The 57,671-nt window shown below is 65.1% G+C and carries 45 protein-coding genes (2 of these 45 cut by a window edge); 36 read left to right on the top strand and 9 right to left on the bottom strand.

Annotated features, from left to right (window positions below):
* The 3 genes from AC1VVM_RS00445 to AC1VVM_RS00435 all read left to right on the top strand — a co-directional run.
* A protein-coding gene (locus tag AC1VVM_RS00445) for a 3-hydroxyacyl-CoA dehydrogenase/enoyl-CoA hydratase family protein (RefSeq protein WP_482904812.1) crosses the window boundary here: on the top strand, positions 1 to 353 show its end. Its footprint begins 1,978 nt before the window's first position; only the last 353 of its 2,331 coding nucleotides appear in the window; the start codon falls outside the window, past its left edge; it ends in the stop codon at positions 351 to 353.
* A 232-nt stretch (positions 354 to 585) separates the two neighbouring features.
* Positions 586 to 2,376, top strand: a complete 1,791-nt coding sequence (locus tag AC1VVM_RS00440; RefSeq protein WP_482904811.1) for an acyl-CoA dehydrogenase C-terminal domain-containing protein — start codon at positions 586 to 588, stop codon at positions 2,374 to 2,376.
* A 138-nt stretch (positions 2,377 to 2,514) separates the two neighbouring features.
* Positions 2,515 to 4,248, top strand: a complete 1,734-nt coding sequence (locus AC1VVM_RS00435; RefSeq protein ID WP_482904810.1) for a tannase/feruloyl esterase family alpha/beta hydrolase — start codon at positions 2,515 to 2,517, stop codon at positions 4,246 to 4,248.
* Positions 4,249 to 4,513: 265 nt separating this feature from the next.
* Here the strand turns inward: AC1VVM_RS00435 and AC1VVM_RS00430 are convergent, their stop codons facing one another.
* A complete protein-coding gene (locus AC1VVM_RS00430) occupies positions 4,514 to 6,805 on the bottom strand; it encodes a TonB-dependent receptor (protein WP_482904809.1) in 2,292 nt (763 codons plus the stop codon).
* A gap of 324 nt (positions 6,806 to 7,129) precedes the next feature.
* On the opposite strand from AC1VVM_RS00430, the gene AC1VVM_RS00425 reads away from it, so the two are divergent.
* Positions 7,130 to 9,001, top strand: coding sequence for a hypothetical protein (locus tag AC1VVM_RS00425; protein WP_482904808.1), 1,872 nt, complete (start codon positions 7,130 to 7,132; stop codon positions 8,999 to 9,001).
* A gap of 243 nt (positions 9,002 to 9,244) precedes the next feature.
* Here the strand turns inward: AC1VVM_RS00425 and AC1VVM_RS00420 are convergent, their stop codons facing one another.
* Positions 9,245 to 10,492, bottom strand: a complete 1,248-nt coding sequence (locus AC1VVM_RS00420) for a LysR family transcriptional regulator (RefSeq protein WP_482904807.1) — start codon at positions 10,490 to 10,492, stop codon at positions 9,245 to 9,247.
* Positions 10,493 to 10,944: 452 nt separating this feature from the next.
* Here AC1VVM_RS00420 and AC1VVM_RS00415 point away from each other — a divergent pair, with 452 nt between their 5' ends.
* The 9 genes from AC1VVM_RS00415 to AC1VVM_RS00375 all read left to right on the top strand — a co-directional run bounded on the left by AC1VVM_RS00415 (position 10,945) and on the right by AC1VVM_RS00375 (position 21,203).
* Complete coding sequence (locus AC1VVM_RS00415) at positions 10,945 to 11,934, top strand: ABC transporter substrate-binding protein (RefSeq protein WP_482955586.1); 990 nt, start codon at positions 10,945 to 10,947, stop codon at positions 11,932 to 11,934.
* A gap of 162 nt (positions 11,935 to 12,096) precedes the next feature.
* A complete protein-coding gene (locus AC1VVM_RS00410; RefSeq protein ID WP_482955585.1) occupies positions 12,097 to 13,122 on the top strand; it encodes an amidohydrolase family protein in 1,026 nt (341 codons plus the stop codon).
* A 339-nt stretch (positions 13,123 to 13,461) separates the two neighbouring features.
* Positions 13,462 to 14,316 (top strand): amidohydrolase family protein, encoded by an 855-nt coding sequence (locus tag AC1VVM_RS00405; protein WP_482955584.1) that lies wholly within the window; start codon positions 13,462 to 13,464, stop codon positions 14,314 to 14,316.
* Between the two features lie 44 nt (positions 14,317 to 14,360).
* Positions 14,361 to 15,659 carry an MFS transporter gene (locus AC1VVM_RS00400; RefSeq protein ID WP_482955583.1) on the top strand — a complete coding sequence of 433 codons (1,299 nt, stop codon included), beginning with the start codon at positions 14,361 to 14,363 and terminating at the stop codon, positions 15,657 to 15,659.
* 133 nt (positions 15,660 to 15,792) lie between these two features.
* Entirely contained in the window at positions 15,793 to 16,791 is a 999-nt protein-coding gene (locus AC1VVM_RS00395; protein ID WP_482955582.1) for a DODA-type extradiol aromatic ring-opening family dioxygenase, read from the top strand.
* 326 nt (positions 16,792 to 17,117) lie between these two features.
* Positions 17,118 to 17,975 carry an HpcH/HpaI aldolase family protein gene (locus AC1VVM_RS00390; RefSeq protein ID WP_482955581.1) on the top strand — a complete coding sequence of 286 codons (858 nt, stop codon included), beginning with the start codon at positions 17,118 to 17,120 and terminating at the stop codon, positions 17,973 to 17,975.
* A 2-nt stretch (positions 17,976 to 17,977) separates the two neighbouring features.
* A complete protein-coding gene (locus AC1VVM_RS00385) occupies positions 17,978 to 19,531 on the top strand; it encodes an acetolactate synthase large subunit (protein WP_482955580.1) in 1,554 nt (517 codons plus the stop codon).
* Positions 19,532 to 19,548: 17 nt separating this feature from the next.
* On the top strand, positions 19,549 to 20,442 hold the full coding sequence (locus AC1VVM_RS00380) for a substrate-binding domain-containing protein (protein WP_482904801.1): 894 nt from the start codon (positions 19,549 to 19,551) through the stop codon (positions 20,440 to 20,442).
* A 41-nt stretch (positions 20,443 to 20,483) separates the two neighbouring features.
* Entirely contained in the window at positions 20,484 to 21,203 is a 720-nt protein-coding gene (locus AC1VVM_RS00375) for a siderophore-interacting protein (protein WP_482955579.1), read from the top strand.
* 321 nt (positions 21,204 to 21,524) lie between these two features.
* On the opposite strand, the gene AC1VVM_RS00370 is transcribed toward AC1VVM_RS00375, so the two are convergent.
* Positions 21,525 to 22,574 (bottom strand): Glu/Leu/Phe/Val family dehydrogenase, encoded by a 1,050-nt coding sequence (locus AC1VVM_RS00370; protein WP_482955578.1) that lies wholly within the window; start codon positions 22,572 to 22,574, stop codon positions 21,525 to 21,527.
* Positions 22,575 to 22,722: 148 nt separating this feature from the next.
* On the opposite strand from AC1VVM_RS00370, the gene AC1VVM_RS00365 reads away from it, so the two are divergent.
* The 6 genes from AC1VVM_RS00365 (at position 22,723) to AC1VVM_RS00340 (ending at position 30,734) form a co-directional block, all read left to right on the top strand.
* Entirely contained in the window at positions 22,723 to 23,196 is a 474-nt protein-coding gene (locus AC1VVM_RS00365) for an Lrp/AsnC family transcriptional regulator (protein ID WP_132387065.1), read from the top strand.
* A 108-nt stretch (positions 23,197 to 23,304) separates the two neighbouring features.
* A complete protein-coding gene (locus tag AC1VVM_RS00360) occupies positions 23,305 to 23,925 on the top strand; it encodes a TetR/AcrR family transcriptional regulator (protein WP_132387063.1) in 621 nt (206 codons plus the stop codon).
* A gap of 467 nt (positions 23,926 to 24,392) precedes the next feature.
* Positions 24,393 to 24,788, top strand: a complete 396-nt coding sequence (locus tag AC1VVM_RS00355) for a hypothetical protein (RefSeq protein WP_132387062.1) — start codon at positions 24,393 to 24,395, stop codon at positions 24,786 to 24,788.
* Positions 24,785 to 26,062: an efflux RND transporter periplasmic adaptor subunit gene (locus AC1VVM_RS00350; protein WP_482955577.1), complete on the top strand. Its 1,278-nt coding sequence runs from the start codon at positions 24,785 to 24,787 to the stop codon at positions 26,060 to 26,062. The genes AC1VVM_RS00355 and AC1VVM_RS00350 overlap by 4 nt, the downstream gene beginning before the upstream one ends.
* Before the next feature lie 59 nt (positions 26,063 to 26,121).
* The gene (locus AC1VVM_RS00345; protein ID WP_482955576.1) at positions 26,122 to 29,307 is read left to right on the top strand and encodes an efflux RND transporter permease subunit; all 3,186 of its coding nucleotides are present in this window, start codon (positions 26,122 to 26,124) and stop codon (positions 29,305 to 29,307) included.
* A 17-nt stretch (positions 29,308 to 29,324) separates the two neighbouring features.
* The gene (locus tag AC1VVM_RS00340) at positions 29,325 to 30,734 is read left to right on the top strand and encodes an efflux transporter outer membrane subunit (protein ID WP_482955575.1); all 1,410 of its coding nucleotides are present in this window, start codon (positions 29,325 to 29,327) and stop codon (positions 30,732 to 30,734) included.
* 79 nt (positions 30,735 to 30,813) lie between these two features.
* Here the strand turns inward: AC1VVM_RS00340 and AC1VVM_RS00335 are convergent, their stop codons facing one another.
* Together AC1VVM_RS00335 and AC1VVM_RS00330 are read right to left on the bottom strand one after the other, a co-directional pair.
* Positions 30,814 to 33,258: a TonB-dependent receptor gene (locus tag AC1VVM_RS00335; RefSeq protein WP_482955574.1), complete on the bottom strand. Its 2,445-nt coding sequence runs from the start codon at positions 33,256 to 33,258 to the stop codon at positions 30,814 to 30,816.
* A 242-nt stretch (positions 33,259 to 33,500) separates the two neighbouring features.
* Complete coding sequence (locus AC1VVM_RS00330; protein ID WP_132387045.1) at positions 33,501 to 34,814, bottom strand: MFS transporter; 1,314 nt, start codon at positions 34,812 to 34,814, stop codon at positions 33,501 to 33,503.
* Positions 34,815 to 35,008: 194 nt separating this feature from the next.
* Between AC1VVM_RS00330 and cyoA the strand changes: the two genes are divergently transcribed.
* From cyoA to AC1VVM_RS00245, 17 genes are all read left to right on the top strand, one after another.
* Positions 35,009 to 36,271 (top strand): ubiquinol oxidase subunit II, encoded by a 1,263-nt coding sequence (cyoA, locus tag AC1VVM_RS00325; protein ID WP_132387043.1) that lies wholly within the window; start codon positions 35,009 to 35,011, stop codon positions 36,269 to 36,271.
* Positions 36,272 to 36,278: 7 nt separating this feature from the next.
* Positions 36,279 to 38,285, top strand: a complete 2,007-nt coding sequence (gene cyoB, locus AC1VVM_RS00320) for a cytochrome o ubiquinol oxidase subunit I (RefSeq protein WP_482904794.1) — start codon at positions 36,279 to 36,281, stop codon at positions 38,283 to 38,285.
* A gap of 3 nt (positions 38,286 to 38,288) precedes the next feature.
* Entirely contained in the window at positions 38,289 to 38,933 is a 645-nt protein-coding gene (gene cyoC / locus AC1VVM_RS00315; RefSeq protein WP_132387039.1) for a cytochrome o ubiquinol oxidase subunit III, read from the top strand.
* On the top strand, positions 38,933 to 39,313 hold the full coding sequence (gene cyoD, locus AC1VVM_RS00310; RefSeq protein ID WP_132387037.1) for a cytochrome o ubiquinol oxidase subunit IV: 381 nt from the start codon (positions 38,933 to 38,935) through the stop codon (positions 39,311 to 39,313). Before cyoC ends, cyoD begins: the two co-directional genes overlap by 1 nt.
* Positions 39,314 to 39,335: 22 nt before the next feature.
* Positions 39,336 to 40,076, top strand: coding sequence for an SURF1 family protein (locus AC1VVM_RS00305; protein ID WP_482955573.1), 741 nt, complete (start codon positions 39,336 to 39,338; stop codon positions 40,074 to 40,076).
* Positions 40,064 to 41,398 carry an ATP-binding protein gene (locus AC1VVM_RS00300; protein ID WP_132387035.1) on the top strand — a complete coding sequence of 445 codons (1,335 nt, stop codon included), beginning with the start codon at positions 40,064 to 40,066 and terminating at the stop codon, positions 41,396 to 41,398. Before AC1VVM_RS00305 ends, AC1VVM_RS00300 begins: the two co-directional genes overlap by 13 nt.
* Complete coding sequence (locus AC1VVM_RS00295; protein WP_132387033.1) at positions 41,391 to 41,981, top strand: response regulator transcription factor; 591 nt, start codon at positions 41,391 to 41,393, stop codon at positions 41,979 to 41,981. Before AC1VVM_RS00300 ends, AC1VVM_RS00295 begins: the two co-directional genes overlap by 8 nt.
* 22 nt (positions 41,982 to 42,003) lie before the next feature.
* Positions 42,004 to 42,933: a LysR family transcriptional regulator gene (locus AC1VVM_RS00290; RefSeq protein ID WP_482955572.1), complete on the top strand. Its 930-nt coding sequence runs from the start codon at positions 42,004 to 42,006 to the stop codon at positions 42,931 to 42,933.
* A 344-nt stretch (positions 42,934 to 43,277) separates the two neighbouring features.
* Positions 43,278 to 44,513 carry an amidohydrolase family protein gene (locus AC1VVM_RS00285; protein ID WP_482955571.1) on the top strand — a complete coding sequence of 412 codons (1,236 nt, stop codon included), beginning with the start codon at positions 43,278 to 43,280 and terminating at the stop codon, positions 44,511 to 44,513.
* A 28-nt stretch (positions 44,514 to 44,541) separates the two neighbouring features.
* On the top strand, positions 44,542 to 46,065 hold the full coding sequence (locus AC1VVM_RS00280; RefSeq protein ID WP_482955570.1) for a bifunctional 3-(3-hydroxy-phenyl)propionate/3-hydroxycinnamic acid hydroxylase: 1,524 nt from the start codon (positions 44,542 to 44,544) through the stop codon (positions 46,063 to 46,065).
* The gene (locus tag AC1VVM_RS00275) at positions 46,062 to 46,493 is read left to right on the top strand and encodes a GlcG/HbpS family heme-binding protein (RefSeq protein WP_482955569.1); all 432 of its coding nucleotides are present in this window, start codon (positions 46,062 to 46,064) and stop codon (positions 46,491 to 46,493) included. The genes AC1VVM_RS00280 and AC1VVM_RS00275 overlap by 4 nt, the downstream gene beginning before the upstream one ends.
* Positions 46,490 to 47,374 (top strand): VOC family protein, encoded by an 885-nt coding sequence (locus tag AC1VVM_RS00270; protein WP_482955568.1) that lies wholly within the window; start codon positions 46,490 to 46,492, stop codon positions 47,372 to 47,374. Before AC1VVM_RS00275 ends, AC1VVM_RS00270 begins: the two co-directional genes overlap by 4 nt.
* Before the next feature lie 48 nt (positions 47,375 to 47,422).
* The gene (locus AC1VVM_RS00265) at positions 47,423 to 48,256 is read left to right on the top strand and encodes a fumarylacetoacetate hydrolase family protein (RefSeq protein ID WP_482955567.1); all 834 of its coding nucleotides are present in this window, start codon (positions 47,423 to 47,425) and stop codon (positions 48,254 to 48,256) included.
* Positions 48,257 to 48,298: 42 nt separating this feature from the next.
* Positions 48,299 to 50,587, top strand: coding sequence for a TonB-dependent receptor (locus AC1VVM_RS00260; protein WP_482955566.1), 2,289 nt, complete (start codon positions 48,299 to 48,301; stop codon positions 50,585 to 50,587).
* Positions 50,587 to 51,069 (top strand): hypothetical protein, encoded by a 483-nt coding sequence (locus AC1VVM_RS00255; protein ID WP_482955565.1) that lies wholly within the window; start codon positions 50,587 to 50,589, stop codon positions 51,067 to 51,069. The genes AC1VVM_RS00260 and AC1VVM_RS00255 overlap by 1 nt, the downstream gene beginning before the upstream one ends.
* A complete protein-coding gene (locus tag AC1VVM_RS00250) occupies positions 51,066 to 51,911 on the top strand; it encodes an alpha/beta hydrolase (RefSeq protein ID WP_482955564.1) in 846 nt (281 codons plus the stop codon). The genes AC1VVM_RS00255 and AC1VVM_RS00250 overlap by 4 nt, the downstream gene beginning before the upstream one ends.
* A 10-nt stretch (positions 51,912 to 51,921) precedes the next feature.
* Complete coding sequence (locus AC1VVM_RS00245) at positions 51,922 to 53,247, top strand: family 1 glycosylhydrolase (protein ID WP_482955563.1); 1,326 nt, start codon at positions 51,922 to 51,924, stop codon at positions 53,245 to 53,247.
* A 334-nt stretch (positions 53,248 to 53,581) separates the two neighbouring features.
* Here the strand turns inward: AC1VVM_RS00245 and AC1VVM_RS00240 are convergent, their stop codons facing one another.
* The 4 genes from AC1VVM_RS00240 to AC1VVM_RS00225 all read right to left on the bottom strand — a co-directional run.
* Complete coding sequence (locus AC1VVM_RS00240; RefSeq protein WP_482904783.1) at positions 53,582 to 54,355, bottom strand: DeoR/GlpR family DNA-binding transcription regulator; 774 nt, start codon at positions 54,353 to 54,355, stop codon at positions 53,582 to 53,584.
* Between the two features lie 80 nt (positions 54,356 to 54,435).
* Complete coding sequence (gene rhaT, locus AC1VVM_RS00235; protein ID WP_482955562.1) at positions 54,436 to 55,512, bottom strand: L-rhamnose/proton symporter RhaT; 1,077 nt, start codon at positions 55,510 to 55,512, stop codon at positions 54,436 to 54,438.
* A gap of 30 nt (positions 55,513 to 55,542) precedes the next feature.
* Positions 55,543 to 56,688 carry an FMN-dependent L-lactate dehydrogenase LldD gene (gene lldD, locus AC1VVM_RS00230; protein ID WP_482955561.1) on the bottom strand — a complete coding sequence of 382 codons (1,146 nt, stop codon included), beginning with the start codon at positions 56,686 to 56,688 and terminating at the stop codon, positions 55,543 to 55,545.
* Positions 56,688 to 57,671, bottom strand: the 3' portion of a protein-coding gene (locus AC1VVM_RS00225; protein ID WP_482955560.1) for an FGGY-family carbohydrate kinase. Its footprint extends 432 nt past the window's final position; the window shows 984 of its 1,416 coding nt (coding positions 433–1,416); its start codon lies off the right edge, out of view; the stop codon is at positions 56,688 to 56,690. The genes lldD and AC1VVM_RS00225 overlap by 1 nt, the downstream gene beginning before the upstream one ends.

The raw sequence follows: 57,671 nt of genomic DNA, 5'->3' as shown, positions 1-57,671 counted from the left end.
ACCGCGATCGCCTGCTCTACGACGCCAAGCAGAAGGCGCTGTCGCTGGTGGAAGGCTATACCCCGCCCGAAGCGCCCGAGTTCAAGCTGCCCGGTGCCGGTGGCCGCACCGCGCTTGGTCTGGCTGTCGAGGGCTTCCACAAGCGCGGCATGGCGACCGACTACGACGTGGTCGTCTCCGGCGTGCTGGCCGATGTGCTGACGGGCGGCGACGAGTTCGACCTCGTCGACACGGTGAGCGAGGGCGAACTGCTCAAGCTGGAACGCGATGCCTTCATGGGCCGTCTGCGCGATGGCCGTTCGGTGGCCCGCGTCGAGCACATGCTCGAAACCGGCAAGCCCCTTCGCAACTGATGCTGCGTAACTGATACAAAGGAAAACCGGGCCGAGAGCGTGACTCATCATCCCATCCTCCTTCCATCGTCCCTTCTCTCGTCATTGCGAGCGGCGAAGCCGCGCGGCAATCCAGCGGCGTCGCAAGCCGCCCTGGATTGCTTCGCTCCGCTCGCAAAGACGAAGTGGAAGGTGCGTTGGGACGCCGGATGGGATCAGGCGAGTTCAACTCTCGACCCGCGAGGAGAGTGACATGCAAGTCTACGAAGCGCCCCTGCGCGACATGAAGTTCGTGCTCCACGAACTCCACAACGATGACGGCTTCGGCAATCTCGAAGCCCTGGCCGAATTCACCCCCGACCTTGTCGACGCGGTGCTGGAAGAGGCCGCCAAGGTGGCGCAGGAAGTCCTGCTGCCGCTGAACCGCAGCGGCGACATCGAGGGCTGCACGCTCGAAAACGGCGTGGTCCGCACCCCCGCAGGCTTCAAGGAAGCCTACGAGATGTTCCGCGAAGGCGGCTGGTGCGCGCTGGCGTCCGATCCCGAATGGGGCGGGCAGGGGCTCCCTGAAGCGCTGAACAAGCTGACCGAGGAGATGATCTGCTCCTCCAACCTGTCGTTCAGCCTCTACCCCGGCCTCACCCACGGCGCGACTACCGCGATCGAGGGCTATGCCAGCGAAGAACTGAAGCAGGCCTACCTGCCCAAGATGGTCGAGGGCACCTGGTCGGGCACGATGTGCCTTACCGAACCGCATTGCGGCACCGACCTCGGCATGCTGCGCACCAAGGCGGTGCCTCAGGGCGATGACAGCTACAAGATCTCCGGCGCCAAGATCTTCATCTCGGCGGGCGAGCACGACCTGACCGAGAACATCATCCACCTCGTCCTCGCACGGCTTCCCGATGCGCCGGAAGGCGTGAAGGGGATCAGCCTGTTCCTGGTGCCGAAGTACCTGTCCAAGGAAGACGGCACGCCCGGTCCGTCCAACGGCGTTTCGGTCGCGGCGATCGAGCACAAGATGGGCCTCAAGGCCTCGGCCACCTGCCAGCTCAACTTCGACGAATCGACCGGCTGGCTGGTCGGCACGGCGGGCAAGGGCATGGAAGCCATGTTCAAGATGATGAACACCGAACGCGTTTCGGTGGGCATTCAGGGTCTTGGCGTGGGTGAAGCGGCCTATCAGTCGGCCGTGTGGTACGCCAAGGACCGCTTGCAGGGCCGCTCGCTTTCGGGCGTGAAGAACCCCAAGGGCCCGGCCGATCCGATCATCGTCCACCCCGACGTGCGCCGCATGCTGATGACCGCGCGCGCCTACAACGAAGGCAGCCGTGCCATCGGCGGCTGGGTCAGCCGCGCGCTCGATGCCGAAAAGCATTCGACCGATCCGGCCGTGAAGGCCCGCGCGGAAGACTTCATCGCGCTGATGACCCCGGTGGTGAAGGCCCTGTTCACGGACTGCGCCTATGAAAGCGCGAACCTGGCCGTGCAGGTCTACGGCGGCCACGGCTACATCGCCGAAAGTGGCGTGGAACAGTACGTGCGCGATGCCCGCATCGCCATGATCTACGAAGGCACCAACGGCATTCAGGCGCTCGACCTTGTCGGCCGCAAGATGCCCGCGCATGCCGGTCGTTACCTGCGCTCGTTCTTCCACCCCGTTTCGGACTTCATCGAGGCGAACAAGGCGGACGAGACTTTCGGCAAGATGATCGAAGGGCTGGAAAAGGCCTTCGGCGCGCTCCAGCTTTCGACCGGCACGATTGCCCAGAAGGGCATGAAGGACCCCGAGGAAGCCGGCGCCGCCGCGACCGACTACTTGCGCCTGCTGGGGCTTGTCGCCATGGGCTACTGCTTCGCCAAGGCGGCGCTGATCGCCAAGGCCAGGCTGGACGAAGGCGCCGAGGATGCGGCGTTCTACACCGCCAAGATCGCGACCGCCCGGTTCTTCTTCGACCGTCTGCTGCCGCAGGCGACGGCAGCGTTCCTGGCGATCAAGTCGGGCAAGGCTTCGATGATGGCGCTGGAAGTCGAAATGTTCTGATTCAGGTCAGGCCCGGTGGCTGTCGGAAATTTCGCCTGAAATTTTGGTTGCCGCGGGTCTGCTAATCCCATTTAAGTGCTCCCAACGGGGGGACGGGACGCTCCGGCGTTCCGTCCCCTTGTCGTTACTGGAGACTCCATGGCGCGCGGTTGGAATCAGGTCATTTGGAATCGCGTTACGGCGTTCGTAGCCGTGCTGGCGCTGGCGGCGTGCTCGGGCGTGGCGGATTCGCCGGCCGCAACGAACAGCCAGAATCAGGGCCCCGCCAATCTTGCCGCCATAAGCCCGGTGGTGACCTGCGCCTCGCTGACCGGCACCGACATGACCGCTATCGGCGGCGCGGGCAGCAAGATCACGCAGGCCAGCGAGACCACCAGCGACGGCATCGGCGTCTGCTCGGTCAGGGGCACGCTGGCCCCGGCGGTCAATTTCCAGGTGCTGCTACCGCTCAAGACATGGACGCAGCGCTACCTTCAGGTCGGCTGCGGCGGCCTGTGCGGCGCGATCACGCTGCGTTCGGGCGCGTCCGAGGGCTGCAAGGTGCTGAACGACGGCGGCTTCGTGATGGCCGCGACCGACATGGGCCACACGATGGCCGAAAGCGACGGCGCATGGGCGCTGGACCCGGTGCGCCGCGCCGATTTCGCCTATCGCGCGCAGCACCTGACCTCGCAGGCGTCCAAGGCGCTGATCCGCGCCTTCTATGGGCAGGAAGTGCGCTATTCCTACTTCAACGGCTGCTCCGACGGCGGGCGTGAGGCGTTGATGGAGGCCCAGCGCTTCCCCGACGATTTCGACGGCGTGATCGCCGGGGCTCCGGCCATGCTCTTCACCGTGCAGAACACGCTTTACCATGGCTGGATGGCGCGTTCGAACCTCGACGCGGCGGGCCATCCGATCCTGCTCGCCGACCGGTTGCCGATCCTGCACAAGGCCGTCGTCGCCACCTGCGACCGCACCGACGGCGTGATCGACGGGCTGATCTCGCTCCCCGCCGCCTGCCGCTTCGACATGGCGAGCGTGACGTGCCCAGCAGGGACGACCGACACTTCGGCCTGCCTCACGGCCGCCGAAGCCGACGTCGCGCGCAAGTTCTACGAAGGCCCGCGCGATCCGGAGACGCATGCTTTCCTCACCGCCGGGCAGCCGCTCTATGGATCCGAGCTGGAATGGCCGGGCGTCTTCGTGCCGGGCGGACCGGAAGGGCGGATGATGAGCCAGATGGTGGTGCCGCCGGTGATGCGCTACCTCGCCTTCCCGGAGCCGCGCCCCGATGCGACGTTGGAGAGCCTCGAATTCACGCGCGCCACGCTTGACGAACTGCGCGACCATCACCGCCTGTTCGATGCCACCAACCCGGACCTCAGCGCCTTTGCGGCCAAGGGGCACAAGCTCATCATGTGGCATGGTCTTTCCGACCAGCATATCGCCCCGGCCAACACCGTCTCGTACCAGAAGGCGCTGTTCTCGACGATGGGCAAGCGCGTGGTCGGCCAGTTCGAGCGGCTCTACATGCTGCCCGGCGTCGGGCATTGCGGCGGGGGTGAGGGGCCGAGCAGCATCGATCTGCTGACCCCGATGATGACCTGGGTCGAAAGCGGCCACGCGCCCGAGGCGATCATGAGCGGCACCACCCGGCATCGCAGCACGTTCGGCCAGCCGGTGGGTATGGCGAGCGCTGCGCCATCCGAACCGGCTCGCCCGGAGATGCTGCGCCCGGTCTATCCCTGGCCGGCGGTTGCCAGCCATACCGGCAGCGGCAGCTATACCGATCCGGCAAGCTGGACGCGCAGTGCCTCTACGCAAGTGGTGCTGACCCATAATTGGTCGGGGGCGGATCTGTTCGGGCCCTATACGTTCATCAACCAGTAGCTGCTCTAATTGCACGGCGATCCCGTTGCGGGTGCGTGTACGCTTGAAGGTGAACCGCTAGCTTCACAGCATCGTCGCCCCCGCGCAGGCGGGGGCCCCGCTTCCTTTTTGCCCCGCCGCCAGGAACAAGCGGGATCCCCGCCTTCGCGGGGATGACGGGGAGTTGAGGGGCGTTGTTGGTGTAGGCAACAGGCCATCCCGCGCGCCCAAAAAAAATGCCGGAGTCCAGAGGACTCCGGCCATGGAGAGTGGTTCCTGTAACGGTTTAGAAGTCGAAACCGGCCGTCACGCCATAAGTGCGCGGTGCGGCATAAGTGCCGTTGTCGCCGCTGTTGGTGGCGCCGATCTGGCCCCAGTAGAAAGCGTTCGTCAGGTTCTTGCCCCAGAGGCGGACGAACAGGTTGTCGTCCAGCGAACGCCAGGTCAGCGAGGCGTCGACAGTGTTGTACGAGCTTTGCTTCACCCGCTCGTCCGGCGAACCGACGTAGCCTGAGTTGTAGTAGTAATTGCCCGCCAGCGTGAACTTGCCCATGCCGGTTTCGAGGTCGTACGAACCGCCCATGCTGGCGGTGAAGCTGGGGGTGTTCTGCAACTTGTTGCCCGTAGCGCTGCCGATCAGCAGGCAGTTGCCGCCCAGCTGCGCGAAGGGGTTGCCGAACGTACCCAGGCACGACTGGCCGGTGGGGATCACGAAGCCCGGGGCGAGCGGGAACGGATAGCTGATAACCGCCGTGTCGAAGTCGGTGTAGCGGGCGTGGGTCCAGTTGATGCCGCCGAACAGACGGAAGTTGCTGGTCACGCGCCAGGTCAGGTCGGCGTCTATACCGTAAATCTCGGCGGCATCGGCGTTGTAGACGGTCTGCGCGCCCGAGATGACCTGCATCACCTGGATGTTCTTCTCGTCATAGTAATAGCCCGCGACGTTCAGGCGCACCTTGCGGCCGAACAGGTCTGACTTGATGCCCACTTCGAAGGCGTCCACCTGCTCGGGCTTCAGCAGCACGATCGGGTCCGACTGGGTGATGTAGGTGCCGCCCCGGAAGCCGCGATTGTAGCTGGCATAGGCCAGCAGTTCGGGCGAGAAGCGGTGATCGAGCGAGAGGCGCCAGGTCAGCTTGTTGAACGTGTGGCTCTCGGACGGGATCTGGGTGACGGTGGTCAGGCCGGCCGGGGGCACGTTGCCGTTGAACTGCGTCACCGTGGCATCCAGCGAGCGCTGGTCGCTGGTGAAGCGCAGGCCGGCGGTCAGGTTCGTGGACTCGCCGAAGGTGTACGTGCCTTCCGCAAAGCCCGCGAAGGAGTCCAGCTTGACGGTGTTGTCGTCCTGCGAATAGCCGTTGTTGCCGAACGTGAAGAGCCCGGTTGTGCGCGAGGCATCGTTGCCCGCATTGCCGTGCATGTAGAAGCCGCCCAGCACCCACTTGAACGGTCCGCCCTCGGTCGAGATCAGGTTCAGTTCCTGGGTGAACTGCTTGTCGAACTGGTGGTTGTCGACAATGATGCGGGGCATCGTGGTGCCGTCCGGATCGAAGTTGTAGCTGAACTTCGAATGGCGATAGGCGGTGATGGACTTCAGCGTTGCGAAGCCCACGTCCTGCTCGATGGTCAGGCTGGTGCCCCAGGCGCGGGTGGACATCTTGGGGTCGATATCGGCCAGAATGTCGCGGTGGACATCGCCGCCCAGCGCCTCGATCGCGGTAGGCACATCGATGCCGAGCGCGTTGAGCCCGAAGTTGCGGAAGGCCGGTGCGGCCGAATTGCGGCCGTTGAAGTCACCGGACAGCAGCACCTTGGTCTGGTCCGAAGGCTGCCACAGCAGCTTGGCGCGGCCGCCCCATGACTTGCCGTTCTGGATGTCGTTCCCGGTGTAGAGGTTCTTGCCGAACCCGTCCTGCTGGTTGTCGTACTGGCCGGACAAGCTGATCGCGACGGTCTTGGTCAGGCCGCCCGAAACATAGGCGGCGGAGTGGATCGTGTCATAGTTGCCGTAACCGATCTCGGCCTTGCCGGTCCAGTCAAAGCTCGGCCCCAGCGTGGTGATCTGGATCAGGCCGCCCGTGGCGTTGCGGCCGAACAGGGTGCCTTGCGGGCCCTTGAGCACGGTGACCTGATCGGTATCGAACATCGATTGCAGGATGCCGAACGAGGCGCCGTAATAGACGCCGTCGACATAGACCGCGACCGGGTTCTCGATGCCCGGGCCCTGTCCGGTCGCGCCGATGCCGCGAATGCGGGGCAGGCCGATGCCGCCGGTGCCGGTGGTGATGTTGAGCGCGGGGACGGCGGCCTTGAGGTCCAGCGTGCTCTGCACCCCGGCGCTCTGAAGCTGCTGGTTGTTGAGCGCGGTGATCGCGATCGGCACGTTCTGCGCCGACTGGTCGCGCTTCTGCGCGGTCACGATGATCTCTTCGACGCCGCCGCTGTTCTGGCTCTGGTCGCTGCCGGCTTGCGCAAGAGCGAATTGCGGCAGCAGCGCCACGGCGGCGGCGCCGCCCGCGACCCCGGCCAGCAGCGCGGCGCGCAGGAAATGGTTTGCGGACATGGTGTGGCTTTTCATCGCTTCCTCCCAGTTCCCGGCATCGTCGATGCCGGAGCGATTTATCCCCTTCCGCTTCTGCCGGCCGTCCTATTGTTACGGCGCGAGTATTGGTTACCTGCCTGGCAGTAGCGGTATGCCGCCGATGTAGTCCGGGAAGTCCTTTGTGCGGCTATAGGCACTTGAGCGGCACCGATAACTTCCACGACGGCCATGATGCAAACCTCTCGGCGGTGTCCTAATACCAAGGCCAGCACAGGAAGCTGGCGGTTCGGTCTGCTCCGGGAATTGGCGGGAATTGCGAAGCCTCCGACAACAATCGGGGATTTGCAGGGAGAGTTCATAGTGAAGCGTAGAGATTTTCTGGCCGCGGTTCCGGCTTCTGTGCTGCTCAGCCAGGTCGGTATTGCCAAGCCGGTGCCCACCAAAAAGGGCGTGATGCTGATGAACCGCATCGCGCCTTCGGTGTCCGAGCTGTACGTCGCCGGCCTTGACGGCACGGGTGAGCGCAAGGTGCTGGCGGAAAGCGCCTACGACTATAACGCGCGCCTTTCGCGCGACGGTGCGCGCATGGCCTTCACTTCCGAACGTCTGGGGGATGGCAACTCCAGCCTGTTCGTTGCCAAGGGCGACGGCACCGGCGTCAAGGCGATTGCCGGCGGCTCCAGCGTGGACGATGCCGCCGCCATCTCACCGGACGGGAAGTGGCTGGCCTTCGTTTCCACCCGCAACGGCTACAAGGCCAATGTCTGGGTAATGGATCTTGCCAACGGCAAGGTGAAGCAGCTTACCGGCGTGGGCGAAGTGAAGGGCAATCCGGACAGCCCGGACTGCTATTTCCGCCCGGCCTGGTCGCCGGACGGCAAGTGGATCGCTTTCTCCAGCGACACCAACACCAGCTGGCGCGGCCATGACGAGAATCGCGGGTGGGAACACACGCAGGAGCTGTCGATCTACAGGATCCGTCCTGATGGCACGGGCTTTGCCAAGGTCTCCTCGCGCAAGAACTGGTGTCAGGGTTCGCCTTCGTGGTCGCCCGACGGCAAGCGGATCGTCTTCTACGAACTGACCACCGAGGCGACCTGGGGCGCCCGCCGTCCCGAATGGATCGGCCGCGTGGATTCGCAGATCGTCTCGGTCGACGTCGAGACCGGCGCGCGCATCGAACATACGCGCGGCGCCAATCTGAAAGTCTCGCCCCAGTACGTGACGCAGGACGAGATCGGTTATGTCGTGAAGGGCGGGCCGGACGAGGGCATCGCCTATACCTCGGGCCGCCCGGGCTTCAAGCGCAAGGGCCTGCGTTCCCCGCACTGGACCGCCGATGGCAAGTCCGTGATGTATGAAGTGCAGGAATTCCGCCCGGTCCGTCCGCTGGACAAGCCGCTCTATAGCTGGGATGCGGACTACGACTATCGGTTCATGGACGTGTTCCCGATCCTCTCCAATCAGGGGATGTTGGCCTTTACCGAGAAGCAGACCGGCACATCCTCTATCGTCACCTGCAAGCCCGACGGGTCGCAACGTCGCGTGGTGTTCGACAATACCAAGTCCGGTCTCAACGTGGAGATGGTGAAGAAGGGCCTTGCCGGCGCCTTCCAGCCCTGCTGGTCGCCCGATGGCGAGTGGCTGGCCTTCGGCGTCGGCACCTGGTTCGCCGAACGCAGCTATGCCAAGGCCGTGGTCGTGCGTGTGCGCAAGGACGGCAGCGACCTTGAAGTGCTGACCGACGGCACCGTGCATTCCGGCTTCCCCAGCTTCTCGCACGACGGCAAGGAACTGGTGTTCCGCGTGTGGGGCCAGAGCGAGGAACGCGGCCTGCGCGTGATGAACCTGGAAACCAAGCAGGTGCGCGTGCTGACGGACAAGCTGGACAACCTGCCGTGCTGGTCGCCCGACGGCCAGCGCATCGTCTTCACCCGCAAGGTGGACGATAAGGATTATCAGGTCTGCACCATCCGCCCGGACGGTTCGGACTACCGCGAACTCACCACCAGCAAGGCCAGCGATGGGCACGCCGTATGGTCGCCGGACGGGCGCATCATGTGGTCCGGCTCCGAACACGGCTTCCGGGACGAGGCCGCGCTCTACGACAATACGTTCCAGCAATATGGCCAGATTTACGTCATGGATGCGGACGGCGGGAACAAGCGCCTGCTGACCGACAGCAAGTGGGAGGACTCAATGCCTCTTTACATTGACAAGTCTTTGATCTGAAAACGCTCTCTCCCTTGACGGGGTAAACCTTGAGGGAGGACGGCTACTGGCCGTCCTCCCTTTTTTCGTGGGCTTCTATTGAAAGGACGCCGAGGAGCCAGTTCCTCCCCTGCAAGGGGAGGGGGACCGCCCGAAGGGTGGTGGAGGGGTGTCAGCCTCTCGGTCGCGCACTACCGTGCCGGTTACACCCCTCCGTCAGCGCTTCGCGCTGCCACCTCCCCTTGCAGGGGAGGATTGATCCTTTCACCCCACCTGCCGCAGCGGGGTTGGCGGAGCGCAGACATGCGCGCGGATCACGTCGATGAAGGCGGACTGCACCGGGGTTGGCATCCAGTCCTCGCGCGTGGTGATGCCGATGGCGGGCACCGCCTCGATCTGCCCGCAATGCAAGGTGCGCAGGCCTTCCTCATGCGTGAGTTCATACGTAGTCATCAGCGTCAACCGGTCGGACCGCTTGAGCAAGTGGCGGATGATCGGCAGTGCGCAAGTGGCGACATGGGTCTGCGGGCCCTTTGTACCTTCGAAGATCCGGTCGAAGCAGGCGCGGCGGCTGGAACCGGGAGTGCCGGTGATCCAGTCGTAGGCCATCAGTTCCTCCACCGAGACCTTGCCCGCACGGGCGAGCGGGTGGCCGGCGCGCGCCACCACGGCATAGGGCGTTTCGATCAGCGGCTCGCAGACGAGGCCCGGCGCCACTTCCTCGGGCAGCAGGCCGACCACGAAATCGACCTCGCCCGCGCGCAGGCACTTGGTCATTTCGACCGCGCTTTCGTTCATGATCCGGATGTCGGCGCTGGGGTACTTTTCCAGGAACTGGTCCAGCACCGATGCCAGCAGCACGCTGCCGCCGAAGGGCATGGCGCCGATTACGATGGGGGTGCTGGTGCCGTCCAGCGCGGCGTCGATTTCCGCCACACCCCATTCGATTTCCTGCAGTGCCAGCTTGATCATCTGGCCCAGCTTGATCCCCTGCGGGCTGACCAGCATCCCGGCGGCCGTGCGATAGAACAGCGAGACGCGCAAGTTACCCTGTAAATCGCGCGCGGCGCGCTGGAGCGAGGCGGCGGAAATGTCGAAGCACTCGCTCGCCTGTTCAAACGATCCGTGTTCCATCACGCCGACCAGCGTGCGCAGTTGCGACCGGGTGAGGCGATTGACGATGGCGCGGGCGCCGTCGGCATTCACGGCGGCGCCGATCTCGATCACGGCGCGCTCGGTCTGTTCGAAGAAGCGCTTCACGCGGGCATGGAACACCATGCCGAATTCGTTGAGGTAACTGCCGCTGGCGCGCCGGTCGACCAGAGTGGCACCAAGCTGTGCCTCCATCTTGGCGAGCGCCTGCGTGACGGCGGGCTGCGACAGGCTGCATGCCTCCGACGCGCGGCGCACCGACTTGAGATCGCCGATCGCCTCGAACAGGCGAAGCTGGCGGAAGCTCAGGCTCTGGGCGCGTTCGGCACCCGGGGTCTTGTGACTCGTTTCGTTGGCCATGTTCAGGTCCTCTCTCCACCCCGGACCTAGCGCGAAATTTATCGGGTCCGCAACGGGCCGGGCTATCACCCCGGCTTTCGCGGTTGCGACATGATGCGGCGAGGGTGGGTGATTGGCCGATTGCAGATTGGGCGAAAAATTGCGGGAATACAGCCAGTTTTTCGACGAATCGTCATCGCGATGGAGGAGTCTGCACTGCGTCATCCTGCGACAGTCCTGCCGGTGAACCTATTGCGCGCGGCGCTGGATTTATAGGGCTGGCGGCATAAATTCTATCACTTGGCGGGCCGGGAGGAGGCTGGACCTCTATAAATTGTGCGCTCGTGCCGACCGGTTCGGATGGGGGCTGCGTTGACTTGGAACCGGGCGGGGCGCTTTTCGCGGGTCAACCGGCATCGGACGTTGCAGCAAACGCCGATAGCCATGTTTACTCATCCCCGAGGAGAGCGCCCTTGAGTCAGAAAGTCCGCCTGAAGTTGGCGATTGCCGATCATCCGCACACCGCTGCGATCCGCGACGGCAGCATCGAGATCGAAGGCGTCGATGCCGAATTCGTGACGGTGAAGCCGCAGATCGGCGCGTTCCGCCGCATGGTCCGCGATCTTGAGTTCGACGTCTGCGAACTGGCGCCCACCACCTACATCATCGCCCGCGCCTATGGCCGCCCGTTCAAGGCGCTGCCGATCTTCGTGGTCCGCCGCTTCCACCACGGCGGCATGCTGGTGAAGCCGGATTCGGGCATCCGCCACCCCAAGGATCTGGAAGGCAAGAAGGTTGGCGTGCGTGCCTACTCGGTGACGACCGGCGTGTGGATCCGTCAGGTCTTCATCGACGAATACGGCATGGACAACGACAAGGTCACCTGGATCGTCGACGACGAGGAACACGTGACGCAGCTCCAACTGCCCGCCAATGTGCAGCACACGCCCGAAGGCGTGTCGCTGGCGGACATGATGGCCAATGACCAGATCCAGGCCGGCGTCGAAGCTGCTGCCGGCATCGGCCGCACCGGTGCGCCGACGGGCGGCTGGCAGGAAGTCGACACCAGCATGTATGTGGACCTGATCCCCAATGCGGCCGAGGCCGAGACGGAATACTATGCCCGCACCGGCGTCTATCCGATGCACGGCACCATCGTCGTCAAGGACGAGATCCTTGAACAGCACCCGTGGATCGCGCGTTCGCTGAACGATGCTTTCACTCGCGCCAAGGACGAGTGGCTGGCCAAGCTCAATTCTGGCGAGGCGACCGGCAAGGGCGCGGACAAGTACCGCGCGCTGCAGGACATCGTCGGCGCCGATCCGCTGCCCTACGGCATCGAGGAAAACCGCGCGACCATCGAGGCGTTGGAGCAGACCGCCTTCAAGCAGGGCCTGACGCCGCGCCGCATGACGATGGAAGAACTGTTCGTCGATCCGAGCAAGGCGCCGGTTCGCGTCTGAACCCATAGCTTGAGAGGTCTCCACTCACTTCGTCATTGCGAGCGTAGCGAAGCAATCCAGGGCAGTATGCGCCGCACTGGATTGCCGCGGGCCTTACGGCCCTCGCAATGACGAAGGAGGGGCTCCTCTTGTGATTGCCTGCTGAATTCCACGGAGAATCCCATGATTATCGACTGTCACGGTCACTTCACGACGGTCCCCAAGCACTTCCGCGAATGGCGCAGTGCGCAAGTCGCGGCGGCGGACGATGTGGCGAATGCGCCGCTGGTTGCCGACGCGCATGTCAGCGACGACCAGATCCGCGAAGGCATCGAAGGCGGCCAGCTCAAGCTCCAGCAGGAGCGCGGCAGCGACCTTACCCTGTTCTCGCCGATCGCCGGCCTGATGAGCCATCACCTCGGAAACGAGCGCACCAGCCTTGAGTGGGCGAGCGTCTCCAACGACCTCGTCTACCGCGTGACCGAGATGTATCCGGACAACTTCGCGCCGGTCGCCATGCTGCCGCAGAGCCCCGGCGCGCCGCCGAAGAACTCGATCCCCGAGCTTCGCCGTGTGGTGGAGGAACTGGGCTTCGTGGGCGTTAACGTGAACCCCGATCCCACCGGCGGTTACTGGACCGGCAAGCCCTTCACCGACAAGGAATGGTATCCGCTGTTCGAAGCGATGTGCGATCTGGACGTGCCGGGCATGGTCCACGTTGCCGCATCGTGCAATCCGAACTTCCACGGCACCGGCGCGCACTATCTGAACGCCGATACTTCAGTGTTCATGCAGATCCTGCAGAGCGATCTGTTCAAGGACTTCCCGACGCTGCGCCTTGTGATCCCGCACGGCGGCGGCGCGGTGCCGTATCACTGGGGCCGCTATCGCGGCATGTCGCTGGAGATGATGGACCGCCCGCTGGAAGGGCTGCTGGACAACATCTACTTCGACACCTGCGTCTATCACCATCCCGGCGTCGAGCTGCTGACCAAGGTGGTGCCGACTTCGAATGTGCTGTTCGGCTCGGAAATGATCGGCGCGGTGCGTGGCACCGATCCGAACACCGGGCACTATTTCGACGACACCAAGCGCTACGTCGATGCCTGCGAGGCGCTGTCGGATAACGACCGTTTCGCGATTTACGAAGGCAATGCCCGCAAGGTCTATCCGCGCCTCGACGCGCGGTTGAAGGCCAAGGGGCTTTAAGGCTCGGGCGACCACTACTGCCGCCGTAACTCTAAACCTCGTCATCCCCGCCCTTCGGCTGGCCGGCAGGCCGGCCGCTCAGGGTAAACCGGGGATCCCGCTTGTTCTTCTGGCCTCGCGCTATGGGGCTGAAAGAAAGCGGGGCCCCCGCCTGCGCGGGGGCGACGAAGTGTTTTAGATGAGGGAGCGCGGGCAGGAAGAGCCCTAGCGGCAGCGGCGGAAGTTATGCCTCACGGCTGACAATCAACTCCCGCCGCCGCCGCCCACCCCGCAAATTGACAGCAACCAGAACAGAGCCCCGGCAGCGCGATGCACGCTTCCGGCAGCGGAGACAGGTGCATGACGTCCAAGTTTGTCGATATCCATCCCCACGTCATTTCCGACGACGAAGGGGCTTATCCCCCGGCGCCGCTGTTCGGAAAACGGTCCGACTGGTCGCAGGAGCGGCCGAGCACGGTAGAGACGCTGATCGCTTCCATGGATGAAGCCGGAGTTGCCAAGGCCGCCCTCGTCCATTCCTCCACCACGTACGGCTTCGACAACAGCTATGTGGTCGATGCCTGCAACCGCTATGCCGACCGCCTGATCGCGGTGGGTTCGGTGGACGTGCTGGCGCCCGACGCCGCCCAGACGATCCGTTCGTGGGTGGACCGGGGCCTCAGGGGCCTGCGCGTGTTCACCGGCGGGTCGACCAAGGAATTCGATCCCAGCGAACTCGACGATCCGCGCGCCTATCCGGCGTGGGAACTGCTGGGCGAGCTGGGCCTGACCATGTGCATCCAGACCGGCCCGGTTGGCCTCGCCGCCGTGACCGCGCTGGCCAAACGCTTCCCGAACGTGCCGATCATCCTTGACCACCTCGGCCGTCCCGATGTGACCGATGGCGCGCCTTATGCGAATGCGCAGAGCCTGTTCGACCTTGCGCCGGTCGAGAACATCTACCTGAAGCTGACGCCGCGTATCATGGGCGATTCGACGAAGGGCGAGGCGACCCCTGAGACGCTGTTCCCCAAGCTGGTGGACGTGTTTGGCGCGCAGCGTCTGGCCTGGGGTTCGAACTATCCAACCTCGCCCGGCACGCTGGCGGAGATCAAGGCGACCGCGGAAAGCCGCCTGGCTTCGCTGACGGATGTCGACCGCGAATGGATCTTCGCGAAGACGGCGCAGAAACTCTACCCCGCTCTGGACGACTGATCTCCAGAAGCGACAATAGGTGACATAAAGTGGAGAGAGACGAGATGGACAAGGCACTGGAACGAGGCGGAGCGGGCAGGGCGGCAAGCATAGCCGAACCCGCCAGCGCGGCCGCCTGGGCGGTGCTGCTGCTGCTGGCGCTGGGCGTGATGATCGCCTTCGTCGACCGCACCAGCATCTCGTCGGCTCTCGCCGATGCGCCGTTCACCCAGCACTTCGGCATGTCCGATGTCGACCGGGGCTGGGTGAATGCGGCGTTCTTCTGGTCCTACGGCCTGATCCAGATTCCGGCAGGCTGGCTGGTCGATCGGTATGGCGTGAAGACGCCTTACACGATCTGCTTCGTGCTCTGGTGTCTGGCGACGGCGGTGACGGGCCTGATCTCGACGATGTTCGCGCTTATCCTGATGCGCTTCATCGTCGGCGCGGCCGAGGCAGTGGTGATGCCCGCCAGCTATCGCTGGATCCGCAATAACTTCAAGGAAGGGCAGAGCGGCACCGCCGTCGGCCTCTTCGCGATGGGCAACAAGTTCGGCCCCGCCATCGGCGCGCCGATCGCGGCATGGCTGATCACTGCTTACGACTGGCGCGTGATGTTCATCGCCACCGGCGCGGTCGGTCTGATCTGGCTGCTGCCGTGGATGTTCCTCGTCAAGAACGACTTGCCGCGCCGTGAGGATATGGCGGCGATCAAGCGCAAGGCGTCTTCCGTCACCTTCGCCAGCATCCTCTCCAGCCCGCTGGTCTGGGGCACGCTGGTAGTGAACTTCTGCTACGGTTACTTCACCTTCTTCTGCATGACCTGGATGCCCAGCTATCTGGTCGAGGAGCGTGGGCTGAGCCTTGAGAAGTCCGGCCTGTTCACCTTCTTCAGCTTTGCCGGCATCGCCATCGTCGCGCTGATTGCCGGGTGGATGGCGGACAAGCTGATCGCGCGCGGCGGAGATCCGGTGTTCGTGCGCAAGGCCTTCGTGATCGCCGGTTTCATCGGCGCCTGCACGGTGCTGCTGGGCGCCAAGGCGGACTCGCTGAATGCGGCGCTGTTCTGGAACGTGTTCTCGCTCTCGTTCCTCGGCCTTGCCACCGCCAACAACCTTGCGCTCTGCCGCCTGACGCTGATCCCGGCGCCTGCCGTGGGCCTTGTCACCGGCGTGCAGCAGGTGGCGACCAGCCTTGCCGGCGGCGTCGCAGCAAGCCTTTCGGGCTGGTTGCTCCACGTCTCGGGCAGCTACGATCTGCCGATGATGGTGATCTTCGTCTTCCTGGTGATCGGTGCGCTGACCACCTGGCTGGTGCTGCGCCCGGAGTGGGCACCGAAGATTTCGCTCGCAGCAGGCGAGTGACGCTGCGCTCCGGGAGATGCTTTCCCGTGGGGCGGGTTGCATCACCCGGAGCGTAGATTGGATTGGCCGCGTGTCTGGCGGCTCCCTAATGCTGCGACAGGTTCGCAACAGATTTTGACTGAAAGAGGATGCAATGGCGCAGATCGTATTCGGCATGGCCGTTCCGCACAGCGGGATGCTGGGTCAGGCCCCCGAGGACTGGCTGACCAACGGCGATCGCGACCGCAAGAACCCGGAACTCTGGTACCGCAACCGCACCTGGACCTACCCGGAACTGGAAGCCGAACGCGGCGCCGCTTTCGCCCCGTTCCTGACGCTTGAGGAGCGCACGACACGCGCCACCCGCTGCCGCGCCGCGCTGGACGAGATGGCCGAGGCTTACAAGCGCGCCAAGGTCGATGTCGCCATCGTGCTGGGTAAGGATCAGAAGGAAATCTGGCCCGACCAGTCGCCCTCGATCACCATCTACACCGGCGAGGACGTGCACAATGGCCCGCCGCAGCGCCCGGTCTATGCGCCCGACCATCATGTCGTGCATCAGGCCTATCCGGACTTCGCGACGTACCTGATCAAGACGTTCCAGGAGCAGAACTTCGACCTCAACGATCTGCAGAAATGGCCGCAGAACACCTGGATGGAATCGCGGCAGGGCTACGCGCCGGATTATCCGGTGGTCCCGCATGCCTATAGCTTCGTCTATCACCAGATCATGGGCGACGATGTGCCGCGCCATGTGCCGGTGCTGTTCAACCTGTTCTACCCGCCGACGCAGCCTTCGATGGCGCGCTGCATCGAATTCGGTCGCGTGCTGCGCGAGGCGATCGAGGCCTGGCCGGAAGACGTGCGCGTGGCGGTGATCGCCAGCGGCGGCCTGTCGCACTTCGTCAACGACGAGGAGTTCGACCGCGACGTGATGGAGAAGCTGGCGAGCTATGACTACGAGGGCCTCGCGGCGATCCCGGACGGCTATTACCAGTCGGGCACGAGCGAGGTGAAGATCTACTCGATCGTGATGATGGCCCTCCAGCACACCGGCGCGAAGATGACTCTGGTGGACTACGTGCCCTGTTGGCGCACCGAGGCCGGTACGGGCGAGGGCATGGGCTTCATGTACTGGCAGCCGGAGGAGTAGAACCGGGGTTTACCGGCGCCTCCATCCATCGAGCGTCGTGCACTCATGCATCGTCGCCCCCGCGGAGGCGGGGGCCCCGCTTGCCTCTGCGACCTCTCGTATGCCGCAAGAGAAGCGGGATCCCCGCCTTCGCGGGGATGACGGACTGGTTTATTGAGCCGTGGGAGCTTTTTCCCGCAGGCTGAAGGGAGAGTGAGGGATCTCTCCCGGGCAGGTTTCAAAACGGACCTGCCGGTTTTTCGATGGCGGCGGTCGCCGGATCAATCGCGCGATGTCGCCCGGGACGAGGTACGGGCAGAGCAAGCCCGAAAGGAAAGATCCAAGCAATGACCCAGACGCGCCTCAACGGCATCATCCGCGCTCTCGAAGCCGGCAAGCCCGCTTTCACCTGCTTCTCGAAGGTCGACAAGCTGACCGCGCAGGAACTGACCGATGCCCCCTATGACGGCATTGTCTTCGAGATGGAGCACAACCCTTACGACGTCGCCGCGCTGGGCGACGCGCTCCAGTACATGCTCAACCGCAAGAAGATCGCCGAAAGCGGTTCGGTCGCGCCTTCGGTCACCCCCATCGCGCGCATTCCGGCGAATGGCGGCGAGATGAACCAGTTCCAGGCCAAGCAGGTGCTGGATCGCGGCGTCTATGGCGTGATCACCCCGCACGTTTCGACGGTGGAGCAGGCCTACAATATGGTCGCCTCCGCCCGCTATGCGAAGCCGACCGGTGCCGCGCTCTACGAGCCCAAGGGCATTCGCGGCGACGGTCCGGCCACGGCCGCGCGCTATTGGGGCCTGTCGCAGCCGGAATACTACGCCAAGGCCGATGTTTGGCCGCTGGCGCCGCATGGCGAGTTGCTGGTGGGCATGATGTGCGAGAGCCCCGAGGCGATCGAAAACCTCGACGACATTCTCGCCAACGTACCCGGCATCGGCCTCGTGCTGATCGGTGAGGGCGATCTCAGCCAGGCGCTGGGCTATCCGCGCCAGTACGATCACCCCGAAGTGGTGAGCGCGATGAACAAGATCGTCGAGGTCTGCAAGAAGCACGACGTCGTCGTCGGCAACCCGCACACCAATGCCAAGAATGTCGAGCGCCTGATTGGCGAGGGCTACCGCTTCCTGATGTCCGCGCCGACGCGCAGCTATGGCGTGGTCGGTCAGGGCCGCGAACTGGCGGGATACTGATCATGGCCAATGGCGCAGAAACCCTCGTCAACACGCTGGTCGACAATGGTGTGGAGGTTTGCTTCGCGAACCCCGGCACCTCGGAAATGCACTTCCTGGCGGCGCTCGACAATCCGCGCATGAAGTCCGTGCTGTGCCTTTACGAAGGCGTCTGCACCGGCGCAGCGGATGGCTGGTACCGGATGAAGGACGTGCCGGCATCGACCCTGCTGCATCTGGGGCCGGGCCTCGCCAACGGCCTGTCCAACATCCACAACGCCAAGCGCGCCTCGTCCGGCATGGTCAACATCGTCGGCGAGCATTCGGCATCGCACCTGAAGTACGATCCGCCGCTCACCTCCGACATCGAAGGGCTGGCCCGTCCGCTCAGCCACTGGGTGCGCCGTGCCGAGTCTGCGACGACCATCGCCTGGGACACGGCCACCGCCTGCGCCAAGGCCAGCGAGCATCCCGGCCAGATCGCCACGCTGATCCTGCCGGGCGACACCGCGTGGAAGGACGCGGGCACGGCGGTCGTGCCGCAGGGTCTGACCCGCGCTCGTCCCGCGCCCGATCAGGCGCGCGTGGATGAAGTGGCCAAGGTGCTCCGCTCGGGCGAGCCCACGCTGCTGATCCTCGGCAACAAGGCCACGCGCGGCCGTGCGCTGGACCTCGCCGGCGTGGTCGCGGCCGGCACCGGTTGCCGCCTCGGCTCGCAGTTCTTCACCGCACGCATCGAGCGCGGTGCGGGGCGCACGCCGCTGGAGCGCATTCCCTACGCAGTGCCACTGGGGCAGGCCTTCCTCAAGGACTTCAAGCACATAGTCACGCTGGAGACCAAGGAACCCGTCGCGTTCTTCGCCTATCCGGACAAGCCCAGCCTGCTGAAGGCACCGGGCACCGTGGTCCACTCGCTGGTCGCCGATGATGAGGACAGCGCGCTCGGCCTCGAAATGCTGATCGACGCGCTGGGCCTGAAGGGTACCGCGCCGCTGGTGCAGGAACGGATCGAGGCAGCGGCGCCCAGTGGCGCGCTCAATCCTGAAAGCATCGCGCAGGCTCTGTCCGCCGCGCTGCCGGACAACGCGATCCTCGTCGATGAATCGCTGACCACCGGCCGCCAGACCATGGGCCTGACGATGGGCGCGCGTCCGCACGACCTGATCAACAACATGGGCGGTTCGATCGGCTACGGCACCCCCGTCGCCACGGGCGCCGCGATGGCCTGCCCGGATCGGCGGACCTTCTGCATGGTGGGCGATGGCTCGGCCATGTACACGATCCAGTCGCTCTGGACGCAGGCGCGCGAAGGGCTGCCGATCACCACGATCATCTTCGCGAACAACCAGTACGCGATCCTCAAGGCCGAATACACGAACATGGGAGCGGGGCAGCAGCCCGGCCCGCAGGCCATGGCGATGATCGATATCGACCGTCCGACCATCGACTGGGTTGCCATGGCGAAGTCCATGGGCGTGCCCGGCGTGCAGGTCGACAATGCCGAGGACTTCCACAAGGCGATGGCCCGCTCCACGGAGATGGACGGCCCCTGCCTGATCGAAGTCAAGCTCTACTGATCGGGAGAAGGAACACCATGACCATGACCGACGTGCTGACGTTAAAGGCCAACGTACAGGACTATCCGCAGACCAAGGCGCTGAAGGACGGGCGCGTCTCGTCCGATATCGTTGCCCTCGATTTCTGCGGGCCGGAAAAGGCGCACAACGGCTTCAAGGCCATGCTGCGTGAGAACGCCTTCGATTGCGGCGAACTGGCGATCGTCACCTGCCTTCAGGCGAAGATCTACGGCAAGCCGTTCGTGCTGCTGCCGGTGCCGATCTCGGGCCGTTTCCAGCACCACTGCGCGGGCTTCAACCGCGAGCTGGGCCATCTCGACCCCAAGGATATCGAGGGCAAGCAGGTCGGCGTGCGCACCTATGCGCAGACCACCGGCCTCTGGGTGCGCGGCGTGCTTCAGCATGAATACGGCGTCGATCTCGACAAGGTGACGTGGATGACCGTGGGCGACGGCCACCTCCTCGAATACACCGACCCCGCAAACTGCGTGCGCCTGCCCAAGGGTTCGGACATCGGCCAGATGATGCTGGACGGTGAACTGGCGGCGACCTTGCAGGGCGTCGATCTGCCCAAGGACCCGCGCGTGGAACGGCTGATCCCCGATCCCTTCAATGCCGCCAAGGACTGGTTCGCGCGCGAAGGCGTGGTGCCGATCAACCACATGTTCGTGGTGCATCAGGACCTGACCAAGACCCGCCCCGACGTGGTGCGCGAACTCTACCGCATGGTAGTCGAGAGCCGCGATCTTACCGAAGGCGGTTTGCCCGATCCGTTCCCACCGGTCGGCCTTGAGGCCAATCGCAAGGGGATCGAACTTGCCATCGACTGGGCCTTCGAGCAGAAGATCATCCCCCACAAGATCACTGTCGACCAGCTATTCGACGACGTGACGGCAAGCCTCGGAGCCTGACCCTGAGCGAAGAACAGCCCGCCCGCCATTCGGTTCAACGCGTGCGCCGGGATATCCGGCGACGCCGCCTTACAGTGAGCCGGGTCGAGCCTTTGGGCTCGGCCATGCTGCGGGTCTGGCTGGAGGGCGACGATCTCGCCGATTTCGAAAGCGGATCGCCTGATGACCATATCAAGCTGTTCTTCGCCGTCGAGGGCGCCGGCCCTGATGAAAAACCGGAGATGCGCGACTATACGCCGCGCCTGTTCGATACGGCCGCGCGTACACTCGCCATCGATTTCGCGCTGCACGAACCGGCTGGTCCCGCCACGGCATGGGCCAAGGCAGCCAAGCCCGGCGACGTGCTCAACATCGGCGGCCCGCGTGGTTCGGCGGTAGTGACCGACGATTTCGATTGGTATCTGTTGGTCGGTGACGAGACCGCGATCCCGCAGTTTTGTCGCCGCATCGAGGAACTGCGCCCTGGCGTTCCCGTCACCGCCCTGGTCTCGGTCGCACCCGGGATCGAGCGTGCGCCGGTTGCCGAGCGGGAAGGGCTGAGCTGGGTCTGGGTGGAGCATGACGGCCACGGCGAAGACGCCGCGCCGTTGCTTGCCGCGCTGGGCGATGCCGGGCTGCCGGACGGCGAGGGCTATGCGTGGATCGCGGCGGAAGCGGCGGTGGCGCAGGCCATTCGCGCCAAGCTGACCGATGAGATGGGCCATCCGCTGGGTTGGCTGCGCTCGTCCGGTTACTGGACCGTCGGCGAAGCGCAGGGCTAAGCGGTAGGGCTGCAATTGCCCTGCCAAACTATCCTCAACCTCACACCACCCACCCCGTCATCCCCGCCTAGGCGGGGATCCCGCTTGTTCTTGGCGGCGGGGAGAAAGGAAGCGGGGCCCCCGCCTTCGCGGGGGCGACGGAGTGTATGTCGGTGCGGGATGACTTCACTTTGAATCGTCATTGCGAGCGTAGCGAAGCAATCCAGTGCGGCACCGACCGCCCCTGGATTGCTTCGCTACGCTCGCAATGACGAACTGTAGTTCACCATTCAAAAGCGAAAGGTGAGGGGGCAGGGTACCTGACCCCGCCCCAACTCCAACTTACGCTTCGACCAGACGCCCGCGAGCAACCAGCTTCTGCGCCATCTCGTCAGCGACGACATGGCTCGGACGACCTTCGCTCTCGGCATTGGCGAGGATCTCACCCAGACGCTCGGCGATCAGGTCGATACGGCCACCAACCTGGTCTTCGGTTTCGCCGAGGTATTCGGCCACCACATTGATGATGCCGCCCGCGTTGACCACATAGTCCGGCGCATAAGCGATGCCGCGCGCGGCCAGACGCTCGCCATCCTGCTCGGTGGCCAGCTGGTTGTTGGCGCCGCCGCAGACGAGGCGGGCGCGCAGGGTGGGGATGCTCGCCTGATTAAGCACCGCGCCCAGCGCGCAGGGGGCGAAGATTTCGGCCTCGGCCGCCAGAATCTCGTCGGCGGAGACGACACGGCCACCGAACCTGGCAGCAAGCGCTTCGGCACGAGCCGGATCGGCGTCGGCGAGAACCAGCTTGGCACCGGCCTCATGCAGCAGTTCGGCAAGGTGCGAACCGACATTGCCGGTACCCTGAAGCGCCACGGTCAGCCCGCGCACGTCCGAACCGAAAGTCACGCGCGAGGTGGCCTGCATCGACTTGAAGATGCCCAGCGCGGTCCAGGGCGAGGGGTCGCCACCGGCAAAGCCCGGCTTCTTGTCGAGACCGGCGACGTGGCGGGTTTCCTCGGCAATGGCGCGCATGTCGGCGATGGTGGTGCCGACGTCTTCCGCCGTCACGTACTGGCCGCCCAGCTTCTCGACGGCGCGGCCAAACGCGCGGAACATGGCGGCGCGATCGAACGCACCTTCGGGACGCTGAAGCACGGCCTTGCCGCCGCCGAAGGGCAGGCCGGCAATGGCGTTCTTGTAGGTCATGCCGCGGGCAAGACGCAGAGCGTCGGTCGCCAGCGCATCTTGATCGGCATAGCTCCAGAAACGGCAGCCGCCGGCCGCCGGGCCAAGCGAAGTGGAATGAATGGCAATCACGCCCTTCGCGCCGCTTTCGGGGTCGTCGATTACCACGAACTGTTCGACCAGTTCGCTATCCACCGTGTTCACCATTTCGTCTTCATCCTCGCTTCGGGGGAGCCCATCTTCGGAAGAGCCTTCGAAATAGCAGGGTTCGGCGTGATAAAAATTGCGAATTTCGACGGATATGGGCTACGACTGGAATGATCCATTCCGCGTTTGCCTAATTTTGGAATTGAATATGACATCCGGCCTCGACGAGTTCGAAAAGAAGATTCTCGCGATCCTTCAGGTGGACGCCTCGCGGTCCTCGGCGGACATCGCGCAGGAGATCGGGCTTTCGCAGGCGCCGTGCTGGCGGCGGATCCAGCGGTTGAAGGACGAAGGCTATATCCGCAGCGAGGTCTGCGTGCTCGATCGGCGCAAGATCGGGCTGCGCGCGCAAGTCTTCGCGCAAGTGAAGCTGACCGCGCATGGCCGCGCCAACCTGTCGCAGTTCGCCGATGCCATGAACGCCTTTCCCGAGGTGCTCGATTGTTTCGTGCTGATGGGCGCGGTCGATTTCATGCTGCGGATTGTCACCGAGGATATCGAGGCCTACGAGCGCTTCTTCTTCGAGAAGCTGTCGCAGGTTCCCGGCGTGCAGGAAATCAATTCGATGGTCGCGCTTTCGGAGATCAAGTTCACCACGGCGCTGCCGCTGGACCATTTGTAAGGAAGGGTTGCCCCATGCCTCCCGCAGTGGATTTTACCGGGCTATGCTTCACGCTGGCTCGCAACGCCACTGGACGCGGTGGGTGTGGATAACTATATACCGACCGGTATGAAATGTTCCGACTCCATTGCCGCCCCTCGTGGCCGCCCGCGTGAATTCGATCCTGAACAGGCTTTGACCGCTGCGCTGCGCGTGTTCTGGGAGCGCGGCTATGAAAGCGCCTCGATGGCGGAACTCACTGAGGCGATGGGTATAACCAAGCCCAGCCTCTATGCCTGTTTCGGCAACAAGGAAGCGCTCTTCAAGAAGGCGCTGGACCTCTACGAGCGCGACAAGATGGCCTATGTGGGCAAGGCGCTGGAAGCGCCGACCGCGCGCGGCGTGGCCGAGCGGCTGCTGAATGGTGCGGTCGCGACTCACTGCGGCGGCAACGGTACCGACCCGCACGGCTGCCTCAGCGTGATTTCGACCGTGGCCTGCACGATGGAGGATGCCTCCATCCGCGATTTCATCGCGGCCCGCCGGCTTGCGACCGAAGAGTCGCTGATCCAGCGCTTCGAACGCGCCAAGGGCGAGGGCGACTTGCCCGAGACCATCGATCCCCGCGCGCTGGCGCACTGCCTCATGACGGTGCTTCAGGGCATGTCGGTCAAGGCCCAGGGCGGTGCTTGCGTGCAGGAAGCGAAAAGCGTGGTCGATACCTTCCTGACCATGTGGCCCGGCAAGTAGGGCGTAAGCCTGAAAATCCGCTTCGAGCGGATTTTGACGACAGCGGCGGCGCCGAAATCCGCAGAAAGCGGATTTCCAGCCTGAACGGCGGATAAAATTTTATTCATTCACCGTTCACGCCCTTGAAATTGCTGCGTTGCACCTAATTTTACCGAGCGGTACAGAAAACTGCTTGACGATTTCTGTACCGCTATATATACCAATCGGTACAGAACGAGGGCATGACCGACTCGCCGTTTAGACGGGAGCACGGGGCCGGAGTTCCTCCCCCGGCGCCGCCCGACCCCCCGCGGACGGCTCCATAGAAAAAACCGAAAGCAGCCGACGTGGCGGAACCCTGTTTCCGTGCGATGCCGGTCTGCACCCAAGACTTTCCGGTGCCCCTTGCGCCGGAGCCCGCCGGCGCGCGCCCTTACCTCCCCCTCCTGTCCCGGGGCGCGCGTCGGTTCCTTTCAGGGAGCACAGACATGGCCTTCATCGACTTCTCCGATGCAGCGCATCCGGCGCTGCCCGTTGCAAATTCCAACCCTGTCGCCTCGCTTTTCGGCGACCAGCTGAGCCGGCTCGAACGCCGCGTTGTCGAGCTGGCGCGCGAAGACGGGCTTCAGAGCCTCATCCCGCCGCGCGAACGCAAGTGGCTTGCCCGTCTCGTTTTCGGGCCGACCCCGCCTTCGAAGATGCTCGCCAACGAGCAGCTTGAGGCGCTGCGCCAGCTGGCCGTGAAGGCCTGGCATCATGGCTACACGCTGCCCGTCTCGGCCATTCGCGAGGCGCAGGCCGCCGGCCACAGCGAAGCCAAGGTCGGTGCGGTGATCGATTTCATCGGGCGCCTGCGCGCCCCGGTCCGGAGACTTGCTGCGTGAATTTTCCCGTAAAACTCGAAGAAACGGCCGAGATCCTGCCGTTTGGCGGCGAAACCCGCCGAAAGCGATGGCGCGGGCGCCATGTCGCGATCGGCGCGATCGCCGTCGTCGCGGTGGCGGGGCTGGGGTGGAAAGTCTTCCATGAAGCCCCCGCCGACGCCGCGCCGATGCCGCCCGCGCTGGTGCAGGCCGCCAATCCGCTGGTCAAGGACGTGACCGAATGGGACGACTATGTTGGCCGCTTCGCGCCCAGCAAGACGGTGGAAGTGCGCCCGCGCGTCTCGGGCGCGGTCACCCAGATCCTGTTCCGCGACGGCGACTACGTGCAGGCCGGGCAGCCGCTCTTCGTGATCGATCCGCGTCCCTATCGCGCCTCGCTTGCCGAAGCGCAGGCGGACGTGGCTTCGGCGCAGAGCGCGCTGGCGCTCGCCCGTTCGGACTATGCCCGCGTCGCCGGATTGAAGGGTGACGAGGCGATGGCCGCCAGCGAAGTGGACCAGCTCAGCGCCAAGGTTCGCGCCGCCAGCGCGCAGCTTGCCGCCGCGCAGGCCCGCGTCAGCCAGCGGTCGCTGGATGTCGAATTCTCCACCGTGCGTGCCCCGATCGCGGGCCGCATCTCGGACCGCCGCGTGGACGTGGGCAACCTCGTCTCGGGTGAGAACGGCACCGGCGCCAGCCTGCTGACCACGATCAATGCGGTCAGCCCGATCTACTTCACGTTCGACGCATCCGAAGCGCTGTTCCTCAAGACCCAGCGCGAAAAGGCCGAGCACAAGGACGCCGCCAGCGTGCAGGTCCGCCTTCAGGACGAGGCCGACTATCGCTGGAACGGCAAGCTGGACTTCACCGACAACGGGCTCGACCCGCGTTCGGGCACGATCCGCGTGCGCGCCGTGCTCGACAACAAGGACGGTTTCCTGACCCCGGGCATGTTCGGCAACATGCGTCTGGCCGAAGGCGGCACGGTCAAGGCCATGCTGGTGCCCGATGATGCGATCCAGTCCGATCAGGCCCGCAAGGTGGTGCTGACGGTCGGCAAGGACGGCACCGTTGCCGCCAAGCCGGTCGAACTCGGCCCGCTGGTGGACGGGTTGCGCGTGATCCGCACGGGCCTCACGCCCACGGACCGCGTGATCATTTCCAACTATCAGGCTGCTGTTGCCGGCGCCAAGGTGAATATCCGTCGCGGCCAGATTGCGCCCGACGCGCATGCGGCTTCGGCCGTTTCCGGCCCAGATACGCCCGCAGCGGCGCAGGCCACCATCGCCCATTGATCCACCCATCGGGGGGCGGTCCATTCCGTGACCGCTCCCCGTGAGAGGGGCACATTCCCATGCGATTTTCCCGGTTCTTCATCGACCGGCCGATCTTCGCAGGCGTCATCGCGGTGCTCATCACCGTGGTGGGTGCGCTTGCGTTCTTCGGCCTGCCGGTCAGCCAGTATCCCGACATCGTCCCCCCGACGGTGACGGTGACCGCCCAATATCCCGGCGCTTCCGCCGAAACCGTTGCCGACACCGTGGCTGCTCCCATCGAGCAGGAGATCAACGGCGTCGACAACATGCTCTACATGTCCTCGCAGTCCACCGGCGACGGCAAGGTGACGATCACCGTTACCTTCAAGATCGGTGCCGACCTCGATGCCGCGCAGGTTCTGGTGCAGAACCGCGTCGCCGTGGCCGAACCGCGCCTTCCCGAAGCGGTGCGCGCCATGGGCGTCGTCACCCGCAAGACCTCGCCAGACTTCCTGATGGTCGTGAACCTGCAATCGCCCGATGGGTCGCTAAGCCGCGACTATCTGTCGAACTACGCGCTCACGCAGGTGAAGGACCGCCTTGCGCGCCTTGACGGCGTGGGCGACGTGCAGCTGTTCGGCTCGCGCGATTACGGCATGCGCATCTGGATCGATCCCAACAAGGCCGCCGCCATGAACCTGACGGCGGGTGAGATCGTGGACGCGCTGAAGGCGCAGAACGTGCAGGTTTCGTCCGGCTCGATCGGCGCGCCGCCGTTCGATCGAGGCAATGCCTACCAGGTCGGCGTCGAGATGCAGGGCCGCCTGAACACGCCCGAGCAGTTCGCCGATATCGTCGTGCGGACCGACGCCGATGGCCGTCAGGTCCGCGTGCGCGACGTCGCGCGTGTCGAACTGGGCGCGCAGGACTACACCACCAACACCTACCTTTCGGGCAAGCCCACCGTGGTGATCGCGGTGCTGCAGCGCCCGGGCTCGAACGCGCTCGACGCCGCCAAGGCCGTGCGCGCCGAGATGGACGATGTCGCCAAGTCCTTCCCGAAGGGCCTGGAATATTCGGTGATCTACAACCCCACCGAATTCATCGGCCAGTCGATCGACGCGGTCTATCACACGCTGTTCGAGGCGGTGATCCTGGTCGTGCTCGTCATCCTCGTCTTCCTCCAGAACTGGCGCGCGGCGGTGATTCCGATCATCGCGATCCCCGTGTCGCTGGTCGGCACTGCGATCATGCTCGCGGCCGTCGGCTACTCACTCAACAACCTCTCCCTGTTCGGCCTTGTCCTCGCCATCGGTATCGTCGTCGACGACGCCATCGTCGTGGTCGAGAACGTCGAACGCTATATCGAAGAAGGCATGAAGCCGATCGAGGCCGCCCGGCGCTCGATGGACGAGGTGACCGGCGCGCTGATCGCCATCGTCCTCGTGCTCTGCGCGGTGTTCGTGCCGACGCTGTTCATCACCGGCATGTCGGGGCAGTTCTACAAGCAGTTCGCCGTCACCATCACCACGGCGACCGCGATCTCGCTGCTGCTCTCGCTCACGCTCTCGCCCGCTCTTGCCGCGTTGCTGCTGCGGGAAAAGCATGGCCTTCCCGCCGATGCGCCCCGCTGGAAGCGGACGCTGCAAGGCGCGGCGGACAAGTTTAACCACGGCTTCGAACGGTTGAGCGAGCGCTATGCGCAATTGACGCTCAAGCTGGTGAAGCGCCCGGCGAAGATGATGGCGACCTACGCCGCCCTCATCGCCGCCACCGTGGGCATGTTCTGGGCGACGCCGACCGGCTTCATCCCGCAGCAGGACCAGGGTTACTTCCTCGCCGCGATCTTCCTGCCGCCGGGCTCGTCGCTCAGCCGCACGGACGCCGTGTCGCAGGAAGTCGCCAAGCGCCTGCTGCCCATCAAGGGCCTGCGCGGTGCGGTGATGTTCGCGGGCTTCCACGGCCCGTCGCAGACCGCAGCGCCCGATGCCGCCGCCATCTACTTCCCCTTCAAGAGCTTCGAGGAGCGCAAGCAACTCGGCGTCACCTATGAAGGCATCATGGCGCAGGCGCACGAAGCCTTGAAGGGCTACGACAAGGCGCAAGTCCTGTTGATCCCGCCGCCGACCATCAACGGCATCGTCCCCCCGGGCGGTTACCGCATGATCGTGGAGGACAAGGAAGGCCGTGGTCTGGGTGAACTCCAGAAGGCAGCCGGCGCCCTGATCGCGCAGGCCAACGAGCAGCCGCAGCTTCAGCAGGTCTACACCCTGTTCAGCATGAACACCCCGCGTGTCTATGCCGACGTGGACCGCCGCAAGGCAGACATGCTGGGCGTTTCTCCGTCCAAGATCTTCGAAGCGATGCAGGTCTACCTCGGTTCGTCCTACATCAACGACTTCAACCTCTTGGGTCGTACCTATCGCGTCACCGCGCAGGCCGATGCGCCTTATCGCGGATCGACCGCGGATATCGCCAACCTCAAGGCCCGTTCGGACTCGGGTGCGATGGTGCCGGTCGGCTCGGTCGCGACCTTCAAGGACGAGACCGGACCCTACCGCGTGGTGCGCTACAACCTGCACCCGGCGGTGGAAATCGACGGCAGCTATGGCAAGGGCTATTCCTCGGGCCAGTCGCTGGCGACGATGGAGAAGGTGGCGGACGAAACGCTCCCCTCGGGCTACGGCCATGAGTGGACGGGTATCGCCTATCAGCAGGCCACTGCGGGCAACACGGCCGGAATCGTCTTCGGCATGGCGGTGCTGTTCGTCTTCCTGGTCTTGGCTGCCCAGTACGAGAGCCTGACCCTGCCGCTGTCGATCATCCTGATCGTGCCGATGTGTCTGTTCGCGGCCATGCTGGGCGTGAACTTGCGCGGGATGGACAACAACATCCTCACGCAGATCGGTCTGGTCGTGCTGATTGCCCTTGCCGCCAAGAACGCGATCCTTGTGGTCGAGTTCGCCAAGCAGGCCGAAGAGGAGCGGGGATACTCGCCGGTGGAAGCAGCCGTCTACGCGGCCCGCACCCGCCTGCGCCCGATCCTGATGACCTCGTTCGCCTTCATCCTCGGCGCGGTGCCGCTGGTGATTGCGACAGGGGCTGGCGCCGAGCTTCGGCAGGCGCTGGGTACGGCGGTGTTCTTCGGCATGGCTGGCGTTACTGCCTTCGGCCTGCTGTTCACGCCCACCTTCTACGTCGTCTGCCGCAAGCTCGCGGCGGCTCTCCGGCGCAAGCCCGCAGAACCGCACCACGAGAGCCACGCGGTGATCCCGGCGGAATGAAAGGACGGATGATGTCCATGAATATCAAAACCTTGGCCGCGGCACTTCTTGCCGCGTCCAGCCTCTCGGCCTGCGCCGTCGGACCCAACTATGTTGCGCCGACGCCGCCGGCTACGGCGGGGGCGCCCTTCACGGGCGTCCAGTCCGCCGAAGTGTCGACCGCCGGGCCGGACGACAACTGGTGGCGGCTCTACAACGATCCCGTACTGAATGGGCTCGTCACCGATGCGCTCGCCGCCAATACCGACGTGCGCGTGGCGGTGGCCCGGATCGAGCGGGCACGCGCCAACTTGCGCGGATCGAAGTCGCAGGCCCTGCCGCAGACCGGCATCGACGCCAGCGCGACATATGGCCGGGTTTCGGAAAGCCAGGTCCTGCCAGGTGCCGACCGGCAGGGCCGTACGGTCGATGGCGAATTCTCGGTCGGTTACGAACTGGACCTGTTCGGCCGCGTCAAGCGCGGGATCGAGGCCTCGCGCGCCGATCTCGGCGCCGCACGGGAGGATGCCGACGCGGTGCGGGTGACAGTCGTTGCCGATACCGTGCGCGCCTATGTCGATGCCACCAGCGCGGCCGAGCAGATCGCGGTGGCGCAGGATACCGTGGCGCTGCTCGACAAGTCCGAGCGGATCACCAATGCCCGCTTCGAGCGCGGCCTCAACCAGAAGCTGGACGTGATCCGCGTGACCCAGCTGCGCGAGCAGCAGGCTGCGGCGATCCCGAGCCTTGAGGCCACCCGCGATGCGGCGCTGTTCCGGCTCGCCACGTTGACGGGGCGGACGCCGCAGGACTTGCCCGCTTCGGTGCGCGAGCGGACCACCACGCCCGATGTCGGCCAACCGATCCCGGTGGGCGATGGCCGCGCGCTACTGGCGCGTCGTCCGGACGTGAAGGCGGCCGAACGCCGCCTTGCCGGGGACACCGCCCGGATCGGCGTGGCCACGGCGGATCTCTATCCGAAGATCACGCTGGGCGGCTCGATCGGTACTACGGCGCTGGGCGCGACCGACATCTTCGGTGGCGGGCCGCTGCGCTGGCTGGTGGGGCCGATGATCTCGTGGGCATTCCCCAATCAGGAAGCGATCCGCTCGCGGATCGGCGGGGCGCGAGCCGATGCCAAGGCCGATCTCGCGACTTTCGACGGCACCGTGCTGCGCGCGCTGGAAGAGACCGAGACGGCGCTTTCGGCCTATCGCAACGCGCTGCTGCGCAAGGACCGGCTCGCCGCTGCGCGCGATGCGGCGCAGCGGGCCGCCGATGTCGGCATGGCGCGGCAGAGCAGGGGGCAGATCGACGCGCTCGACGTGCTCGATGCGCAGCGCACGCTGGCCAGTGCGGACGCCGACTACGCGGCGGCAACCCGTGCGGTGGCTTTCGCGCAAGTGGACCTGTTCCGCGCGCTGGGCGGGAACTGGCAGAAGACCTGATCTTCCCGGCTTCCGCACAAACAGAAAGGGGCGGCAAGGCATGTGCCTTGCCGCCCCTTTTCGTGTCCGTTTCCGGTTATCAGCGCGAGCCGAAGGCGTAGCGCACGTTGATACCGAATTCGCGCGGCGCGGTGGTGGTCACGCCGGTATAGGTGCTGGTGTAGTTCGCACCCGACGAACCGGTGAAGACCGGGCGGCCGGTGCTCGGATCGAACTGTCCGCCCCAGGCGAGCTGCTGATAGCTGGTGGACAACGGCGTCGTGCGAGTAAGCGTCTTCGTGGTGTCGAAGACGTTCTTCGCATAGAGGCCAATTTCCCAGGCCCCGTCGTCGGAACGCAGGCCGGCGAAGAGGTTGACCAGAGCATAGTCGCTCACATCGTCATAGGGGTTGGTCGGATCGACCTGCGACTTGCCATAGTAGGTCAGCAGGCCGCGAATATAGGCATTGCCGCCGTTGATGACCGGGAAGGTGTATTCGCTCTGCACGGTCGCGCTGAACGGCGCCATGAACCCGGAACGCTGATTGACCTGGCAGGACGCGATATTGTCCGAACCGACGGCCGCCACCATCTGCTGCAGGCTGGGTGCGCTGGTGATCGAATCGGGAACACCGTCGCGATTGAGGTCGGTACAGGGCACCGTGCCGTTCTTGATCTTGCCCATCGAATAGCTGGCTGCGGCGCTGAGATCCCAGCCCTTCAGGATCGTGTAGGAGACGTCGCCCTCGACACCGTTGACCTCCACCGGAACAGCGCCGACGAAGTTGAACTGGCCGACCTGCTGCGCCGTGCTGGTTACGTTGCCCAGCGCGTCACGCACGGCAACGGTGTTGATGTAATAGACGCCCGAACCCGGTGCACGGAAGGGAAAGTTCTTGAACTTCTGGTGGTAGCCGGTGAGGTTGAAGCGCAGCTGGCCGTCCAGCATCGTCGACTTGAAGCCGACTTCATAGGACTTCGAGGTTTCCGCCGGCAGGTGCAGGAACGAGTTTTCGAGGTCGGACGGGGCAATGTTGAAGTCACCCACCACGTCGATGCCCGGACGCCAAGAACTGCCGGTCGAAGCATAGACCATCAGGTCGTGCGTGAAGTTGTACTTCACCGAGCCGCTGTAGATCCACTGCTTCTCATGCTGCGTACGGTCGGAAATGGCGGTCCCGCCAACCAGCAGGATGCCCCGGTTCGTATAGTCGATATGGCGTGCGCCGCCGGCGATTTCGAGATCGCCGATATGCGCGGTCAGGTTGCCGAAGATCGACTGTTCGTGCGACTTGCCCTTGCTCTCGACAGCCGTGTTGACGATCTGGGCAATACCGCCGCCGAGTGCATCGGGCAGTCGGACCGGCGTCGGGCTGCTCAGCACGGTATCGGGATTGTTGGTGGCATCGAAGAAGCCGACGACATAATCGAGCATGCCGAACAGCCGCTCGTCGTTCTGCAGGCGGACTTCATGCGATCCCGAGGTCGACTTGGTGTGGCTGATCTGGTTGATGTCGCCGTCGAAGAAATTGCCGTCGTCGACGTTGTCGGTCGAGTGGATGTTCTGGGTGTAATGCTGACCCTGATAGATCAGGCGCTGGCCCCAGTGGCTTGCTTCGGCGCGCCAGTTGTAGATGTTGAAGATCTGGCGGATATCGCGCGGAGCCTGCTGGATCGACAGGCGATCCTTGGTGCGGATGTCCACCGGGCTCGGATCGGCGTCGGGATTGACCTCGGAGAACGAGGCGACCTGGTCGTAGGTGCGGCCGGTGAAGTCGATCCGCTGGTACATGCCTTCGAACCGCAGCCAATCGCTCGGCATGATAAGGCCCGACAGACGGCCGCTCTTGGTCCGGCCGAACGGATCGGGATTGTTGTAGATCGAGTGGACGCGGTCGCCCTCGTTCTCGTCCCAGACGCCGGCGGCGCGGATCGCGGCAATGCCCTCGACAATCGGGATATTGAGCGCGGCCTTGGCGTTGATCGTGCCGATGTCGTTCGCGGTCATGTCCATGAAGCCGCCGTACGAATAGAGATCCGGCTTCTTCGCGGTGATCGTGATCGAGCCCGAGGGGGACGCGCGGCCGCGCAGGGTGCCCTGGGGACCGCGCAGCACTTCGATCTGGCCGATGTCGTACATCTGCTGAAGAATGACGCCGGCCGTGATCGGCGCGTCGTTCATGTAGAATTCGACGGTGGGGTTGTTGCCGCTGGCGTTCACGTCGAAGTTGACGCCGCGCATCTTGGCGCTGCCGCCAATGCCGTTGGCATTGGTTTCGAGCTGGAGGCCCGGTGCTAGCGTGGAGACTTCCTTGAAGTCACGCATGCTGAGCTTGGAGAGGTCATCGGCCGTTACCGTGTCGATCACCGCCGGCACGTCCTGCACATCTTCGTCGCGGCGACGCGCGGTAACGATGATGACGTTGCTGGCCTCGTTTGCGGCGGCCTCGGCGGCTGCCGGCTGCTGCTGGTCCTGTGCCAGTGCGGGGGTGCTCATCCCCAACAGGCCCACCGATCCCAACAGAAGCTGCTTGTAAGCGCGCATGAACTCTCCCTCCAGTTTTTATAAACTTTTCTTATGCCTATGGGTGCGAGGGAGCGTCGCAGATTGTCAAATGAAATGGCCTCATTTCTGTAAAACTACGGCGGGGCGTTATTTGAACAGGTGATCAAACTTGCTCAAGCGACTGGAATGTCGCGATTCGCCTCTCTTTGCCGCACCGGGAGAAAATGCATAAAAAAGGGGGCGCCGAAGCGCCCCCTCGAATCTGCCAGCGTTGCCGCCGATCAGTTGCGGCTGGCGAGGCCCTTGTTGAGCCAGAGTGCGATCAGCGTCGCCAGCGCGCCCGAGAGCAAGTAGGCGCCCGAGGCGATCAGGCCGAAGTTGGCCGACAGCAGCAGCGCCGCCAGCGGGGCGAAGCCGGCGCCGAACAGCCAGGCAAGGTCGCTCGTGAGCGCCGAGCCGACATAGCGGTGCTCGGTCGGGAAGGCCGAGGCGACGACGCCCGAAGACTGGCCGAACGACAGGCCGAGCAGGATGAAACCGATCACCATGAAGGTGATTTCGCCCAGCGGACCGGCATCGAGCAGCTGCGGGGCGAAGCCCGAGAACACCGCGATGCCCACCGCGCACGTGCCGAGCAGGTTACGACGGCCGTACTTGTCCGCGATCACGCCCGAGGCGACGATGGCGAGCACGCCGAAACCGGCGGCCATGGCTTCGATCAGCAGGAAGCCGGTGGGCGAATCGTTGGTGAACAGGAACACCCACGAAAGCGGGAACACCGTGTCCATGTGGAACAGCGCGAAGCTGGCGAGCGGGGCGAAGGCACCGATCACGATCGTGCGCCACTGGGTGCTGATCGTCGAGCTGACGCTTACCGCCTGAAGGTCGCGGGTGGTGAAGAGGTTCTCGAACTCGTCCGTGACGACGATGCGCAGGCGCGCAAACAGCGCCACCACGTTGATCGCGAAGGCCACGAAGAAGGGATAGCGCCAGCCCCAGTCAAGGAAGTCCGCGGAAGGCAGCTCGGCGATCATGAAGGCGAACAGCGAGCTGGCCACGATCAGGCCGAACGGCGCGCCAAGCTGCGGGATCATCGCATACCAGCCGCGCTTATGCTCGGGCGCGTTGAGCGCGAGCAGCGAGGCCAGACCGTCCCACGTGCCGCCAAGGGCAAAGCCCTGGCCGAGGCGGAACAGGCAGAGCAGGTAGATCGAGGTCATCCCCGCCGAGGCATAGGACGGCAGGAACGCAATCGCCGCGGTGGAGCCGCCCAGCATGAACAATGCCATCGTCAGCTTGGTGCCGCGGCCATAGGCGCGGTCGATCGCCATGAAGACCAGCGAACCGATCGGACGGGCGACGAAAGCCAGCGCGAAGACCGCGAAAGCGTAGATCGTGCCGGTCAGCGCGTCGACGAAGGGGAAGAACAGCTTCGGGAAAACCAGAACCGAGGCGATGGCATAGACGAAGAAGTCGAAGAACTCCGAAGTTCGCCCGATGATGACGCCGATGGCGATCTCACCCGGGGAGGGCTGGTGGTGCTCCTTGAACGTCGGCAGGCCCAGGGCGTCTCTGGACTGGGGTGTGCTGGTCATTTCGAATCTGCGGCCTTCGTCTCGGGTCCGTTTCCGGCCATGCGGATCGCGCACGATCGGTCGCGGACGAATCAAAGCGGACGCGCGAAAACGCCCGTGTACATGGAGGGGCCCTATCGGCATTGATTGCGTTCAAGGGGATTGGACAAAATGTCCTATGTTCGCAATCGCGGCATCAGCTTAGGCGCAGCGCCATGCGCCCACCCGAGTCCCGACCGAAGCCGCGGCATCCATCCGCGCTCGCCAAGATCGTTGCCGCCCTGTCGTTGACGGGCGCGCTGACTGCCTGCAACTCTGTAGTGCTGAGCCCTTCCGGGGATGTCGCGCAGCAGCAGGGTGACCTTGTCGTCACTTCCACGCTGCTGATGCTGATCATCATCCTTCCGGTCATGGCCGCCACCGCGTTCTTCGCGTGGCACTACCGTGCATCCAACAAAGAGGCACGCTACGACCCGCACTGGGATCATTCGACCCAGCTTGAACTCCTGATCTGGGCAGCGCCGCTGCTGATCATCATCTGCCTTGGCGCGATCACCTGGGTGAGCACGCACCTTCTCGATCCCTACCGCACCATCGGCCGTATCGACGCCGCCACCGCCGTTCCCGCCGACGCCAAGCCGCTTGAGGTCGAAGTCGTCGCGCTCGACTGGAAGTGGCTGTTCATCTATCCCGAGCAGGGCGTGGCCACGGTCAACGAGCTGGTCGTGCCGACCAACCGTCCGTTGCAGTTCAAGATCACCTCTTCGAGCGTGATGAACTCGTTCTTCGTGCCTGCCATGGCCGGTCAGATCTACGCCATGCCCGGCATGGAAACGCGCCTGCACGCCGTGATCAACCATCCGGGCGAGTTCATCGGCTTCTCGGCCAACTACTCGGGCGCGGGCTTCTCGCACATGCGCTTTGCCACGCACGCGGTTACCGACGCCGGCTTCGACCAGTGGGCGCAGGGCGTGAAGGCCGGCGGACAGGCGAATGCCGGTACGCTGGACCGCGCCGCTTACCTCCAGCTCGAAAAGCCGAGCGAGAAGGTGCCGGTCATGCGTTTCGCGTCGGTTTCGCCCGACCTTTATAATGCCATCCTCAACATGTGCGTCGAGCCCGGCAAGATGTGCATGAGCGACATGATGGCGATTGACGCGCGCGGTGGCCTTGGCAAGGAAGGCATTCGCAACGTGCAGATGCTGGCCTACGATCGTGGCGGCCGCCAGGCTGCTGCCCAGGCCACCGCGAACCCGACTGCCGCCATGCAGCGCGAGCTGGCCTGGGTCCGCGCACTCTGCCGCCAGAACCCCGGCTCCGCGCCGGACCACACGATCAAGGCACCGGCCTCGCCGCGCGTCCTGAGCGGTGCGGGTCTGAGCGAGCCGCAGTCGGCACCGATCTTCTCGCACGGCCAGGAGGCGCTTGCCGCCCCCGCACAGACGCCCGCGCATCCCACTCAGATTTCCCGGAACTGACAGAACAATGGAAGCCGTAGACCATTCGCACTGGAGCCCGTTACTGGGCCGCCTGTGGTGGGACGCCCTGCCACAGGAACCGATCGTGCTCGCCACTTTCGTCGTCGTCGCCCTTGGCGGCGCGGCACTGGTGGCCGGGCTGACCTATTTCAAGCTCTGGGGCTATCTCTGGAAGGAGTGGTTCACCAGCGTGGACCACAAGAAGATCGGGGTCATGTACATGATCCTCGGCCTTATCATGTTCTTGCGCGGCTTTGCCGACGCGGTGATGATGCGCATCCAGCAGTCGATCGCGTTCAACGGCAACGACGGCTACCTGACGGCGCACCACTATGACCAGGTCTTCACCGCGCACGGCGTGATCATGATCTTCTTCGTGGCGATGCCTTTCGTCACCGGGCTCATGAACTACGTGGTGCCGTTGCAGATCGGCGCGCGCGACGTGTCCTTCCCGTTCCTGAACAACTTCAGCTTCTGGATGACGACCGCCGGCGCGGTGCTGGTCATGGCCTCGCTGTTCATCGGCGAGTTCGCGCAGACCGGCTGGCTGGCCTATCCGCCGCTGTCCAACCTGGCGTACAGCCCGTGGGTCGGCGTCGACTACTATATCTGGGCCTTGCAGATCGCCGGTGTCGGCACGCTGCTTTCGGGCGTCAACCTGATCGCCACCATCGTCAAGCTCCGCGCGCCGGGCATGGCCATGATGCGCATGCCGATCTTCACCTGGACCGCACTCTGCACCAACGTCCTGATCGTCGCCGCCTTCCCGGTGCTGACGGCCGTGATGGCGATGCTGTCGGTTGACCGTTACCTCGGCTTTAACTTCTTCTCGAACGACTTCGGCGGCTCGCCGATGATGTACGTCAACCTGATCTGGATCTGGGGCCACCCAGAGGTCTACATCCTCATCCTGCCGCTGTTCGGCGTCTTCTCCGAAGTCACCGCCACCTTCTGCGGCAAGCGCCTGTTCGGCTATTCGTCGATGGTCTACGCGACGCTGGTCATCACCATCCTCTCGTACCTCGTCTGGCTACACCACTTCTTCACGATGGGTTCGGGCGCGAGCGTCAACTCGTTCTTCGGCATCACCACCATGGTGATCTCGATCCCGACCGGCGCGAAGCTCTTCAACTGGCTGTTCACGATGTACCGTGGCCGCATCCGTTTCGAACTGCCGATGATGTGGACGGTCGCCTTCATGATGACCTTCACCATCGGCGGCATGACCGGCGTTCTGCTCGCGGTGCCGCCGGCCGACTTCGTCCTGCACAACTCGCTGTTCCTGATCGCCCACTTCCACAACGTCATCATCGGCGGCGTGCTGTTCGGCATCTTCGCGGCGATCAACTTCTGGTGGCCCAAGGCCTTCGGCTTCAAGCTCAACCAGTTCTGGGGCAAGGTCAGCTTCTGGCTGTGGGTTCCGGGCTTCTGGTTCGCCTTCATGCCGCTCTACATCCTGGGCCTGATGGGCGTTACCCGCCGCATGCGCGTGTTCGACGATCCGTCGCTCCAGCCGTTCTTCATCGTTGCCGCCTTCGGCGCGCTGATGATCGCCGGCGGTATCGGTGCCATGCTCGTCCAGTTCGCGGTGTCGATCTGGAAGCGTGAGGAACTGAAGGACGAAACGGGCGATCCGTGGGACGGCCGTACCCTTGAGTGGTCGACCAGCTCGCCGCCGCCGGAGTACAACTTCGCCTTCACCCCGATCGTGCACGACATCGACGCATGGGACGACATGAAGCGCTGCGGCGTGGAACGTCCGACCTCGGGCTTCCGTCCGATCCATATGCCCAAGAGCACCGGCGCGGGGATCATCCTTGCCGGCATCTCGACGGCGCTTGGCTTCGCGATGATCTGGTACATCTGGTGGCTTGCAGCCGTGTCGTTCCTCGGCATCATCGGCTATGCGATCTTCCACACGTTCAACTACAAGCGCGATTACCACATCCCGGTCGAGACGGTCGAAGCGACCGAGGCCGAGCGTACGCGCCAGCTCGCGGCAGTGGGAGCCTGATCGATGACTGCTACTACTGCTGATACGAGCCACAACCTGTCGCAGGCGCAGCTCCAGGCTGCGTTCTACGACCTGAACGAGCACGATCATCCCGAAGGCGGCAGCACCATGCTGGGCTTCTGGATGTACCTGATGAGCGACTGTCTCATCTTCGCGATGCTGTTCGCCGCCTTCGGCGTGCTAGGCGGCAACTTCGCGGCGGGTCCGGGGCCGAAGGATCTCTTCGATCTCAAGCTCGTCGCGGTGAACACGGCCATGCTGCTGTTCTCGTCGATCACCTACGGCATCGCCATGATCGCGATGGAGAAGAACCAGAAGGGCGCGACCCAGATCTGGCTGCTGATCACCGCTGTGTTCGGCGCGGCGTTCCTGTCGATCGAACTCTTCGAGTTCCATCACATGATCGCCGAAGGTGCGACGCCGATGCGTTCGGCCTTCCTCACCGCGTTCTTCTCGCTGGTGGGCACCCACGGTCTGCACGTGACGTTCGGCCTGATCTGGCTGTTCACGCTGGTCGCGCAAGTCGGCACCAAGGGCCTGATTCCGGCCAACAAGCGCCGCCTCATGTGCCTTTCGCTGTTCTGGCACTTCCTTGACGTCATCTGGATCGGCGTCTTCACCTTCGTCTATCTCATGGGAATGCTGTGATGAGCGACCACGTCCACCCCAACGAGCACGTCGACGATGTGCACGCCAGCGGCCACGGCACTCTGCGTGACTACCTGATCGGCTTCTTCCTTTCGGTCATCCTCACCGCCATTCCGTTCTGGCTGGTGATGACCGGCGCGATCGCCGACAAGTCGACTACCGCGCTTGTCATCATGGCCTTCGCGATGGTGCAGATCGTCGTCCACATGATCTACTTCCTGCACATGAACACGAAGTCCGAGAACGGCTGGACGGTCATGGCGCTGATCTTCACGATCGTGGTGCTGGTGATCACGCTCTCGGGTTCGCTGTGGGTCATGTACCACCTGAACCACAACATGATGCCGATGAACGCGCACGACATGGGCCAGCTGCCCTGATCGTCACGATTTCAGCCGCATCATGCACAATGTGATCGAGACCAATGAAGCGCGGCGGCCCTGGGGGCTTGCCGCGCTTCTGCTTGCGGCGATGGCGCTCTTCATCGCGCTGGGCGTGTGGCAGGTGCAGCGCCTGCACTGGAAGCACGCGCTGATCGCGCAAGTGGACGCACGGACCCGCGCCGCGCCGGTGCCGCTTCCCGCCGACGCCGTGCTGGCGGGGAATAAGGCCACCGACCTTGCCTATCTTCGCGTTTCGATCGAAGGGCGCTACGAGGGGAAGGCGACCGCGCTGGTGCGGGCCGCTACCGACCTCGGGACCGGGTATTGGACGATGACGCCCTTGCGGCTTGATGATGGACGGCATGTCTGGGTGAACCGCGGCTTCGTGCCGGCGGGCACCACGGCCGCCGTCGCTGCTGCGACCACGCCGCAAGGCCGGGTCTCGGTCATCGGCCTGCTGCGGGTGAACGAGCCTGCCGGCAGCCTGCTCCAGTCGAACCAGCCGCAGGCCGACCGCTGGTATTCGCGCGACGTCAACGCGCTGGCGCAAGCGCGCGGGATCGGCGCGGTGGTGCCGGCCTTCGTCGACGCCCAAGTGGAAGATGCCGTCAGGCCCAAGGGCCTTGCGCCGGTGCCGGGGCTGACCCAGATCCACTTCCCGGACAACCATCTCAGCTATGCGCTGACCTGGTTCACGATGGCGGCAATGTCCGCGATGGCGCTGGTCTTCGTCTGGCGCCGCCGCCGATGGAACGGCTGATCGATCTATTCGCGCCGCGCGGCCTTCCCGGAAGTTCCGCCAGCCGCGCCAATATCGTGCTGCTCATGCAGCTGCGCTGGACCGCCGTGATCGGCCAGCTCATCACCATCGTCGTCGTCCAGCAAGTGCTGGGCGTGCGCCTGTCGCTGGCGCCGCTGCTGCTGGCGCCGCTCTTGCTGATCGTGGTCAACCTCGTCTCCGCGAGCGTTGTCCTGCGGCGGCAGTCGTTCACGCAGGGCGAACTGTTCGGCGCGCTGATGATCGACGTCGTCGCGCTGTGCTGGCAGCTTTACCACTCGGGCGGGGCGACCAATCCCTTCACGTTCCTGTTCCTGCTTCAGATCGTCATCGCGGCGGTTATCCTCGATCTGCGGTGGAGTTCGCTGGTGGCGGTCAACGCCTGCCTCTGCGTGCTGTTGCTGACGTTCTACTACCACCCGCTGCGCTTGCCGGTGCACCACGCGGGCGACCCGTTCCAGCTCTACATCTACGGCAGCCTGCTGTGCTTCGTGCTGGCGGCGGTGCTGCTGATCGTCTTCGTGGCCCGGCTCGACCTGACCCGGCGCGAGAGCGACGCCAAGCTGGCCGCGTTGCGCCAACAGGCGGCCGAGGAGGACCATATCATCCGCATGGGCCTGCTCGCCTCGGGCGCCGCGCATGAATTGGGCACGCCGCTTTCGTCGATCTCGGTGATCCTCGGCGACTGGAGCCACGAGCCTGCCATCGCCGAGGATCCGGACCTCGCCGCCGACCTCGTCGACGTGCGGCGCGAACTGGAGCGCTGCAAGACCATCGTCAGCGGCATCCTGATGTCGGCGGGGGAAATGCGAGGCATTGCGCCCGCCGTCACCACCTTGCGCGGCTTCATCGGCGAGATCCTGGCCGAATGGCGGCCGCGCATGGCGGGCGAATTGCGCTTCCTCGATTCCATTGACGTGGACCGCACCATCGTCTCCGATCCCGGCCTGAAGCAGGTGATCGGCAATGTCATCGACAATGCCGTGGAAGTCTCGCCCGGGCTCGTGGTGATCGAGGCCTGGGTGGAAGGCGGCAGGCTGGTGCTCACCGTCAGCGACCGGGGCCCCGGTTTCGCGGCGGAGATCCTGCCGCGCGTCGGCCAGCCCTATGCCTCGACCAAGGGGCGCGACGGCGGCGGGCTGGGATTGTTCCTTGTCGTCAATGTGATCCGCAAGCTGGGCGGCAAAGTTGCGGTCGACAATCTGGTTGATGGCGGCGCAAGGGTGCAACTTGCCATTCCCCTTGCTACACTGGCCTACGAGCCCAGGAAGGGCGAGGACAACGCCGGAACGCCCCATGACTGAGCCTGCCACGACCCCAGCAGCCGTGAACGATGCCATCAACACTGCTGTAAACGGGGCGGAAATTGCCAGCCTGCTGATCGTCGAGGACGATCCCACGTTCGCGCGCACGCTGCGCCGCTCGTTCGAGCGGCGGGGCTACCGCGTCAGTTCCGCCGCCAGCCCGGAAGAGGCCGAAGGGCTCTGCGCGGCGGAGGATTTCGAATATGCGGTGATCGACCTCAAGCTGGGCGCCTCGTCCGGGCTGGCGGTGGTGCAGGCGCTCCACGCCCGCTCGCCCGAGACGCGGATTGTGGTGCTGACCGGCTATGCCTCGATCGCGACGGCCGTGGAAGCGATCAAGCTGGGCGCCTCGCAATACCTCGCCAAGCCTTCCAATACCGACGATATCGAGGCCGCTTTCGCCAGCGGCAAGGGCGATGCCAGCGTGCCGGTGGACGGGCGCCGCAGCTCGATCAAGACACTGGAGTGGGAATATATCCACGGCACTCTGGTCGAATGCGAGTTCAACATTTCCGAAGCCGCGCGCCGTCTTGGGCTGCACCGCCGCACGCTGGCGCGCAAGCTCGAAAAGCGGCAGGTCTAGCTGGTAGCGAGGGAGGGGGGACATGACCGAGCATTCCGCGCCGCGCAAGGCGCGCCTTCCCGCTGTGGATCCGCGCGCGCTGCTGACGTTTCGTGCCGTCTGCGAGACCGGCTCGATCAGCGCCGCCGCGCGTGCGCTGAACCTGTCGCAGCCGTCGGTCTCCAACACGATCGCGCTGCTGGAAAACCGGCTCGGCACCGTGCTGTTCGAGCGTGGGCGCGGCGGCATCGTGCTCACCCGCGAAGGGCTTGCGCTGCAACGCCGTTCCGAAGCGCTGGCAACCCTGCTGGCCGACGCGGTGAGCGACGTCGAGCACGCCCGGCACCGCATTTCCGGCCCTCTGCGCATCGGCGGCACTCCCGGCGCGCTGCTGACCCTGCTGCCCGGCGCGATCATGCGCGTGGAGGCGGCTCTGGGCGATTTCGCGCTCAGCGTGGTCGAACGTCCGGATGCCGAACTTCACGAGATGCTGCGGCAGGGCGAGATCGAACTGGCCATGGTCACCACCCGCATCGAAAGCGTGCCCGAGGGCATGGTGGAGACCACGGCGGCGCGCGATCCCTTCGCGCTGATCGTCGGCCCGCACCATGCGGCGCTGGCGGACCGGGTGTCGCTGCGCGAGGTAGAGGCGCTGGCCTGGGTCCTGCCCGAAGCGCGCGGGGCGTTCCGCCGTCAGGTCGACGCGCTGTTTATCGCGGCGGGCGTCTCGGTGCCGCGCACGACGATCCGTTGCGATTCCCTGCTGACCACGCGGGCCATCGTGCGCGAGACCGACCGGGTGACCGTGCTGCCCCGCACCGTGGCGCTGGACGGCGCCTCCGACGGTTCGATCCGAGCCATCGCCATTGCCGAGGCCGTGTTCGAGCGCAGCGTTGGCGTCCTGCGCATGGAAGGCGGAACACTCTCGCCGTTGGCCGAAGCAATGCTGGCGGCGCTTCCGGTGCTTCCGTAGCTTTCGTCGCCTTCTGTGGCTTTTGCAGCGCAATAGCCCCTCAAAAGACCGTCATCCCCGCGAAGGCGGGGATCCCGCTTGTTATTCTTTCAGCACGCAGAGACGCGGACGAAACGGTTGATTGCCGCGCGGTCTCCCTGCGTCTTCGCGTCTCTGCATGAACTCAACAAAAAGCGGGGCCCCCGCCTTCGCGGGGGCGACGAAGCAAAGTGGGCCAATTTCGCTCACGCAAATCGCGCCCATTCCATAGTCTCCAGCTATGGCAATCTGAAATATCATTATTTTACTTTGGGGCCTTCTATACGTTAGATCGGGCTCAACAAACGAACACACGGGAGAGAGCCATGCGGACCCTGATCCGCGATGCATCCATCTTCGACGGCAGCGGCAGCGCTCTCCAGACCGGCTCGGTGCTGGTGGACGGCGACCGCATCGCCCGAGTGGCTTACGGCGACGACGCTCTGGCGGGTGAAGCCGCCGACGTTGTGATCGACGGGCGCGGCAAGACGCTGATGCCCGGACTTGTCGACGCGCACACCCATCTCACCTGGGGGTCTTCGGTGGAAAAGATCTACCACCAGTTCATCCTCCCGCCTGACGAGCTGAAGGTCGCGGCATGGCGCAATGCGCGCGTGCTGCTCGACCATGGCTTTACCTCGATCTACTCGGCCGGTGCGCTGGGCGACATGATCGAGCCGGAACTCGCTGCTGCCATCGCGGCGGGCGAGACGCCGGGGCCGCGCATGGTTCCCTCTACTCTCGAACGCAGCCCCGAAGGCGAAGAGGGCGTCGAGACCGGCGACGTGTTCAATGGTCGCGGGCCCGATGCGATGCGCCAGTTCGTGGCTTACTGCAAGGACGAGGGCGTAAAGTCGATCAAGCTGGTCGTTTCCGGCGAAGACGCGCTGAAGCCCGGTTCGGCGATGCAGGTGCACTACACCCGCGAGGAAATGCTGGCGGCGGGTGAGGCAACGCGCGAGGCAGGCATGTGGATCGCCACCCACGCCTATTCGCCAGAGGCTATCGGCCTTGCCCTCGATGCCGGTGCGCGTATTCTTTACCACTGCTCGTTCGCCGATGCGGCGACTGTCGATCGCATGGCCGCGGACAAGGACAAGTTCTTCTACGCGCCCGGTCCCGGCGTTTCGGTGGCAGCGATCGAGGCCAATCCGCCGCCGCATGTCGACATGACGCACATGAAGGCCAGCGCCCATGAGCGCATGGGCCTTGAAGGCAAGCTGGTGCCCGAACTGAAGGCGCGCGGCGTGCGCATCCTGACCGGCGGCGACTATGGCTTTCCGTTCAATCCGCATGGCCGCAATGCCCGCGATCTGGAGCATTTCGTCCAGTATTTCGGCTTCACCCCCGCCGAAGCCCTGCGTTCCGCCACCCAGTACGGCGGCGAGTTGATGGGCCTTGAGGTCGGGCTGGTGAAGCAGGGCTGGCTGGCCGACCTGCTGCTGGTCGACGGCGATCCCACGGCGGATGTCGCGGTGCTGCAGGACAAGGACCGGCTGACCATGATCATGAAGGGCGGGGCGTTCCACAAGGCGCCCGCAGAGATCCAGACCACGGCTTAATGCCGACGCCTATCTAGGGGCTTACAAGATGTCGTACGACGTGGTTGTCGTAGGCTGCGGCCCTGTGGGCGCGCTGGCCGCGAACCTTCTCGGCCTGAAAGGGCTCAACGTACTGGTTCTCGAACGGGAACTGGAACACTATCCGCTGCCGCGCGCGGTTCACCTCGATCACGAGATGATGCGCCTGTTCCAGTCCACGACGGTCCTGAACGACCTTGAACGCGACATGGTCGCCACCGACGGGCACCTGCATATCGGCGCCGACCACGGCGTGATCCGCTACATGGGCACGGTGGGCAAACCGCGCCCGTTTGGGTGGGCGAACGACTATTTCTTCTACCAGCCCGAACTCGAAGCGCATCTGCGCGGCGGCTTCGCGGCAATGCCCAATGTCGAATTGAAGCTGGGTGGCAGCGTCGTCGGCCTCACGCAGGACGATAGCGGAGTTGCCGTCGAATACTTCGTCGCCGGCAAGCTTGAGGTGGCCGAGGCCCGCTGGGTGATCGCCTGCGACGGCGCGCGCAGTTCGGTCCGCAAGGCGCTGGGTGTCGTGCTGGACGATCTCGATTTCGAGGAACCCTGGCTCGTCGTCGATGCCGAAGTGGAGGGGCCGGTTGCCTTCCCGCCGCTCTCCGGAGTTCCGGAAGGGGCCGATCTCCAGCGCCTCTCGGTGATGATGTGCGATCCTTCGCGCCCCGCCACCGTGGTTCCCGGCCGCCGCGACCATCGCCGCTGGGAGTTCATGCTGCTCCCCGGCGAGGACGATACCGCGATGATGGCGCCCGAGAAGGTGGCTGAACTCGTGGGTGCGTGGATGGCCGATGTGCCGCACCGGATCGTGCGCGCGGCGACCTATCGCTTCCACGGCCTCGTCGCGCATCAGTGGCAGGTCGGCAACGTGTTCCTTGCCGGAGACGCCGCGCACCAGACGCCGCCGTTCTTCGGGCAGGGCATGTGCCATGGCCTGCGCGATGTCGCCAATCTGGCGTGGAAGATGGACGCGGTGGCCAACCACGGCGCCGACGCCTCGGTGCTCGATACCTACCAGCGTGAGCGCGATCCGCATGTCCGCGCGGTGATCGGCGCGGCTGTCGCCGCTGGGCGCTATATCTGCGAACTCGACCCTGCCGAGGCCGCCCTGCGCGATGCCCGCATCCGCGAGGAAGCGCGCCAGAAAGCCGGCGAGACCGCGCACGACCTGATCCCCGCGATCACGGAGGGCGTCGTCCTCGCCAAGACCTCCGGCGCAGGCGTGCGCTTCATCCAGCCGATCCTCTTCGACGGCCGCAAGCTCGACGATCTGACCGGCGGCGACTGGCGCCTCTTCGTCCGCGACGATGCCGTGGCCGGCAGCGCCGACGGCGTGACCCGCGTTTCCGCCAGCACTCTGCCGGACAACGGCGCGGTCATGGCATGGCTCGATGCCCACGACGCCGACGCCGTGCTCATCCGCCCCGACCACTACGTTTTCGGTACTGCCGTGCACAGCGCCGAGGATCTTCTCGCCGCCCGCGCGGCGCAGCTTTTCAGCCACCAGGAACTTGCCGCATGACTCTCACGCTGGCCCAGGCCCAGACCATCGTCACCGGTACGCTCGCCGAAGCGCGTGCCCGCAATGCCAAGCAACTGGCGGTGATCGTGCTCGACGCGGGCGCGCATCCGATGGCTTTCGCCCGCGAGGACGGGGCCAGCCTGTTCCGCTTCGATATCGCAAAAGCCAAGGCGCAAGGCGCGGTGGGCATGGATACCGATACCGCCGTTCTGGCCGAGCGCGCCAAGGGCAATCCGGTTTTCTTTCAAAGTGTCACCGCTGTCGTTGGCGGCCGCATCGCGTTTTCCCCCGGGGGGGTGGTGATCCGCGATGCCGCCGGCAGTCTGATCGGCGCCGTCGGCGTCAGCGGTGATACCGGCGAGTGCGATGCCGACTGCGCCCGCGCCGGTCTCCGTGCAGCGGGCTTTCTTCAGGAGCAGGCAGCATGAAACTGCGCAGCATCGAACTGGCGCTGCCCGATCCGGCCGCCGCCGCCACGTTCATGACCGAAATCTGGGGCATGGCCGCAGCCGAGGTTCAGGGCGACACCCATTACCTGCGCGGCTCCGGCCCGTTCCCCTATCTCGTCGCGTTCGAGAAGGCGGAGGACGAATTCGTCCGCTCGACCACGTTCGTCTGCACCGCCGATGAACTCGAAGCCCTGAAGCAGCGCATCGCCGCCGCAGGCTGGACCGCGCGTCCTACCGTCAGCGAAGACCTCGGCGGCGGGCAGGGCCTGCTGGTGGAACTGCCCGAAGGCACGATCCTGCGCTTCCTCGTGGGCGCCGACGAAGCAGAGCCGATCACCGGCCGCGACCTGCCGGTGAAGCTCACCCACGTGGTGTTCAACGCCGCCGATGCCGAAGCCTGCGGAGAGGCGGTGGAGGACATCCTTGGCTTCCGCGTCTCGGACCGCACCAAGGGCATGGTCTTCGTGCGCTGCAACGACAGCCACCACTCGACCGCTTTTGCCCGCGCCGGGTTCGCCTCGCTCAACCATGTCGCTTTCGAGATGGAGGATATCGATGCGGTGATGCGCGGCATCGGGCGCCTGCGCGACCATGCGATGGTGCCTGCCTGGGGCCCCGGCCGCCATGGCCCCGGCGCCAATGTCTACGCCTACTTCATCGCCCCGTTCGGCCCGGTGGTCGAATTCTCGACCGCCGTCGAGAAAGTGCCCGAGGACTACAAGGTGGGCGCGCCGGAAGACTGGACCTGGCCGCCGAACCGCATCGACCAGTGGGGCATCTCGGACAAGGATTTCGACGGTCTGCGCCGTGCCGAGGAACGCTTCCGCTTCCGCCGCGACTGGGACGCCGCGCCGCTCTGACCATTTGACCGCCGCCGCCGCAATCGCGGGGGGCAGGGGAGACTACGCATGAACCGTTACATCAGCTTCGAACGTCCCGACGGCAGCAAGAGCTTCGGCCGCCTTGAGGGGGACAAGGTTCTCGATCTCGGCGCCCCCGGCGGTGACGCATGGCTGAAGGACGTGCTCGGCGGCGATCTCGCCGGGCTGGCCGTGACGGGCGAGTTCGCTCGCGCCGCCGTCACGCTGCTGCCGGTCGTGCCGAACCCCGAGAAGATCCTCTGCGTCGGCCTCAACTATGCCACCCACGTCGCCGAGACCGGCCGCGAGCAGAAGGAACACCCGGCGATCTTCACCCGCTGGGCCGACAGCCTGATCGCGGATGGGGAGGCACTCGTCCGCCCGCCCGAAAGCGAGCGCTTCGACTATGAGGGCGAACTCGCCGTCGTGATCGGCAAGCCGGGCCGCCGCATCGCGCCCGAGAACGCATGGGAGCACGTCGCCGGTTTCGCGCCCTTCAACGACGGGTCGATCCGCGACTGGCAGCGCCACAACATCCAGTTCACCCCCGGCAAGACCTGGCCTGGCACCGGCGGCTTCGGCCCCTCAATGGTGGTCGCTTCGGAGGTGGAAGACCTCGCCGCGCAGCGCGTGCAGACCCGCGTGAACGGCGAACTGGTGCAGGATCAGCCGATCTCGGACATGATCTGGGATATCCCCACGGTCATCGCCTATTGCTCCACCTTCACCGAACTGAAGGCGGGCGACGTGATCGCCAGCGGCACCCCCGGCGGTGTCGGCGACAAGCGCAAGCCCCCGCTTTACCTCAAGGCCGGAGACACCGTGGAAGTGTCCATCGGCGTGATCGGCACGCTCACCAACCCCGTTATCGACGAAGCCTGACCGCGTTCACACGACAAAAGAAATATAAGGGAGAGGATCATCATGAACACCATTCGCAAGGCCCTGCTGCTCTCTGGCATCGCTGTGGGCGCGCTCGGCGCGCCCGCCATGGCGCAGGAGGCCGTCGCTGCCGCCGCGCCCCAGGCCTCCGACACCGGCGAGATCATCGTCACCGCCCAGCGCCGCGCCGAGAAAGTGACCGAGGTTCCGATCTCGATCACCGTCGCCAGCGCCGCGCAGCTTGAGCGCCAGCAGGTCAACACCGTCAACGATCTGGCCCGCATTGCGCCCAGCCTCGAAATCCAGTCCGCACCCGGCCAGAACACCGGCGGCGGCGGCTCGATCCGCGGCATCGGCACGATGACGTTCTCGCCCGGCGCGGTGGCCTCGGTCGGCGTCGTCGTCGATCAGGTGAGCCAGGGCAATGCCAACATTTCCGACCTGTTCGACATTGCCCGCGTCGAAGTGCTGAAGGGCCCGCAGGGCACGCTGTTCGGCCTGACGACTTCGGCGGGCGTCATCAACATCACCACCAACAAGCCCGATTTCACCAGCTTCTCCGCGCGCCTGCGCACCGAGCTTTCGGATGCGGGCACCGCCGGTTCGAAGTTCGGCAATCAGGTGGTTCAGGGCCTCGTCAACGTGCCGCTGGCCTCGAACGCCGCGCTGCGCGTGTCGGGCGTTGCCAACTTGCGGCAGGGCGTAAACCGTAACGCGACGACGGGCGATCTCAACGATACCGACCGTTACAGCGTGCGCGGCCGCTTCCTCTGGGAGCCGACCGACCGCCTCACCGTCAACCTGATCGGCGACTATGCGAAGAGCCGCTACGAGAACGGCGGCGACTTCTTCACGTTCGTCAAGACCAGCGGCCCCGGCACTTTCCTTGGCGGAGCCGGCACCGACGATGTGGGCATCACCGACCGCCTTGCCTCCTGCGGCGTCACGGCCAAGCCGGGCAACCGCGACTACTGCATGGATAACCATTTCGTCGGCAAGTCCGAGAACTATGGCGGTTCCCTGCAAGTCGATTACGAGGCCGATCCCTTCACGCTGACCTCGATCACGTCGGCCCGCAAGTCGAACGAGACGGGCTATGGCGCCGCTTCGGACGTGTTCCGCGCCGATCCGCTGCTGCTCCACGTCAACAACGATCCCGTCAATCGTGACCTCAGCCTGTTCACGCAGGAATTCCGCATCAGTTCGGCGGCGGGCCAGCCGATCGAGTACACGGTGGGCGCCTTCTACTCGAACCAGAAGCAGACCCGCGATCCGGAAACGGTTCGGGTGACACTGCAACCCTTCCCCGGCCTGGTGATCCCGATCGCCCCGCCGGCTGTCACCGAAGCGCTTACCATCCGCGACGAATCCCTGGCCTTCTTCGGGCAGGCGACAGGCCACGTCACCGACCAGTTCCGCCTGATCGGCGGCGTGCGCTATACCACCGACCGCCTCTCGCTCGACATGTTCGACACGGCCGGAGCCATCAACGATCGCGCCATTCTCAATACCAAGAAATGGTCGTGGCGCCTTGGCGCGCAGTATGACCTGACGTCCTCCACGATGACGTATGCAACCGTCTCGCGCGGCTTTAAGGGCGGCCAGATCGCGGTGCCGAGCGACGGCACCAACCCCTACGTCGTGCTCCCGGAAATCCCGACTTCCTATGAACTTGGCTTGAAGTCCACGTTGTTCGGCGGCTGGGTTGCGGATGCCAGCCTGTTCTACATGCAGATCGACAACTTCCAGGCGCAGGGCTGCACGGTGAACGCCAATGCGATCATCTCCTGCGTCCAGAAGAACGTGAACGGCGTGAAGACGCGCGGCGCCGAATTGAACTTCTTCGGCAACGTGACGCACAACCTCTCGCTCAACACCGGCTTCATCTATGCCAAGGCAACCTATCCCAAGAGCTACCTCGGGACCGACGGCACCGATATCGGCGGCAGCCAGCTTGCCTATTCGCCGCGCTACAAGTTCACCCTCTCGGGCCAGTACGACATTCCGCTGGGCGAGCGTTTCGGCGGCTTCCTATCGGTGGACACGGTCTGGAAGTCGCGCATCCGGTACGAGGAGAACTCGCTGGATGACACGACGTTCAAGCCGCACTGGATGGTCGGCGGACGCATCGGCGTGAAGACGGCGGACGACCGCTACACCGTGGCCGTCTTCGTGCGGAACGCCTTCAATGTCCACGAACCGAGCCTGATGCAGAGCAACTTCCCGTACACGAGCGTGAATGCCGCGAATGTGCCCGAGGCCAACATCGGCGCGATCTACGGCCCGCAATCGTACCGCAACGTCGGCATCAGCCTCGACGCCAAGTTCTGATGGCATCCCACGCGATGGACCGCCTGCTCCGGCAGGAACAGGCGGTCAGCGCGGCGATCAACGCGGTGCTGAGCGCGGCGTTCTTCGCCCTCGTCTTCGGGCTTGGAGCGCGGCAATTGACGATCGCGGCGCCGGATCGCTTCGCGCTCGACTTCCTGCCGCAGGGGCTGATGGTTTCGCTCATGGCCTCGCTCGTTCCCGCGCTGCTGGTTCGCGCGAAGCTGCGCAAGATGGGCTGCTTCGGACTGGGTTCGGGCCCCTCGGGCGGTGCCGTTAGGCGGATCGTGGCGAAGGGCGTGCTGCTGGGTCTTGCCAGTGCCGCGCTTCTGGCCGGTCTGGCGCTGTTCGGGCCGCTGCATGCGGTTTCCAGCCATCCGGCGCTCGCGTTCAAGATCGTTTACGGCGCGGCGCTTGGCCTTCTATGCACGCGGCTTGCCCTGACCGGGCTGTTCGGCACTATCTTCAGGGAGCACGCGGCATGACCGACAGCATCAGCCAGTTCGGCACCCGGCTCGGCCCCGACGTGGTGGGCGCCGTCCGCGCGCTCTACGAACCGGAACAGGCGCCGATTGCGGCGTCGCTGCTGCCCGTGGCGCTCGACTGCGCCTATGGACCCGACGCGCGCAACCGGCTGGACCTCTACCGCTCGAACGCAGCGGAAGACTTGCGCCCGGTGGTGCTGTTCGTCCACGGCGGCGGCTTCCTTGTCGGCGACAAGGGCGGCGAAAGCGGGTGGGCCAATGCCCATGTCGGCCGCTGGGCAGCGGCGAACGGCATGGTCGGCGCGGTGATGAACTACCGCCTCGCGCCGCAGCACATGTGGCCTTCCGGCGCGGAGGACGTGGGCCTCGCGGTCGACTGGCTGCGTGCCCATGTCGCCGGGCACGGCGGCGATCCCGACCGGATATTCCTGCTCGGCACCTCCGCAGGCGCGGTCCACGTCTCGGCCTTCCTCAAGGCGCGCGAGGACCATGCCGATCTCGTGCGCGGGGCGGCGCTGCTGTCCGGGCTCTACGGGGTCACACCGCTCGATGAGCGTGACATGCTCTATTACGGCCCGCAGGACTGTTACGGCCTGCGCATGCCGCTCTCGGCGGTGATGGAAACGCGCCTGCCGCTGCTGCTGGCCTGCGCCGAGTTCGATCCCCCCCGCTTCCAGGCCGAATGGGCCAGCCTCCTGCAAGCCCGCCTCGGCCGCCACGGCCACTTGCCGCGCGCGCACTATGCCAGCGGCCACAACCATTACTCCATGGCCATGCACCTCGGCACATCCGACCGCCGCTTGTCGGACGAGCTGCTGGCCTTCTTCGCCGACCATTCCTGAGGGGCATCCGATGACCAAGATTGCGAATCTCGACCGCCGAAGCCTGCTCGCCGCCGGTGCCATGGCCGCCGCCGCGCCGGTGATGGCTCGCTCTGCCGCAAAGCGCCCGAATCCGGCGTTTCCCAAGGGCTTCCTGTGGGGCGCCGCCACCGCGCCGCACCAGATCGAGGGTAACAATACCGCCTCCGACCTCTGGTTCATCGAGAACCAGCAGCCGACCATCTTCGCCGAACCTTCGGGCGATGCCTGCAACAGCTTCGGCCTCTGGGCGACCGACCTCGACATCGTGAAGTCGCTGGGCCTCACGACTTACCGCTTCGGCGTGGAATGGGCGCGGATCGAGCCGGAGAAGGGCCTGTTTTCGCAGGCCATGCTCGATTATTACAAGGGCATCGTCGCCGGTTGCCACGCGCGCGGGCTGGCGCCGCTGGTGACGTTCAACCACTTCACCGCGCCGCGCTGGTTCAGTGCGCAGGGCGGCTGGACCAATCCGGAAGCACCGCAGCTTTTCGCGCGCTATTGCGACAAGGTGGCGCGCGCCATCGGCGCCGATATTGCCATGGCCATGACGCTCAATGAGCCGAACCTGCTGCTGATCCTCAAGAACATGCTGCCGCCGCCGGTCTGGGACATGCAGCGCAAGACGCTGGACGTGGCCGCCAAACGCCTCGGCGTCGAGAAGTTCATCTGCGCCAATGTCGCCGGTGCCGAGGACATTCCCGCGCTCGAACAGGGGCTGCTGGCAGGGCACAAGGCGGCCCGCGCGGCGATCAAGGCGGTGCGCGGGGATCTGCCGGTGGGCTTCACGCTGTCCGTGCTGGACGATCAGGCGGCGGGCAAGAACTCGATGCGCGACAAGGTGCGGGCCGAACTCTACGGGGCTTGGCTGGACGTCGCCAAGGCCGACGACTTCATCGGCGTGCAGAATTACGAGCGGGCGGTGTGGAACGACAAGGGCCGCTTGCCCCCGCCCGATGGCGGTGACCGCAACTGGTCGGGTACCGAAGTCTGGGCACCCTCGCTCGAAGGCGCGGTGCGCTATGTTCATGGAGAGACCAAGGTTCCGGTTCTCGTCTCCGAACATGGCGTCGGCACCGAGGATGACAGCCTTCGCGCGCGGTTCATTCCGGCCGCGCTTGAGGGTCTGAAGAAGGCCATGGACGATGGCGTGCCGGTGCTCGGTTACATGCACTGGTCGCTGCTCGACAATTTCGAGTGGATCTTCGGCTACAAGCCGCGTTTCGGTCTGTGCAGTGTGGACCGCAAGACGTTCGCGCGCACGCCCAAGCCGAGCGCTTCGGTGCTGGGGGGGATTGCGAAGCGTAATTCGCTCTGAGAACTAGTGCGTTGAAATAAGCGGCCTACCTTCGTCATTGCGAGCGTAGCGAAGCAATCCAGGGCCGTTTTGCGCCGCTCTGGATTGCTTTGTCGGCTTTGCCTCCTCGCAATGACGAGGGGAAGGGGGGCGAAGCGTTGGGCTAGCCCGCAAGGCCGCAAATCAAACCTCGTCGTCCCCGCGTAGGCGGGGACCCCGCTTTTCTTGCGGCGTGGCGGAAGGCAGCGGGGCCCCCGCCTTCGCGGGGGCGACGGGTTTAGCGTGGGGTAGTTTTAGTGGGGGCAGTTTTGGCGCGGGGGTAGTTTCAGTGCGGAGCGGGCGCGTCCACGGATGCTCAGGCCACCACCACCCGAACTCCGGCCTCACGCAGCCGCTCGGCCATCTCGGCAGGGATACCGGCATCAGTGACCACCACGTCCACCTCATCCAGCCCGCAGACGATCGCGCCGGAGGATGAGCGGAACTTGGAACTGTCCACCAGCAGGATCACTTCCTCGGCCCGGTCCATGAAGCGGCGCTCCGCGGCGACGAGGATCACGTCCTGTTGCATCACCCCCTGCGGGCCGACGGCGGCGGCGCCCATGAACAGCTTGGGTGCATGGAAGCGCGGCATCGAATCCTCGCCCGCCGGGGCCAGCACGATGTTCTGCTCGCGGAACACCGTGCCCGAAGGCAGCAGGACGCGCGTGCCGGGTTGCGTCAGCAGGGCCTGCACGATGTGGAGAGAGTTGGTCAGCACCTGACAGTCCAGCCCGTCGAGATGCGCGCACATCTGCAAGGTGGTGGTGCCGCCATCGAGCATGATCGCCTCGCCCGGCTGGCAGAGTGCGGCGGCGGCCTTGCCGATGGCCTGTTTGACCGGGAGGTTCAGCGTGATCGACTGTTCGAACGGCGTTCCGGCTAGCCCGGGCTGACGCTCGGCGCGTTCCTCCGGCAGCTTGGCGCCGCCGTGAACGCGCAGGAGTTGGCCTTCTTCCTCCAGTCGCGAAAGGTCGCGCCGGATTGTCGCCGGAGAGGCCTCCAACTGCGCTTCCAGATCGCGATAGGTCACGAAGCCGCTGGGGCGCAGGGCTTCGAGGATCAATCTCTCACGCTCGGTCGAATGCATGGTAACCCTGTCGCAATGAGGGGGAGGCCTCTGGCCAACCCCCATGCCGCCAATTTCGCTCAAAATCCATCATTGGGTCATCAGATCGCCGCACCGGCATCGAGCATGTTGCCCGCACCGATCACGAGTGTCGCGCCCAGCAGCATGCCGATGCCGGTCAATACCGTCCTGCGCGTGCGGGTGCTCGCCCCGCGCCATTCCTTCAGCGCGAAGCCCCAGAGCGTGGAGAACAGGATGATCGACGCCATATGGAGCGTCCATGAGGAGAAGCCGTAGCGGCCCATCTGGCTCTCGCCCATCGTGTAGAAGAAGAACTGGAAGTACCACAGCGTGCCGCCCAGCGCGGCGAGCAGGTAGTTGGCGAGCAGCGGGGCGCGGGCATTGCCGCCTTCCTCACAGCTCTGGCCGAAGAACTGGCCGAAGCTGCGGTTGCGGCGGATCAGCAGGGCGCACCAGATCAGGTTGGTGGTCAGCCCGCCCGCCAGCACCACGCAGAGCACCGGCAGGCCCTGGCTCAGCGGGTCGGTGCCCGCGGCCAGCGTCAGGTCGCGGATCGGCTGGCCGGCGTCGAGCCCCCAGGCGAAGCAGCCCGACATCACGCCGGAGAACACCGCGATCAGCAGGCCCTTCTTCAGATTGAACTCGGCCACGCCTTCCGATGCGGCGCCGCCCAGATCCTTGTCCTTCGAATGCCCCGCGCGCGCGACGACGATGATGGCAAGCAGCGTAACGACGATGCCCAGCAGGGTCAGCTGCCCGCTCGTGCGGCTGGCGATTTCACCGATAGTGCCGTGGAAGATCGGCGGGCCCATGGTGCCGATCACGGTGGTCAGCCCCAGCGCCACCGCCATGCCGAGCGAGAGGCCGAGATAGCGCATGGTCAGGCCGAAGGTCAGCCCGCCGAAGCCCCACATCACGCCCCAGAACCAGCACCACAGCAGGGTGGAAGTCGGTGCCGCCGCCAGCACGCCCACCAGGTTCTCGGTCCGCAGCGAGGCGAAGACCCACGGGGCCAGCAGCCACGAGAAGATCCCGCCCGCCAGCCAGAACACTTCCCACGACCATAGCTTGATCCGCTTGTAGGGCACATAGAAGCTTGCCGAGGCAAAGCCGCCCAGCCAGTGAAATACGACGCCGAGCGCCGGGTTCCCTCCCATAATCGGTGTAATCCTCTCGTTTTGTTGTTGTTATCCGTCAGCAAGGCAGCTGCGGTTTATCTCTGAGATTTTCGTGGTGCCGGTGAGCGCCATGGCGACGCGCATTTCCGCTTCGATCAGCTTCAGCATCTTGGTGACGCCCGCCTCGCCGCCTGCACCCAAAGCCCATGCCCATGCGCGGCCCAGCAGCACGCCCTTGGCGCCGAGCGCCAGCATGCGCACCACGTCGAGGCCGGAGCGGATGCCGCCATCGGCCAGTACCGTCATCCGGTCTCCCACCGCATCGGCAATCGGCGGCAGCGCGCGGGCGCTGGAGAGCACGCCGTCCAGCTGGCGGCCGCCGTGGTTGGAAACGACCAGCCCGTCCGCGCCGAGTTCGGCGGCTTCCTTGGCGTCTTCCGGATCGAGAATGCCCTTGATGACCAGCGGGCCCTTCCATTCGGAACGAATGAAATCGAGGTCGCGCCAGTTGATCGAGGGGTCGAAATTATTGCGCATCCACGCGAAGAAGTCCTCGATCCCGGTCTTGCCCTGAAGCACCGGGGCGACATTGCCCAAAGTGTGCGGGCGGCCGTTGATGCCCACGTCCCAGGCCCAGTCCGGCTTCACGGCCGCTTGCGCGAAGCGCCATGCCGCGCCTTTCAGGCCGCCGGTACCGGCAAGGCCGGTGTGATAGTCGCGATAGCGGCTGCCGGGCACGGGCATGTCCACGGTGAAGACCAGCGTGGAGCAGCCTGCCTCCACCGCTTTCGCCAGAAGGTCCTTCATGAAGGCGCGATCGCGGATCATGTAGAGCTGGAACCAGAACGGCTTGCTTGCCGCCGCCGCCACTTCGCCAATAGTGCAGGCGCCCACGGTGGAGAGCGTGAAGGGAATGCCCGCCTTGTCCGCCGCGCGCACGGCCTGGCATTCGCCGCGCCGGGCATTGAGTCCGGCGAGGCCGATGGGGGCAAGAGCGACGGGCAGGGCCAGCTTCTGACCGAACAGTTCGGTCGAGAGGTCCAGCGCGGAAACGTCGCGCAGCACGCGCTGGCGCAGGGCAAGGCCGGCAAGGTCGGAGACATTGCGGCGCAGCGTTTCCTCGGCATAGGAGCCGCCGTCGATATACTCGAACAGGAAGCGCGGCAGGCGGCGGCGCGCGGCCTCGCGGAAGTCGGGGATCGAGGCAGTGATCATCAGGCAGGTTCCCGCAGGTGTTCGCGCCACTTCGCGCGGTAGGTGTCGAGGTCGCCTTCCAGCGGCTCGACGCGGCGAAGGCCGCCTTGCGCTTGCAGCAGCGGGTTGATCAGCCGCAAGGCGCCGAACGACACGTCGTTATGGGCATTGGCGACATAGACCTGCGTTTCCGGCCGCAGCGCGGCGAGCGCGCGGACGAAGACTTCGGCATCGGCGAAGCGCCCTTCGATCAGCAGGCGCTCCTTCGATCCGATCAGGTCGAGCGAGGTATCGGCGACCATCGCGGCATAGAGGCAGATGGCGGCGCGGCGGGCATACCAGGTGCCGGCCCATTCGTCCGGCTTGTTCATCCACTCGGCCTTGCCTTCGGGGAACGGGCCGAAGCCGGGGGCAAGCGTGGGCAGCATCATCGTGCCGCGTTCCAGCAGCGCGGGCACGGCCTCCATCAGCTTGGGCTGGTCGGGCCGGATATCGACGCGGCGGGTGTCGATCTGGATGATCGATTCGATCTCGCGCCCGCCCATGAAACGCGCGGAGGGCACCGGCCAGCCATAGGCATCGACATTGACCAAGGTATCGCGTGCCTCGGGCAGCGAGGAGATCGCGAAAGGCTCTGCCGCAAGGCGCATGGCGATGAACCATGTGCCGGTGGAAAGGATCGTCGCTTCCTGCCGGGCGATCTCGGCAAACCCGCGCGCGGCGAGCAGGGCGGCATTCGAATCGTGCAGGCCGGCCAGCACTTTGGCGCTGGCCGGAAGCCCGGTTTCGGCGGCGATTTCGGGGCGCAGGGTGCCGACGACATCGCTGGCCTTGGCGAGCGGCGCAAAACGATCTGCCCAGCCAAAGCGCTCCGCCATCGGCGAAAAGCGTGCATCCGCCGGGCACCAGAGGTCGGTGTGGCAGCCAAGGCTGGTCACTTCGCTGGCGAGCCCGCCGGAAAGGAACCACGCCCAATATTGCGCCCAAGGCACCAGCGTCGCGCG

This window comes from Novosphingobium sp. BL-S-33, assembly GCF_056857025.1.
Note: the sequence above shows the minus strand (reverse complement) of the source record. Positions and strands in the feature narration are given on the sequence as shown.

Bases quoted from the DNA above. Each gene is read 5' to 3' on its own strand.
- AC1VVM_RS00440 (WP_482904811.1), top strand. From the start codon at position 586: ATGCAAGTCTACGAAGCGCCCCTGCGCGACATGAAGTTCGTGCTCCAC.
- AC1VVM_RS00435 (WP_482904810.1), top strand. From the start codon at position 2,515: ATGGCGCGCGGTTGGAATCAGGTCATTTGGAATCGCGTTACGGCGTTC.
- AC1VVM_RS00430 (WP_482904809.1), bottom strand. From the start codon at position 6,805: ATGAAAAGCCACACCATGTCCGCAAACCATTTCCTGCGCGCCGCGCTG.
- AC1VVM_RS00420 (WP_482904807.1), bottom strand. From the start codon at position 10,492: ATGGCCAACGAAACGAGTCACAAGACCCCGGGTGCCGAACGCGCCCAG.
- AC1VVM_RS00410 (WP_482955585.1), top strand. From the start codon at position 12,097: ATGATTATCGACTGTCACGGTCACTTCACGACGGTCCCCAAGCACTTC.
- AC1VVM_RS00405 (WP_482955584.1), top strand. From the start codon at position 13,462: ATGACGTCCAAGTTTGTCGATATCCATCCCCACGTCATTTCCGACGAC.
- AC1VVM_RS00400 (WP_482955583.1), top strand. From the start codon at position 14,361: ATGGACAAGGCACTGGAACGAGGCGGAGCGGGCAGGGCGGCAAGCATA.
- AC1VVM_RS00395 (WP_482955582.1), top strand. From the start codon at position 15,793: ATGGCGCAGATCGTATTCGGCATGGCCGTTCCGCACAGCGGGATGCTG.
- AC1VVM_RS00390 (WP_482955581.1), top strand. From the start codon at position 17,118: ATGACCCAGACGCGCCTCAACGGCATCATCCGCGCTCTCGAAGCCGGC.
- AC1VVM_RS00385 (WP_482955580.1), top strand. From the start codon at position 17,978: ATGGCCAATGGCGCAGAAACCCTCGTCAACACGCTGGTCGACAATGGT.
- AC1VVM_RS00380 (WP_482904801.1), top strand. From the start codon at position 19,549: ATGACCATGACCGACGTGCTGACGTTAAAGGCCAACGTACAGGACTAT.
- AC1VVM_RS00370 (WP_482955578.1), bottom strand. From the start codon at position 22,574: ATGGTGAACACGGTGGATAGCGAACTGGTCGAACAGTTCGTGGTAATC.
- AC1VVM_RS00365 (WP_132387065.1), top strand. From the start codon at position 22,723: ATGACATCCGGCCTCGACGAGTTCGAAAAGAAGATTCTCGCGATCCTT.
- AC1VVM_RS00360 (WP_132387063.1), top strand. From the start codon at position 23,305: ATGAAATGTTCCGACTCCATTGCCGCCCCTCGTGGCCGCCCGCGTGAA.
- AC1VVM_RS00355 (WP_132387062.1), top strand. From the start codon at position 24,393: ATGGCCTTCATCGACTTCTCCGATGCAGCGCATCCGGCGCTGCCCGTT.
- AC1VVM_RS00345 (WP_482955576.1), top strand. From the start codon at position 26,122: ATGCGATTTTCCCGGTTCTTCATCGACCGGCCGATCTTCGCAGGCGTC.
- AC1VVM_RS00340 (WP_482955575.1), top strand. From the start codon at position 29,325: ATGAATATCAAAACCTTGGCCGCGGCACTTCTTGCCGCGTCCAGCCTC.
- AC1VVM_RS00335 (WP_482955574.1), bottom strand. From the start codon at position 33,258: ATGCGCGCTTACAAGCAGCTTCTGTTGGGATCGGTGGGCCTGTTGGGG.
- AC1VVM_RS00330 (WP_132387045.1), bottom strand. From the start codon at position 34,814: ATGACCAGCACACCCCAGTCCAGAGACGCCCTGGGCCTGCCGACGTTC.
- cyoA (WP_132387043.1), top strand. From the start codon at position 35,009: ATGCGCCCACCCGAGTCCCGACCGAAGCCGCGGCATCCATCCGCGCTC.
- cyoB (WP_482904794.1), top strand. From the start codon at position 36,279: ATGGAAGCCGTAGACCATTCGCACTGGAGCCCGTTACTGGGCCGCCTG.
- cyoC (WP_132387039.1), top strand. From the start codon at position 38,289: ATGACTGCTACTACTGCTGATACGAGCCACAACCTGTCGCAGGCGCAG.
- cyoD (WP_132387037.1), top strand. From the start codon at position 38,933: ATGAGCGACCACGTCCACCCCAACGAGCACGTCGACGATGTGCACGCC.
- AC1VVM_RS00305 (WP_482955573.1), top strand. From the start codon at position 39,336: ATGCACAATGTGATCGAGACCAATGAAGCGCGGCGGCCCTGGGGGCTT.
- AC1VVM_RS00300 (WP_132387035.1), top strand. From the start codon at position 40,064: ATGGAACGGCTGATCGATCTATTCGCGCCGCGCGGCCTTCCCGGAAGT.
- AC1VVM_RS00295 (WP_132387033.1), top strand. From the start codon at position 41,391: ATGACTGAGCCTGCCACGACCCCAGCAGCCGTGAACGATGCCATCAAC.
- AC1VVM_RS00290 (WP_482955572.1), top strand. From the start codon at position 42,004: ATGACCGAGCATTCCGCGCCGCGCAAGGCGCGCCTTCCCGCTGTGGAT.
- AC1VVM_RS00285 (WP_482955571.1), top strand. From the start codon at position 43,278: ATGCGGACCCTGATCCGCGATGCATCCATCTTCGACGGCAGCGGCAGC.
- AC1VVM_RS00280 (WP_482955570.1), top strand. From the start codon at position 44,542: ATGTCGTACGACGTGGTTGTCGTAGGCTGCGGCCCTGTGGGCGCGCTG.
- AC1VVM_RS00275 (WP_482955569.1), top strand. From the start codon at position 46,062: ATGACTCTCACGCTGGCCCAGGCCCAGACCATCGTCACCGGTACGCTC.
- AC1VVM_RS00270 (WP_482955568.1), top strand. From the start codon at position 46,490: ATGAAACTGCGCAGCATCGAACTGGCGCTGCCCGATCCGGCCGCCGCC.
- AC1VVM_RS00265 (WP_482955567.1), top strand. From the start codon at position 47,423: ATGAACCGTTACATCAGCTTCGAACGTCCCGACGGCAGCAAGAGCTTC.
- AC1VVM_RS00260 (WP_482955566.1), top strand. From the start codon at position 48,299: ATGAACACCATTCGCAAGGCCCTGCTGCTCTCTGGCATCGCTGTGGGC.
- AC1VVM_RS00255 (WP_482955565.1), top strand. From the start codon at position 50,587: ATGGCATCCCACGCGATGGACCGCCTGCTCCGGCAGGAACAGGCGGTC.
- AC1VVM_RS00250 (WP_482955564.1), top strand. From the start codon at position 51,066: ATGACCGACAGCATCAGCCAGTTCGGCACCCGGCTCGGCCCCGACGTG.
- AC1VVM_RS00245 (WP_482955563.1), top strand. From the start codon at position 51,922: ATGACCAAGATTGCGAATCTCGACCGCCGAAGCCTGCTCGCCGCCGGT.
- AC1VVM_RS00240 (WP_482904783.1), bottom strand. From the start codon at position 54,355: ATGCATTCGACCGAGCGTGAGAGATTGATCCTCGAAGCCCTGCGCCCC.
- rhaT (WP_482955562.1), bottom strand. From the start codon at position 55,512: ATGGGAGGGAACCCGGCGCTCGGCGTCGTATTTCACTGGCTGGGCGGC.
- lldD (WP_482955561.1), bottom strand. From the start codon at position 56,688: ATGATCACTGCCTCGATCCCCGACTTCCGCGAGGCCGCGCGCCGCCGC.